Here is a 57,671-nt window from a genome sequence, read left to right as displayed (position 1 = left end):
GCGATCCTTGAGGTCGAGGATCCAGTTGCGTGCGAAATTCCGGATGGCCGCCTTCGTCGCGGAATAGACGCTGAATGCAGGCGTCCCGGAAATGCTTGTGGTCGAAGAGGTCAACACGATCGCAGCGCCATCGCGCAGCAGCGGCAAGGCTTTCTGGACGGTGAAGAGGACGCCTTTCACATTGGTGTCGAACGTGCTCTGATAATGCTCCTCGGTAATAGCGCCAAGTGCTGCGAACTCCCCGCCACCTGCATTGGCGAAGACGACGTCGATTTGGGAATGCTTCTGCTGGACTGTGTCATAAAGGCGATCGATGTCGGCGAGAATGCCCATGTCGCCCTGGACGCCGACGACACCACCGCCGATCTCTTTGACTGCGGCATCAAGCGCCTGCTGACGGCGGCCGGTGATGAACACCCAGGCGCCCTCTGCCACGAAGGCCTTTGCGGTTGCAAGGCCGATGCCGCTCGTCCCGCCTGTCACGATTACGACCCTGTTCTGAAACCTGTTCGTCATTGTCTTTCTCCGCTTGATCCGGCTCCAATGCCGTTGGGAGACCATGCCCGCAGAACGCTGATGCACATAGTCGGCAAAACTGCTACTTAGCGTTCCAAATAAGGAACGATAATGCGAAGCGACCTGAATGATTTGGCATATTTTGCAGAAGTGGTGGCATATGGCGGATTTGCCGCTGCGGGACGGGCACTGCATGAGCCGAAATCGAAACTAAGCCGCCGGGTCGCTGGCCTCGAGGCACGGTTGGGCGTGCGGCTCATCGAGCGGTCGAGCCGGCGCTTCCGCGTCACCGACGTCGGGCAGGCCTTCTATCAGCGGTGCAAGGCGATGCTGGCAGAGGCCGAACGTGCGGAAACCCTTGTTGCGGAGGCGCAATCGGAACCGCACGGGCTAATCCGGATGAGCTGCCCGACCGGGCTCATCGAACCTATCTCGGCGCTCGTCATGCAGTTTCTTGCCCAGTATCCGAAGGTGCGGCTGCAACTCCTTGCCATCGATCGGCCCGTCGATCTCATTGAGGAAAGGATCGATGTCGCGCTGCGCGTCCGCACGGCTTTGGACAGCGATGCGTCGCTGACGATGCGGTCGCTCGGCAATTCGATCCGCATTCTGGTTGCCAGTCCGCAACTGGCGAGCCGGATCGCGGATGTGGAAAGCCTTTCGGGACTGCCAACGCTTGCAACCACCGACGAGCAGAACGACATCGATTGGCATCTCGAGACCGATGACGGCCGCACACATAACTTGCGTCACATTCCAAGGATGGGATGCGCCGACTTTTCAGCGGTCAGAACAGCGGCCGTTACCGGTCTGGGGGTCGCGCTCCTCCCCGATCACACGTGCCGAGAGGCCCTGGAAGCGGGAACGTTGGTGAGAGTGCTGCCGGCATGGCGAGGCGTGCAGGGGCTCGTCCACCTTGTCTTCACCACGCGCCGCGGCCTTCCACCGGCCGTTCGGAAATTCATCGACAGCCTCGCGGCGGGATTCCCGCGTGATGCGCTGGCGCGCCGTTAGCAGAACCCGCTCGCCGGCCACCCTGGGGGTCGGTGACGGGACCGAGGCCAATAGCCGAGATTGCATGGTGGTTGTCTTAAAGCGTGTCGGGAACACACTCTAGACGCCCCAAGTGCGCTCCAACACCGAGATCCAATTGCGATGTGCGATCTTCGCCAGAGCCTCGTGGTCATAGCCTGCCTCGCGTAGCGCTCCCATCAGGCGCGGCAGGCCGGTAACGTCGCCGATCCTCCTGGAGATCAGCGTTCCGTCGAAGTCCGAGCCCAAGGCGACGTGATCGATCCCGACCTTTTCCACCAGATAGTCGATGTGGCGGACCATGACCGAAAGGTCCAGGTCGATATCCGCCTTGCCTTCCGGATGCAGGAATTTTACGCCGAAATTCAGGCCGATCAACCCGCCAGTATCGCGAATGGCATCGAGCTGAGCGTCGGTCGCGTTGCGGCTGTGCGGGCAGATCGCAAACGCATTCGAATGGGAGGCGACCAGCGGCGCATCGGAGATCTTCGCTATGTCCCAGAAGCCGGCATCGTTCATATGCGAGAGATCGACCATGATCTTCAGGCGATTGCACAGCCGGATCAGATCGCGGCCTGCCTCGGTCAGCCCCGGACCGATATCGGGCTTATGGCCGAAGCGGAAGGGAACGCCATGCGCAAAAATGTTCGGACGGCTCCAGACGGGACCAAGCGTTCGCAAGCCCGCGGCATGCAGGACCGGAATAAGATCGAGATCCGCGCCGGCAGCCTCGATGCCCTCGATATGGAAGATCGCGGCGAAACGGTCTTCCGCCATCGCAGCGCGGATTTCGCCGGCGGACACGCAGACCTTGAAGGCGCCTTCCGACTGGGCTTCTATGCTTCGCAGAAGCGCTGCCTGCGCGATCGTCTGGTCGAGCGCGCTCTGACGATCGACGCGCGGCAGGTCGCCGTTGGCGTCGAGGTCCCGACCGGACGGTACGTAGACGGCGCAAAGCCCGCCGGCGACTCCGCCACTTCGTGCGCGGGGAAGATCTATATGCACGCCCGGCTGGCCGTTCAGGAAACGCGCTTCCGCGCCTTCGCGGCCCTCGCGCATCAGGCGGGAGAGAATATCGTTGTGTCCGTCGAATACCGGAACGGGAGCTTCTGGTTCGGTCACGCGAACCTCCTTACAGTACGATTGCGTGGATTGTTTCGTGCGTGGCGACGAATGCCTTGCCTTCGGGCGTCACCCAGCCCCGGAACATGCCCGGTGTATTGAAGGGTGCACTGATTGCGCCCTTGGCGTCGATAGCGACAAGGCCCGCGCCGATCTGATGCGGGGCAAGGTCGCGATTGACGACGACATCCGCGGCTGTTTCAAGATCTTCCCCGAGATAGGCCATGCGCGAGGCAATTTCGTGCCCCACGACATAACGGATGAAGAATTCGCCCTTGCCGGTCCCGGAGACTGCGCAGATGCCGTCGCGCGCATAGGTGCCTGCGCCGATGACCGGGCTGTCACCCACGCGGCCATCAGGCTTGTTCGTGTAGCCGCCGGTCGAAGTCGCGGCAGCAAGATGGCCTGCCGCATCAAGCGCAACCGCGCCCACCGTGCCATGCTTCTCGTTCTCCGTCCCTTCCGTTCCTGCTGTCGCATGTGACTTCATCGCCGCCAGCGCATCCTGCCGCTTTCGGGTGGTGAAATAGGATTGCGGCTCGATATCCAGGCCCTTGGCCTCGGCAAACGTGTCTGCGGCGCCTGCCGTCAGAAATACAGCGCGGCCGTCCTCCATCAGAGCGCGGGCCGCCTTTACCGGATTGCGTATAGTCCGCGCAGCGCTGATCGCCCCGGCAGCCAGCGTCTCGCCATCCATGATCGAGGCATCGAGTTCGTGGATGCCGTTTTCGTTGAGCGCCGCTCCATGCCCGGCGTTGAAATGCGCGCTGTTCTCCATCACCACGACGGCGGCCTCGACTGCCTCGACTGCTCGGCCGCCGCTCGCGAGCACGGCATATCCGGCGCGCAGAGCGGCGGCGATGTCATCGCGGGCAGCAGCCCATTCTTCCACGCTCATGCTGTCCTCCGGCATCACGCCGCATCCGCCGTGTATCGCCAAAGCGATCTTCGTCATGTTCCGCTCCGATTTCGAAAACCTCGTTCCCCGAGGCCGATGGAAAATGCCTGTCCGAACGAACCGGCAGGCCCTCAGTTAAAGGCGATATCGCCGATCACCCGTACCCGTACACGCCGAGCGCCACCGGGCAAATAAGCGATCGGAATGTCTTCAACCTCGAGCGTCTTGAGGCTCTCACGGCTGGCACCGGAGGCGATGGCTGCATTCTGCGCTTCGGCTTCCGCGGTGGACAAAGCCTCGTCTCGGCTGACGCCGGAAAACACCTGATCGACCTCGCCCGATACCTGTGCCATCGCCGCGCCGAGTGCATTGGCGACGCCGGCATTTTCGACCCGGAGCACCTCTGAAGCGCCGCCAATCCGCTCAGGGATCAGGAAGGCGCCTCCACCGACTGCGATCAGCGGTACGTCGTCGGATGAAGTCTTCATCTGGTCGAAACTATCGGCCACCATGTCGCGGATACGGGCAAGGCTTGCCGCGACGAAGGCCGGATCGAGATCCTTCACCAGGTCTCGATCACCCATGTCGATCAGACCCGCCGCCACCGCCACATCCGAGGTCGTCAGCGTATCGCCGCCGAACACGCAAGCTTCGCTGAGGATGCGGTATCCGACCGAACGCGGACCGATCTTGCCGGTGTGCGGATCGATGATCGTACCGCCGCCAAGCGCGATCGGCAGAAGGTCCGGCATGCGGAACAGTGTGCGGACACCACCGACATGGACGATATTGTTCGCCTCGCGCGGAAATCCGCCGACCAGGCAACCGATATCGGACGTGGTGCCGCCGACATCGATGACCATTGCATCACTCAAGCCGGTCAGGAAAGTCGCGCCGCGCATGGAGTTGGTGGGGCCGGAGGCAAAGCTGTGCACCGGGTTGGATGCAGCCACGTCCGCCAGCGCCACGGTGCCATCGTTCTGGGTCAGGAAGAACGGAGCGGAGATCGAGGCTTCGCGCAGCGCATCGGAAAAGGCCTGGACCGTGGTCTTGCCGAGCGACTGCAGCGCCGCATTCAGAAGCGCCACGTTCTCCCGTTCCAGCAAGCCGATACGGCCGAGCGTGTGCGACAGGGTGATGCGGGCGCTCGGAATGATTGAGCGAACGATCTCCGCGGCCCTGACCTCGCATTCGGTGGTCAGCGGCGAAAATACCGCCGAAATGGCGATCGAGGTGATACCGGCATCGCGGATCTTCATCGCGGCTTCGCGAATCTCGTCCGGGATCATCGGCACCAGCGGGCTGCCATCGTATTCGTGGCCGCCATGCACCATGAAGATCAGCGGATCGACCGCTGCGCGCAGATCATCCGGCCAGTCGCACATCGGCGGCAGAGAGGAGCCGCTTGGCAGCGCAATGCGGATCGCCGCGACCCGCTCCAGCCGGGCGCGCTCGACCACCGCATTGGTGAAATGCGTGGTGCCGATCATCACGGCATCGATCGGCCTGTCGCTCGGACCGATCTGGCCGGACACATGCCCGAGTGCCGCCTTGACGCCGGACATCACGTCCTGCGTGGTCGGGACCTTGATCGAGGACAGGATCGTGTCCCCGTCGATGAGCACGGCGTCCGTATTGGTGCCGCCTACGTCAATGCCGATGCGTTTCATCAGAATACCGATTTGAAATCAATGTTGTAACCAAAGGCGCGAGGCCCGACGGCAGCAATACCCGCTGGCGAAGTCAGCAGTTCCGGCGCTGGCAGCGCGACGACCGTGACCCGCTGCCCATAACGAACGGATTCCGTACCGATCGCGCCACCGGAAACGGTGTCGAGCAGGCAGAGAAGATCCGGCGTCATGGCGACGGGTGCGCCATCGCGGAAGGCGACCGCCCACTCGTTCTGGAACGCCAGTTCCAACTGAGACCCCTTGTCTGTGTCGATGCCTTCGATCACGGTCTTACCGCGCAGAAAGCCGCCGGTGGTTTCACGTACCACGTCGATGACCTTGCCGCGAAACAGCTGCTTGCCACCTTCGTGATCGAGCACCGCCTGGACGGGATCATCGTGGCGGGCACGCGCATCGATGACGGCGCGACCGAGCTCGGTCGCTTTGGTGACCGTGTAGTGGATGCCCCAGTCCTTGACTTCCCGGCCGGTGCGCGGAGCCTTGCATGTGGCAGCCGTCGAGCCGACTTCCGTGCAGACTTTTCGTGAAATGCGCTCCATCCATTTCCAGGAGGCGGCACGGGTGACGATGACCTCATTGTCGCGGATGTCGACCAGCGACAACGGGAACATCGGCAGGTTGCCGATCGCAAACGATGTCATCTGGGCTTCGGGATATGCGCGGCCCATGGCGTCGGCGTTGACGACAGGGCGGTCGAGCATGGCGCCGGCGAGGAAAGACGACAGCGCGTTCGAACCGCCGATCTCGACGCTCATAATGGCGCGGAACGGCTTACCGAGATAATCCTCCATCATTTCGACGGCGCGGGCGAGCTGTGCCGGATCGCTCAGACGCTCCTGCCCCACCAGCGGTGCGCCCATCAGGGATACGACGGCGACCATGTCGTCATCGGCAAGATCCATCGGGTCGATGATCTGCACCCGGCGACCTTCGGCATAGAGCCTGCGCAGGTTGAGGGTCGAAATATATGGATTTCCACCGCCGCCGGTGCCCAGAATCCAGGCGCCCGTGGCGAGCGGTTCAATATTTTCCTCGGGGAATTCCTGAAGCATGTTTCACCTGTCGGCAGTCGCTGGCATTGTCCGGCCCGCACGAATGCGGGCCGGATTGGCATGATTGGCTGAAGAGGCTCAGTTCGCCTTGCAGTCCCAATAGAAGTTGGAGAAGTTCAGGTCCCAGCTCTGCATCGGGATGAACGAATAGCCCTGCAGGCATTTGTTGGCGCCGTAACGGCGGTTCGGTGCCACGGCCCAGACATCTGGCTGCAGATCGGCGATCTTGGCCTGCAGTTCCTTGTAGGTAGCATTCTGCTTCGCCACGTCGGTCTCGCTGCGAGCCTTGTCGATCAGCGCGTCGACCTCCGGGTTCTGTAGCCATTCCATCGACCACCAGGTGCCGGCAGCCTTGGAATGATACTGGTTGTAGAACATCGAATCCGGCGAGGGATAGCTTGGCGAAACGTTGACCTGCGTCGAGGCAGGCGTTGTCTCCGGCTTGGCGGAAAGCTCGACAATGCGGTTCCAAGGCTCCGGCTTGATGTCGAGCGTGATGCCGATCTGTTCGAGATTGGCTTGCAGCATCAGCGCCACTTCCGCCTCGAAGGCAAGCGAGGCCACGTAGCTGTTGACCAGTGTGATCTTCTGGCCGGCATATTTCGACTTGGCGAGTTCTGCCTTGGCCTTTTCCAGATCGAACACGCCGGGTTCGATTCCGTCATTATGGGCTTCTTTGAAGGCGGTCGAAAGCGGACCGGTCATGTCAGTGCCGGGGTAGATGACTTCCTGGATGGTCTTGTAGTCCGTCGCATAGGCAATCGCGCGACGGACATGCACGTCGTCTGTCGGGTAGACCTTGGTGTTGAGCTTGATGACGAAGCCGCCAGCGGTCGGCGTCTGGATGACCTTGTAGCCCTTCATCCTGCCGAGCGCTTCATAGGTATCGTTGCCGAGCCCGTGCGAGGACAGGCCAAGCTCGCCCTTTTCCGCCAGCGCCTTGACGGTCGCGTCGTCGCTGGTCTGGACAAAGCGGACCTCGTCGATCGGCTTGCCCTTGGTCCAGCCGAGGAAGTAGTCGGCATTGCGGGCGATGACCATGTCGGCCGAACGGTTGTAGCTGACGAGCTTGTAGGGACCGGAACCGGCGGAGTGCTCGCCGACATAGGCTTCGCCCCACTTGTCCTCGGGCTTGGTGCTGCCCTCGACCAGCTTCTGGTTCAGCGCCATGAACAGAGGCGTGATCGACATGAAGGGCGAGAACTGGCGGTCAAGCTTGACGGTAAAAGTGGCATCGTCCGGGGCGATGACGTTTTCCGGCTTGATCAGCCCGACGATCAGGTTCGACGGACCCTTGTTGATGCCGAGCAGCCGCTTGACGGACCAGACGAGATCGGAGGCCTTGACCGGCGTGCCGTCCTGGAACTTCACGTCATTGCGCAGGTGAAAGGTATAGGTCAGGCCATCGCTGGAAATATCCCAGGACTTGGCGAGATGCGGAATGATCTCGCCGGACGGGCCGACGGTCGTCAGGCCGTCATACATGTTCACGATCGCCATATAGCCCGTGTAATCCGTGACTTTGGCCGGATCGAGCGATGAGAAGATCTGCATCGTGTTGACGGCGATGGATACCTTGTCGGCCGCCGCAGACGCGGTTGCGGAATTCATCAGCAAGGCCATGCCGGTGCCGAGCGCGAGAGCGGCCAGGCGCGAGGTCAGGAAATGGGTTTTCATGCAAGTTCCTCTCTTTGATGCGGAAACGCTCCGCTTATTTATGGTTAGGCTGCCGCACGCACAGCGGACGGCAGCGGCATAAAGGTGATGTCTGGATATCCGAACGCTTTCGGGCCGACGACTTCGAGCGCCTGCGCGCTGCGCAGGAGATCGTGGCAGGGTATCGCCAGCACCGCGACACGCTGGCCGTAGCGCAGCATCTCGGTGGTGATCGGATAGCCCGTATCGACATCGAGCAGCACGATCAGGTCGGGAACGGAAACCTCGACCTTGCCGTTGCGCCTGAAGATCAGGAATTCGTTCTGGATTGCGACCGAAGCGGTCTGGCCAACGCAATCGTCGAAGCCGGTCAGCTCCATGTCGCCGACCGCGAAACCGCCACGCAGATGGCGCTTCAGATCGGTGATCTTGCCATTGAAGATGCGGCGGCCGTGTTCGAGCGCGCAGACGGCCGCGATCGGATCCTCCTGCGCCTTGCGGGCCTTGATCACCGCCTCGCCGATGGCAATTGCCTTGGTATAGCTTTTGGGAATGCCGTAACGATGCACGAAATGTGCCTGCATCGGCGCCGTCGCCAGCATGGCGCCTCCACCTTGCGCCACCACACAGGCACGCGCCATGCGCTCGTGCCAGACCTCGGAAACCGCATGGCTGAAGATCACGGCATTGCCATGGAGGTCGCACATGACCGACGGCGTGGAGCTGTGGCCGTAGATGGAGAAGGTCGTCATCTGCATTTCGGGAAAGGCGCGTCCCATGCCGTCGCAATCGAGCATCGGCAGGCCGGCAAGCGCTGCCGTGACAAGCGGATTGATGGCGTTAGCGCCACCAATCTCCTCGCAGACCATGGCATCGATCGGCGACCGGATCAGGTCCTCCATCGCCCGCAGGCAGCGCAGGCCTTCACGGCCCTCGCGCAAACGCTCGACCCCCACCACCGGCGCGCCGATACCGCCGATCGACATGCACAGTGCATCCGACTCGATCCGATCGGTCGCAAGAACTCTCATCTTGTAGCCGGCCTTCATCGCTTCCAGCGCCAAAAGCTTGCCCTGATAGGGGTTGCCGCCGCCGCCGGTGCCGAGAATGCCGGCACCGATCTCCAGTGCGTCGAGGTCTTCGACCGTCAGCGTGCGTATATTGGCCTCGTCGTATTTCAGCTTGCGGGCCTCAGGCATCATGGCCTCCCATTTCTCCGACGACTTTCACATGAATACGGGTGGCATTTCCCGGCAGGTAGGCGAGCGGCGTATCCTCGCGCTCGATGACCTCCAGCGTGTCGGCCATCGCGCCCGCGGCAATCGCCTTTTCGCGGGCTTCCGCTTCGGCTTCGGCAAGCGCGCTTTCGCGTGTGCGCCCGTCGATCAGCGAGAAGACCCGATCGGTTTCGCCGCTGATCTGCGCAATCGCAGCGCCAACGGCATTGGCGACGGCGAAGTTGTCCGGCCGGATCACATCCAGCTCACCGATGCGATCCGGCATCAGGATCGAACCGCCGCCGACGGCGATCACCGGCAACGGCGTTGCCGAAATGCGGCTGCGCTCGACGCACGCTTCCAGCATGGCGTTGATTTTTGCCGCAGCAGCTTCGACCAGAGACCTGTCGAGGTCGCCCACCAGCCCCTTGTCCCCGACATCCGCCTTGCCGGTGGCGACGGCGATGTCTGTCGCGGTCAATGTCGAACCGCCGAAGCACAGGGCGTCCTGGCGCACCCGGTAGCCAACCGACTTCGGCCCGACGACAATGCCCTTGTCGCCCTGGATGACCAGCGAGCCGCCACCGAGCCCGATCGAAAACACGTCGGGCATCCGGAAATTCGTACGCACACCGCCGATATCGACGGTGGTGGACGCCTGGCGCGGAAAGCCGTGCGACAGCGAGCCGACATCGGTGGTGGTGCCGCCGACATCGACGACGACGGCATCCTTGATGCCGGTCAGGAAGGCCGCGCCGCGCATCGAGTTCGTCGGGCCGGACGCAAATGTCAGGACCGGGAAGGAACGCACGATATCGGCTGCCATCAGTGTCCCGTCATTCTGGGTGATGTAGAACGGGCAGGCGATGCCGGCTGCCGCCAAAGCCTTGCCGAAGGCCGCAACCGTACGATCCGCCAGCGACAGGAGGCTGGCATTGATGATCGCGGCACTTTCGCGTGCCAGGAGACCGTGACGACCGATATCCTTTGACATAACGACCGGCAGGCCGGGGCACTGCTGCTGCAAGATCTCCTTCGTGCGGACTTCCATCGCGTCGTTGACGCCACTGAAAACGCAGGTCACGGCGGCGGCCTTCAGACCCTTCGCCCGGATGTCGCCGGCGATGCGCACGATCTCGTCTTCGTCCAGCGGTGAAAGCTCGCGTCCATCGAACTCATAGCCGCCCCGCACCTGATACCCATGATTGCCAACGATCTCGCGCACGTCATCCGGCCAGTCGACCATCGGCGGCAGTCCGGCCCCCGACGGCAGACCGAGCCGAATTGCCGCGACTTCCTCCATATGGCGGCGCTCGATGACCGCATTGGTGAAATGCGTGGTGCCGATCATCACCGCGGCAATCTGCTGGCGGTCGATGCCGGACGCCTCGATCACCTTTTCCAGCGCCTCGATGACGCCAGATGTTACATCCTCGGTGGTGGAGGCCTTCACCCCCGCCAGAACCGTTTTGGCCTGCAGGACGACGGCATCCGTATTGGTGCCTCCAACGTCAATTCCAACCCGATACACGTCAGGCTCCTCTCAATCAGTGGTCTTGACGAGAAAGCGCATGCGCTCTTGCTCGGTCACGACGGGTTTCAGGCGCTCCTCCTCATCACTGACGACCGGAATCGCAGCAATCAGCGCGCGCGTGTAAGGGTGTTTGGGATCGGCGAAGACGTCCGACGTTGCGCCCTCCTCCACGATCTCGCCGCGCAGCATGATGGCGATGCGCGAGCAGAAATTTCGCATCAGCGACAAATCATGGCTGATCATCAGGTAGGTGAGGCCCAGATCCTTGCGCAGCTGCAATAGCAGTTCGATCACCGTCTTCTGCACCGACACGTCGAGTGCCGCTGTCGGCTCGTCGAGGATCAGAATCTTCGGTTCCGCAGCCAATGCCCGGGCAATCGCCACGCGTTGCTTCTGGCCGCCCGAAAGCTCGTGCGGATATTTGCCGAGATAGGATTGGGGCAGGCGGACGAGGTCCATCAGCTCGTTCATCCGCGCCTCGCACGCCGCTCCGCCAAGCCCGATCGACTTCAGAGGCACGCTCAATGTCTGCCTTGCCGTGCGCTTCGGGTTTAGCGAGGTGCCGGGATTCTGATAGACGATCTGGGTGAGGTGCTTGCCTTTGGCGGGCGGCGGGGTATCGATGGTAACCCGACCGGTCGTCGGCCTGGAGAGTTCCATGATGATGCGGGCGACAGTGGTTTTGCCGGAGCCGGACTCGCCAGCGAGCCCGAAGACTTCGCCCTCGCGCAGGATGAGGTCGACATCGCGCACCGCATGGTAGCCATTGCGCCGGCCGTAGATCTTGTTCAACTTTTCCACCGTGACGATGGGCGGGCGGGTGCTCTGCGGCAGATCGGTGACCCGGGAGCCATAGAGAGGCGGCACCGCATCGAGAAGCGACAGCGTATAGGGCTGCTTCGGGCTGGACAGGATCTCCGCGCAGGGACCCGTTTCGACGATATCACCGTGATACATGACCACGACCCGGTCGGCGATTTTGCGCACCACCCCGAGATTGTGGGTGATCATCAGGAGAGCCATGTTCTCCTCGACCACCAACTGATTGATCAGATTGAGGATCTCGTCCTGCGTGGTGACGTCGAGCGCCGTGCCCGGCTCGTCGGCGATCAGCAGCTTCGGCTGATGCAGGAGCGCCAGTCCGATCAGCACGCGCTGCCGCATGCCGCCTGAGAGTTCGGACGGATAGGCGTTCATGACCCGGTCGGTATCGGCCAGCTGCACGCGGCGCAACACCGCCGCAATGCGGGTCCGACGCTCGGCTTTGGAGGACAATTTTCCCTCGCGCTTGTCGGCGAACCGCATCACATCGTCGAGATGGGTCCCGATCTTGAAGACCGGATTGAACGAGGAAAGCGGATCCTGCATGATCAACGAAAAAGCGCTGCCTTTGAGGCTTTCGCGTTCGCCACGCGACATGGCAAGGACGTCGCGGCCGCTGAACGAGATCGAGCCCGAGCGGATGGCCGCATTTTTCGGCAGCGTGCCGATGATTGCCTTGGCGGTCACCGACTTGCCCGAGCCGGTCTCGCCGATCAGGGCTACTCGCTCGCCGGCCGCGACGGTAAACCCGACATCGTTCAGGACCTGCCGCGTACGTCCATACGTGGTGAAGGAGACGGTGAGGTTGTCCACCTTGAGAAGCGGTTCGGCCATAGCTTAGCTCTCCACGTCGAACATGTCGCGCAGGCCGTCGCCCAGCAGGTTGAAGCCGAGCGTCACGTAGAGGACTGCGAGGCCGGGGCAGAGAACCTCCCACCAGTAATCGGGCATGAACTGCCGTCCGTCCGCAACCATTGATCCGAGGTCAGGGATTGGCGGCTTTACGCCGAAGCCGAGGAAGCTCAGCGTCGCGCCGAACAGGATGACGAAGGCGGCATCGAGCGTCGTCTTGACGGAGATGACGGGGATGCAGTTTGGCAGGATTTCGCGAAACAAAATATGGACCGGTCCGGCGCCTGCAAGCCGTGCCGCCTCGATATAGTCTTCCGAGGCGATCGACTTCGAGACCGTGTAGATCAGCCGCGCGTGCCAGGTCCACCACAGAAGCGTGATGGCGATCATCGCATTCATAAGGTTCGGTTCGAGCAGGTTCGAGACGGCCAGCGCCATGACCAGCGGCGGCATGGCCAGCATGACGTTCGTCAGGCCGCTGATCAGCTTCTCGGCCCAGCCGCCGAAATATCCCGCCATCAGGCCGAGGACGGCGCCGACCGGCACAGAGATACCGAGCACGCCGACCACCAGCAGAAGCGAGATGCGGAGGCCGAAGATCGTCCGCGAAAATATGTCGCGTCCCGCCTTGTCTGTTCCGAACCAGTGGGCGGCATCCGGCGGCAGGTGCCGCGCGCGGAAATCGACCACGGCGCCGACATGCTTGGGATAGGGCGTCAGCCAAGGCGCGAACGCGGCGAGGAAGAGCACCGAGAGGATGATCAGTGTGCCGATCACCGCAGCGGGGTTGCGGCTGAAGCGATACCACATCATGTAGCTGGCACTTAGCCCACGCTCGGATGCGTCGAGCACTTTCATATCGGCCATCAACGTGCCTCCTTGCGGCGCAGGCGCGGGTCGATGACCGTGATGAGGATATCGACGATCAGGTTCGCAATGATGAAGAATAGCCCTGCGACAAGCACGACGGCTGTGACGGCGTTCAGATCCTTCTGCAGGATAGAGGTCAATCCGTACGAGGCGAAGCCGCCCCAGGCGAAGACCATTTCGATCACGAAGGCATTGCCGATCAGCGAGGCGAATTCGAGCCCCATGATCGTCAGAGGCGCGATGGACGAGAGCTTTAGCAGGTACTTGAAGATGATCACCCGTTCCGGCACGCCGAAACTCTTGAGGGTCAGTACATGGTCCTTGCGCTGGTTCTCGATCATCGCCGAGCGCGTGATGCGGGTGATCTGGCCGATGCCCGCCATCGACAAGGCGAAGGCCGGCAGGATGAGGTGTTGCAGCGCATTGAGAGTGACGTCCAGCCGGCCCGCGAGAAGCCCATCGAGAAGCAGAAGACCGGTTGGGCCACCGCCCCAACTGATGTCGTGATCTAGCCGGCCGATGATCGGCCAGCCGGACATGAAGCGCGCCGCCACCAATTGCAGCGTGATCGCAAACAGGAAGCTCGGGATGATGACGCCGGTCAGCGAAAGCAGGCGTCCGACATGATCGATAGTTCGATCGCGATAATGCGCCATCACGACACCAAGCGGGACGGCGACGACGAACATGAAGACAACGGATACGAAGACAAGTTCCAGCGTAGCGGGTACGGTCTGGGCAAGGTCCGTAATGACCGGTCTTTGAGAGACCAGCGACATGCCGAGATCGCCGCGCAGGGCCTTGCCGGCGTAGTCGAGGTATTGAACCACCAGCGGCTGGTCGAGACCCATTTGCAGACGCACCGCCTGAACCTGGTCCGAGGTGGCGGACGGACCTAGCGCCATCCGTGCCGGATCACCAGGGACGATCCGTGCCAGAACGAAGATCATGATCGATAGTGCAATCATCACCAGCACGAATGTGCCGATGCGGGTGAGAATTGCGACCAGTGGATGTTGCTGCATCGTCGGACAGGTCCCCGTGCATCATTTGCACGAGGTTCAGCATTTCGTAGCTCGGCGGCGGGAACAACCGCTTAAAAGTATAGTTTTTCACCCCCATGGTATAGGTTATTTGAGCATTTCGGCTTATCGGACGTCATGCAGTCCCTGTTGCCTCGCCCTAGCCTCATACGTCGTATCGCCGATCAAACCGCCGGTTTAACCTTCATCCGGGCCCCTGCCGGTGCCGGCAAGTCCGTCCTGCTCCGCATGGTAGCGGACGATCTTGGTAAACCTGTCTGCATCGCCCACCAGCCTCGCATGGACGACGTCTGTGACGGATGGCTGATCTGGGACGTCCCCGTCACCGTGCAGTCGGCCAGGCTTTCCAGCCAGGTTCTGGACGCTGCGAGATCGATCCTGATCGCCTGCCGGCCTGAACAACGCATCAGCGGCACGGCACGGCGCATCATGCACCGGGGTGCCGTTACATACGGTGCCGCCGACCTGGTTTTTGCGAATGAGGAACTGAAGGCCCTCCCTGATGAGCAACGACGCATCCTTCTGGAAGATTACGAAGGATGGCCGGCGTTCCTGCCGATCGCAGCCCGGCCGGATGATGCAGCCTGCGTCGATTATCTGCGCGAGGCCTTCCTTTCATCCCTGTCTCCGGCCCAGACGACTGAGCTGTCGATCTGGCTGGAGGCACCATCTGTGGAGACCTCTGGCGACTGGAAGGCTTTCCTGCCGCCGCTTCTTGTCCACGGTGCCGAACGGCATTCCGACATTCTGCGCCTGCTTACGCTTGCAGTCGGCGAACGCTTGGCCGCCCTCACCGCCGGCGGCGCCGTCATAGACGTCGCATCCGCACTGGAGCGAGCTGGACGGCCGCTTGCGGCAATGGACCTTCTGCTCGATCACGGACATGAGGAACATGCGGCCCAGATACTCCAGCGGGCACAGGGTCGGGAACTGATCTACCGAAGCAGCGTCGACGCATTCCGGAAAATCGTCATGCGGTTTTCGCAGGCGATGATCGCCACCAATGAAACCGTATTGTTTGCCGTCGCCCGCACGCTGCTGAAGCAAGGCGAATTGCCGCGCGTGCGCCATCTGCTGGCCCGGCATCTTGGCCACGATTACCTCGATCCTCTGAAAGTCCTAAGCCGCAATTCCCGTTTTTCGTTTGCAGCGCGCACCTTCAGGCTCAATCTCATGATCAGCGAGGATCTGACGCCTAGTGACGCGATGATCGCCCGTCTCGGTGAATTCATGGCCGATTATCCCCTTGGCGACGACGCAAAATGGTCCAGCTATTACAATTCCATCCTTGAATTCGAGATCCGGCGCCGAAATTTTCGCGAGGCAGAGGCGGCCGCAGCGCGTGCGCTGATCTATCTGCGCAAACAGGGCGGTCAGCCACTGCTGGAATTCTTCATTCACTTGCACCAGATCGTATTGCGCCTGACGAGTGGCGACGTGCTGCTCGCACGACGGGCTGCAAAGGAAGCGCGCAGTCGCCTGGAACAGGTTCCGCACGCCGCCGTACAGGAGTTTCGCATGTTGCGCCTGGCGGAAGCATGCCTGGCCTACGAGGCCGGCCGGCCCCGCGGTCTGCTGGACTTCGTGCAGGATGACTTCGAGCCATTCGCTGCCGCCGAAATCTGGCCAAGCCTGATGCAGTTCGCCCTGCATTACGCATCCCAGGTTCTGGGCGATTATTTTGCAATGACCATCCGGCCTGGCTTCCTGGATGGGCTGTGGATCCATCTATCCGAAGGGTTGCAGTTTCATGCGATGATGGAAATCCGCACCGCCATCGCCTACCAGAACGCCAATCGGTGGGCCGATGCGGCAGCAACGCTGACCGCTGTGCGCATACCGCTGGGGCGCAACTGGGTGGAGAGCGCAACCGACGAATTGATGCGCCTCTCCCGCAGGGACGAGATCGCCTATGCGATGGCTTGGCTGCGCGACGCCGTGCACCTTGCCACCCCGCGCCCCTACCTGCCTCGACAAATTGACGCGCTGATCTCGAACCCCAAAGTCACCAACCGCCAACGAGTGGCGTTGCAGCTATGGCAAAGCTTCACGGCCTATCAACGTCGGGACAATGCTGCGGTACGGACACATCTTCTCTCGGCTCTGGAAACCGCAACGCGCCTCGGCTGCAACGGCGTATTGTCGGAGGAGCGGATATTTCTTTCACCGCTTCTCAATAACAAACGGATCCGCAGCTTCATCGAAACATCTCACGACGTGCGCACCGCGCTTTCAATTTTTGCGGCCTCGATCAACTCCCCGCAGGCACGTGCCCTGCATGGTGGCCTGTCACAGCGTGAGATACAAATGCTGCAGCTTGTTGCCGCCGGTCTGCCGAACAAGCGGATCGCCCACACTCTCAATATTTCGGAACCAACCGTAAAGTTCCATATCGGCAATCTTTTCAGAAAGCTTGGCTGCAGCCGCCGCGCCGAAGCGCTGCGCGCCGCCACAGCGCTTGGGTGGCTGTAGCACGCGTTGATCCGGTATGTACGCTTGATGATCAGACTGAGGCTGATGAACCTCAGATCTTGATGAGAACCGGACTTGCGGCTCGGCCGAATGCTGCGGAGCACTATTTGCCGACGGTCGGGTGAGTAGCCGGTTCGATGTCGGCCGGAATGGGGCAGACATAGGGCTTGCCATCCGTCTTCTCCGCCCACTCGGCCTTGGCTGCAGAAAGCAATTCAGGCGAAGTCATCAGCGACAGGCCGGTGGTCGCGAGAGCTTTTGCGGCATGCGCCATCGCCTTGTGGGCGGCAGGGCTTTTTCCCTGCGCCACAACTTGCCAGGTATGGGGATTGGTGCCGATCGCCCAGGCCGGCGTCCAGCACTGCGCCGTCGGCGTGACCCAGCTGACATCGCCGACATCGGTGGAACCGGCCCTGAAATGCGACTGACCTTTGAAATCGCGCAGCCCCAGATGCAGCGGCGTCGTGCCGTCGATCTTGGCGTTCGAAAAAACATCGCCCTTGATCTGGTAAAGCCGAATACTGCTTTTGATCGCCTCCTCCGTAAACGTGTCCTGGATGGCCTTTGCAAATGCGAGATCAGCTTCGTCGAAAGCGATTGGACCGAGCGCCACCATGTTCTCGTGCATGGCGGTTTCCAGGGTGATGTTGGGCAAGAGATTGGTCGACGCCGTATCGAAGACGATTTCCACGTCCGTCTCCGTCATCATGGCAGCACCGCGCGCGACCTTGTCCACACGCTTTGCAAGATCGAGGGCCTGCGGCATTTCCGGAGCGCGGATCAGGTAGACCACTTCCGCCTGCGCCTGCACAACATTGGCGGCGCGGCCGCCGGTATCGGTAATGGCATAATGTACGCGGCAATCCTGGGGCATGTGTTCGCGCAGGAAATTGACGCCGACATTCATCAGTTCCACCGCATCCAGCGCTGATCGGCCAAGATGGGCGGCATTCGAGGCGTGGGCGGCCAAGCCCTTGAAACGGTAGTAATATTCAAGGACAGCAAGATTGTTGGTGGAGCGCACGCCATTGAAAGGGGCCGGGTGCCAGGTGAGCGCCGTATCGACATCGTCGAACAGCCCAGCCCGCACCATGAACGTCTTGCCGGAACCACCTTCTTCGCCAGGGCAGCCGTAATAGCGCACGGTGCCGGTAAGACCGTTTTCCTTTAGATGGCGGGCAAGCGCGATGGCGGCCATCAGCGATCCGACACCGAGAAGATTGTGACCGCAACCATGGCCGGTTCCGCCGGAGGAAAGCGGCCTGTGTTCGGCAACATCCGCCGCCTGGCTCATGCCGGCCAGTGCGTCGAACTCCCCAAGCAGCGCGATAACGGGCTTGCCGCTGCCGAATTCGCCGATAAAGGCCGTGTCCATTCCGGCAACCCCACGCCGCACGGCAAAACCGTTATCGTCAAGGGTTTTGGCGAGGACTTCTGACGAGCGGGTCTCGTCAAATTTGAGCTCGGCGAAATCCCAGATGCGGTCGCTGATGATCGCAAATTCGGGCTTCATCCGTTCGATTGCATCGGCAATGGCGGTTACGGCGTCGCGGTTCATGGCATGTCCTCGCAGTATGGTTGCACGCCCGTTTCAGGCTGCAGGTATCCGCCGGCGGTTGAACAGCCGGATCAATCTCGATGAAGGATTGTGCCGCGCCAGCCCACTTCACCGGCGCGGCAATAGCGATTAGTTGTCGACCGAGACTTCCCAGAGGCGGGCGTTCGACTGCCAGACGGGCTGGCCCTTGAGCTTCTTGGTGGCCCCCCAGACATCGACCATGTCGTAGAGGAAGATGCCGGGCATCTCCTTGAGCATCAGTTCGTGGAACTCGTCGAAAATCTTCTGGCGCTTGGCCTGGTCGGCCTCGACATAGGCCGCTTTCATCAATTCGACGGCTTTTGGATCATCCCACATCAGCGATGCGTTCTTGTCCTTGTTGCCGACATAGAAGGAATACATCAGCGCCGGATCGAGACGCGGAGCGACCGACTGCGAGATCACCTGATAGTTGCCCGAGCGGCGGCGATCGACCTGGGTGGCGTAGTCGAGCACTTCGATCTGCACGTTGAGGCCGGCCTGCTGCATCATCGCCTGGGCTATGACGGCGGCCGGAAAGCTCGGAACATTGCCACGCTTGTTGGCGATGATCGAGATCGGCTCACCCTTATAGCCCGCCGCTGCCAATTCCTTCTTAGCGGCTTCGATGTCGTATGGCAGGCGCTTCTTCTGCGTGTCGTCGAAGTAGACCGAATCTTGCGAGACCATCGAACCATTCGCTTCGCCGGTGCCGTTGGAAGCGGCGGCAACCAACTCATCGAGATCGAGCGCCATTGCCATGGCACGGCGCACGCCGGGATTGCTCAACACCTTGTCGCGGGTCTGGATGTAGAACAGGTTCTTGCCGTTGTTGCGCGACACGATCAGCTGCGTCTTGTCGCTCGACTTGAATTCCGGGATCAGGTCCGGCGAAATCTCGGCCGTGTCAAGCACGCCGGATTCGAGACCCGCCTTGACGGTCGAGGCATCGGGGATGATCATGAACTTGATGCCGTCGGCGAGCGGCCGCTTGGAGCCGACCATGCCATCCGGCTTGCCGTCGTTTTCGGGCGAGACATAATCGGCGAATTTCTTGAGATGGATGTATTCGCCCTTCTTCCACTCGTCCCACTGGAACGGGCCGGTGCCGATCGGCGCGACGAAGCTGCCATCGGCCGCAACCGAGTCCGACGAGATCATGCCGGTATATCCGCATTCCGGGCGCGACATCAGGCCGAGGAAGACCGCCGACGGCTTTTCCAGCGTGATGGTCACAGTCGATGCGTCGATAGCCTTGACGCCGGTAACATGGGCCGCACCGCCTTCAACGAAATCGGAGAGGCAGGTCCACTTTGTTTCGGGCTTCAGATATCGCGTCCAGTTCCATACGACGTCTTCGGCTGTCAGCACCTTGCCGTTGTGGAACTTCACGTCGGTGCGCAGCTTGAACGTATAGGTCAGGCCATCGGCCGACATGTCGAAGCTCTTCGCCAGCAGCGGCTTTACTTCGCCGCTGTTGTTGTAGCCGACCAGGCCCTCGACGATGTGCAGGATGACGCCATCCGTGTTGCCGTCGCGATTGACGCCGGGATTTGCGCTGCGCAGATCGGAGCTCTGCGCCACGGTAATGTCGCGGGCGGTAGCGACCTGTGCCAGGGCAAGCAGTGCCGTGCCCGCCAGAAGAAGCTTGTTCATTGTTCTACCCTCTTTTGCTTTGTTGATTGTTATGACCGGAACCCGTTCCAGCAGGCCTCGGCGAGCCTGCCGATCGTCTCAAGCGACATCGTGTAGCCAGGTGTGCCATCCGGCATCGTCTGCGGTACCTCGTCGGTATAAGCGGTGATGATGAAAAACGGTGCCCGGTCCCTGTAGACGATTCCGGCATCCATGCGGCCACGCTTGCCGCGGCCACTCTTGCTGGCGACCAGTGTTTCGAACGGCAGGCGCGAGCGGATACCGTAGCGCAGCACCTGATGCTTCAGCGTGTCCATGGCAAAGCCACAGAGGTCGGCGCCGCAGCCGAGCTTTTCCTGCGCCTGCGGGGAAGATTGCGCATCCAGAATGGTCTGCAGCAGAAACAGCTGATCGGCAGCCGAGGTCGTCGTCACCGTCGTCAGCGCATGGTCTGCCGGCAAGGCAAGCGGCGGAATAAGAAAACGATGATGGGTGTTGACCATGCCGAGAGCCTTGCAATAGCCGTCGACCTCCTTGAGCGTCAGCCGCTCCAGAACCATTTTCGTGCAGACATTGTCGCTCAGCACCATCATGCCGGTGATGGCGTCGCGCAGCGAAATCACGATGCCGGGCGTCATGAAGCGGAACATGCCACTGGCAACTTCCTCCGCCAGCCGTTTTTCATAGGTGATCGGCTCGTCGAGATTGATGCGGCCCTCATGAGCTGCCTTCAAAGCGGCCATCATGATCGAGGTCTTGCGGGTGCTGCCGGACGGTGTTTCCTCATCCGCGCCACGACCGATCTCCTCGCCGGTCACCAGATTGCGCACCATGAAGCGTGTAACGAACGGCTGTGCATCGCAGATCGCGCGCAATTGGTCGGCGGTGGTCATCATCGTCATCCTGTCAGGCTTCATTTTCGAGGCGCCATTTGAGTGTCACGCCGCCTCGCTCATTGTGGTCGAGGGCGGGAATGGCCGAGAGGAGACGGCGCGTATAGGCCTCCCTCGGGTTATCGAAAATCCTGTCGCGGTCTCCCTCCTCGATGATGCGGCCGTCCTGCATGACGATGACGCGGTCGGCGACCTGTTCAACGACGCCCAGATCGTGGCTGATGAACAGGCATGAGAAGCCGTAGCGTTTCTGCAGGCCGGAGAAGAGGTCGAGCACCTGCGCCCTCACCGTCACGTCAAGCGCCGAAACGGGTTCGTCGGCAATCAGGAAGCGCGGACGGCGGGCAATGGCACGAGCGATCGCCACACGCTGGCGCTGGCCGCCCGAAAGTTCATGCGGGTAGCGGCTGGCGTAATCGGTACCGAGACCGACTTCCTCAAGAGTTTCCAGCGCCCGTTTTTTCTTGGCAGCTGTATCGAGGTTCGGCACGAGGCGCAGGGCTTCCTCTACAAGCGCCAGGATAGTCATGCGGGGATCGAGCGAGGAATAAGGGTCCTGAAACACCATCTGGCAGTTCATCCGGTAGTCCTGCCAGTCCGCGTCGCGCGCGCGTCCCTGGAAACGGATTTGCCCTTCGCTTTCCTCCACGAGACCGGCAATGGTACGACCGAGTGTCGTCTTGCCCGAACCGGAGCCTCCGACGAGGGCGACAACCTCTCCTTCGTGGATATCAATGCTGACGCCGTGCAAGGCGCGTTTCGCCGTGGCTCTCTTCAGCAGAGATTTGCGGCCGGGATAATCGACGACGATGTTCTGAGCCGACACCATCGGCGCTTTCGACATATCGACCACACGCGGCTCGCCGCGAAACGGAAGCGAGGAGAGCAGTTTCTTCGTGTACGGATGCTGCGGCGCTTCGAGCAGATCCTCGGTGCGGCCGTGTTCGACGATCGAGCCTTTTTCCATGACGACGATGCGGCTGGTGTATCGCGCCACCATCGGCAGGTCATGGCTGATCAGGAGAACAGCTGTGCCTTCAGCGCGGGTGAGATCGACCATCAGTTCCATGACGTCGCGCTGGATGACGGCGTCGAGTGCCGTGGTGGGCTCGTCTGCGATCAGAAGCGCCGGCTTCAGGAGCATGACCGAAGCCAGCATGATGCGTTGGCGCATGCCGCCGGAAAACTCGTGCGGATATGCGGCGAGCGCCCCTTCCGGCTCGCGGATACCAACCCTGCGCAGCATGTCGAGAATGCGCTCACGGCGCTCGTCCGCCGATAGCTCAGTGTGGAGGATGAGGCCTTCCTCCAACTGCCGGCCAATCGTCATCGACGGATTGAGCGAGGTCATCGGCTCCTGGAAGACGACCCCGACCTCGGCACCGCGCAGGCGCCGCAGTTCCCTGTCGTTCATCGTCAACACTTCGCGCCCTTTGTAGGCGACCGAGCCACCTGAAACCTTGATGGCCGGCGGCAGCAGCGAGATCATGGCGCGTGTCGCCAGCGTCTTGCCCGAACCGCTTTCGCCAACGATCCCGAAGATTTCGCCGGATGAGATCTCGAAGGAAATTTCCTTGACCACAGAGTGGCCAGTGCGGGCAACCTCAAGCGAAAGGTCGCGAACTGAGAGCAGCGTGTCTTTTGTCGGTCCGGACATCACTTCAGACCTCTCATACGCGGGTCGAGCCGGTCGCGAAGCGCGTCGCCCAGAAGATTGATGCCGAGCAGTGTCAGCGTGATGCAGAGGCCGGGAAACAGCCCGAGCCAGACGGCCTGCTGGATAAGCGGCCGACCAGCCGCCAGCATGTTGCCCCAGGTCGGCGCCGGTGGTGGCACGCCGAGACCCAGAAAGGAAAGTGCGCTTTCCGACAGAATTGCCCAGCCGAACATGGACGTTGCAAGCACCGTGATCGGCGCCAGGCAGTTGGGCAGAATATGGCGGAACATCGTGTAGAGCTCGCCATTGCCCATGACCCTCGACGCCTCGATGAACTCGCGCTCCCGCAAGGACAGGACCGCGCCGCGCACGACGCGCGCCATGGACGGCGTGTAGGCAATGCCGAGCGCAAAGATGATGCCGTACTGGTTGGCACCGAAGACGGCTAGCAGCCCTAGCGCCAGAAGGATGCCGGGAAAGGCGAGCAACGCGTTGTTGACGGCCATGATCACGCCGTCCACCCAGCCGCGGGCATAACCGCTGACGAGCCCGATAAGCGTGCCGCAGATGGTTGCGAAAGCAACCGTTAGAAAGCCGATCCAGACGCTGGCACGGGCGCCGATCATCAGGCGGCTGAGGACGTCGCGACCGAATTCGTCGGTGCCGAGCAGGTGGATGGCGCTTGGTGGCGCCAGCCGGGCGGTAAACGACAACTTCATCGGATCGAACGGGGTCCAGACAAGCCCGATGCCGGCGACGATGACAAGCGCGGCAATGAGGATACCGCCGATGAGACCGTTGAGATTGAACTTTTTCATTCGGCTACAACACGCGGATCGAAGAGAGGATAAAGAAGGTCGATGACGAGGTTGACGGCCACGTAGGACAACGCCACGAACAGCAGGCAGCCTTGGATAACCGGATAGTCACGGGCAAATATGCTGTCGACCATCAACCGGCCGAGGCCCGGAATGGTAAACACCGTCTCGATGACGGCTATGCCGCCGAGCAGATTACCGAGGATCAGGCCGATCATCGTCCAGGTCGGGCCAAAGGCATTCTTGAACGCATGCCGCCAAAGGACGGCGCTTTCCGACAGGCCCTTGGCGCGGGCATGGGTAATGTAGTCGAGACGCAGAACCTCCAGTGTCGAGGCGCGCGCCATGCGGATCAGCACGCCCATCTCGTGAATGACCAGCGTCATCACTGGTAGAACGAGATAAAGCAGGCCACCGACGATATTGTCGCCGACCGAGACATATCCCAGTACCGGCAGCCATCCGAGCTTGAGGCCGAAGAACAGCAGGAGCAGCAGCCCGAGCCAAAAGGTCGGCACCGACAGCAGCACAGTTGCCGTGCCCACGAGCGCCAGGTCCGTCACGCTGTTTTGGCGCCAGGCGGCGATCACCCCGGCCGGCACCGCAATCAGGCTTGCCAGCAGCACCGCAATAACGACGATCTCGGCACTGACAACGAAACGCGACGCGACCAGCGGCAATACCGCCTCGCCATTGACGATCGAATGGCCGAAATCACCCCGCAGCACATCACCCGCCCAGATCACGAACTGCTGCGGCATCGACTTGTCGAGCCCGAGTTCGGTCCGCATTGCAGCAATCTGCTCGGGCTGTGCCATGTCGCCAAGCATCAGCGCGGCGGGATCTCCGGGAATGAAACGGATCAGCGCAAACACCGTCACAGAGACGAGCACGATCGTCGGAAGCGCCATCAAAAGACGGCCCAGGATAAATCTCAGCATTGTTACCCCACGATTGACGTCCGGCTTTTCCCTCCGGTCATCATCGGTTTCATTGGGAAGGAGTATGACGATGCGGAGATAACCACGCAATATTATGCGATTTCGTCATATAGCTATTCAAGGCGTAGCCCAAGAAAGCACTCTTCTCCGCCGGCAGATTTCGCTGTTAACGCAATGTTCTCATTGAACTCTTTGGGACAACTGTATCTGTCGCTTCAAGGCGTCGCTGAGCGCTTGGGCCGCGATGGAAAGAGGAATACCCGATGCCCGCGCGAGCCCGAATGCCTGGGTGGCCTTGGGAACGAACGGCCGATGCACAACGGGCAGGTGACGATAGAGGTTGGCATAGAAGCTGCTGATGATGGCCACGCCCAACCCGTGCGCCACATAGGAACATGCAGAACTGTTCGTATGGGTCTCGATTTTGACCATCTGCTTGACGCCGGCGCGCTTGAAGGTCTGGTCCAGCGCCATTCTGTTCGGCCGCTGCCGGCCGATCAGGATCAGCGGCACATTGCGCAGATTCTTGGCCGATATCTCCTCCAGCTCGGCCAAGGGATGATCCTCTGGAACGACGCAAACACTTTCGCCGCTTGCGACCTTGTCGACAGCTATGCCTGGTCCCGTCTCGCCCTCCATGCGCAGAAAACCGATATCAATGACTCTCTCCTCGACAAGCCGGTTGATGGCCGTAGTGGTCTCGAAGAAGGTCTCGATCCGGACGCCCGGAAAATCCCTGATGTAGTCGACCAGCATGGCCGGCGCGAAGTTTTCCCACATGCTGCTTGGCAGACCGATGCGGACGATCTCGGGTCCCGAAGCACCCGTGCGCAAATCTTCCGCCCGGCTGGCCATGCGATCGACGGCGAGAAGCACGCTTTCCGCATCACCGGCAAGAAGGGCTGCCTCCGGCGTGGGGATCAGCCGCCCCTTGTCGCGGGCAAACAGCGTCAGGGAAAGATCGGCCTCAAGCTGGGCCAGCAACCGGCTGACACCCGATTGGCTCAATCCCATGGCCTTTGCAGCAGCGATCGTCGAGCCGGTGGAGAGAAGCGTGCGCAGGACTTCCAACTGCTTGATGTTCATAGGACTGCACCTCGTTCAATGCCTGTTCGTCACGCCCAGCCGGCAATATCTTGAGGGAGCAGCCGGACGTATTCGACAACGGATGCCTTTCGCCGCCGATCAAGCAATAGGTCACCGGAAGACCGGGCTCAAGGGGAACGAAGCGTAGCGGGACGCGCGCATGCTCCTTCGCGGCCACTGTCGCCGCAAGCGCAAACTGCAAGCTCCATGACCATGCCGAGAAGCAGCACGTCGATCTCACCATTGCCAAGTTGGCCCGCATGCTTGAACTGCCAGCAAGCTATGAAGAGCAGAACACACGGCTAATTAGGTGGATTTCGGGGAATTAATGGTGCCCGGAGGCGGATTTGAACCACCGACACGCGGATTTTCAATCCGCTGCTCTACCAACTGAGCTATCCGGGCATCGAGGCTTTTTCAGGCCTTCCGGTCAAACCGGCGGGGGATAACCCCCGGAAGCGAGCGGGTTATAACATCTTGTTCGGTCATGTCCAGCGTCAGAACCGACTTTTTTGACAGGTTTGCGAAAAAGCCGATTTCTTAAATGAAAACAGCAGTAAGCTTTCACCTCAGTCGTCCGAAGGCTCGGCATTGCTCTCATCGTCGGCAACCGGAATGGCGTAGGAGCCCTTCAGCCAACGGGACAGGTCGAGCGTGCGGCAACGGTCGGAGCAGAAGGGATAGTCGTCGCGGGACGAGGGTTTTCCGCATTCCGGACAAGGCCTTGCCTTGCGCAGGGGCTCTACCTTGCCTCCAGTCTTGATCGGCTCCGACATGATCAGCCCTCCGGCCAGGACATGGCGACGTCGAAGCCTTCTCCTGCGAGAAGCGACGTCACCTCATAGAGCGGCAGCCCCACGACATTGGTGTAGGAGCCGACCAGCTTCTGCACAAAAGTCCCGGCTATGCCTTGGATGGCGTAAGCCCCGGCCTTGCCGCGCCATTGGCCAGACGCGATATAGTTTTCGATCTCGCGCGGCGACAGGCGCTTGAAGCGCACCTTGGTTTCGACCACCTTCTGGCGGAACTGACCACCGGGCGTGACGAGACAGACGCCGGTATAGACCCAATGCCCGCGCCCCGAAAGGAGATGCAGCGCCGCGGAAGCCTGTTGCGTATATTCGGTCTTTTCCAGGATGCGGCGCCCCACGGCAACCACGGTATCGGCCGAAAGGATATAACTGTGCCGCCAGGCAGGGTCGCGGTTGATCGCGGCGAAAGCGGCTTCCGCCTTCTCGCTGGACAGCCTGCGCGCCAGGGACCGGGGATGTTCCGACTTCTTGGGCGTTTCGTCGATATCCATCGGCATCAACCGCGCAGGCGTGACGCCCGCCTGGTTGAGCAGATCGAGGCGGCGCGGCGAGCCGGAGGCCAGTATCAGCTTTTGTTCCAGCGCCATGAATGCCCTTACGTGCCGCGAGACCAGTTTACTTGAAGCGGTAGGTGATGCGACCCTTGGTCAGGTCGTAGGGCGTCATCTCGACCAGCACCTTGTCGCCGGCAAGCACGCGGATACGGTTCTTGCGCATGCGGCCAGCCGTGTGGGCGATGATCTCATGTTCGTTTTCGAGCTTGACCCGGAATGTCGCATTGGGCAGCAATTCGGTGACGATGCCCGGGAATTCAAGAACTTCTTCTTTTGCCATCTAAGGGTTTTCTTCCTGTTTTTGGATAGGGTCGCCCGCGACGCCAGTCGCCTGGGCGGGAATTTGGCCGGAAACTACACAATCATGTCGCCTTTGTGAACCACGCTTCGGCGCGATTCTCGCGTCTTGTCAGGCAGTCTCCGCAGGGTGCCGGCTGATGCCCGAAAGTCGCTCCTCGATCAGCCGCCAGAGATGGTCCCGAACCTCGCGGTACGCGTCAAGCATCTGGTCTCGCGAGCCGGTCGCAGCGGTGGGATCCATGGTGGGCCAGTAGACGACATCGACAGCATTCGAACGGGTCAGTTCCAGGGCGGCATGATGGGCTTCCGGCGTCAGGGTCACGATCAGGTCGAAGTAGTCGTCCTCGAGTTCGTCCAGCGTCCTGGGCTGGTGGCGCCCGATGGAGAGACCGACTTCCTCCAGCACCGCATCCACGAAGGGATCGCGCTCACCGGACCGCACACCGGCCGACTGAACGTAGATATCGGGCGAGAGGAGGCGTTTGGCAATGGCTTCGGCCATGGGTGAGCGGATTGCGTTCCACCCGCACATGAAGAGCACGGCACCGGGCCTGGCGCTTTTCTTGTCGGCCTGGGGGGCGCTTTCCATGGTCAGCCACGCCAGTAGAGCACGCAAACCAGCGTGAAAAGCCGCCGCGCCGTGTCGAAATCCACCTGGATCTTGCCGCTCAGCCGATCCATCAGCGTTTGCGAGCCCTCGTTGTGGATGCCGCGACGTCCCATGTCGATCGCCTCGATGCGGCTCGGAGTCGAGGACCGGATCGCGTCGTAATAGCTCTCGCAGATCATGAAGTAATCCTTGATGATCCGCCGGAAGGGAGTGAGCGACAGAATATGCACCGCCACATCCGCGCCTTCATCTGTGGTGATGCCCAGCACAAGCTTGGAATCGACCAGCGAGAGTTTCAACCGGTAAGGCCCGCCGGAATGGCCAATGGGCTCGAAGGAGTTTTCCTCCACCAGATCGAAGATGGCAACCGCCCGCTCATGCTCCACGTCCGGCGTGGAGCGCCCGATGGAATCGTCGAGAATGACATCCGAGAGCCGGAAGTCCCCTTGCCCCACCGTCAGCCTCCGTCGTTGGGAGAACTGGCGTTAAGCCGGATGGACACCGAACGGGCATGCGCATCGAGACCTTCCGAATGGGCAAGCGTAATGGCCGCCGGCGCCAGCTGACGCAGTTGGTCTGGCCCCAACCGCAGGATCGACGTGCGCTTGACGAAATCCAGAACCGAGAGGCCCGAGGAAAATCGCGCTGACCGGGCCGTCGGCAGCACGTGGTTAGAGCCGCCGACATAATCGCCGATCACCTCCGGCGTATAGCGGCCGATGAAGATCGCACCGGCATTGCGGATGCCGGGCAGAAGCGCATCCGGATCGGCCACGGCCAGCTCCAGATGTTCGGCCGCGATGCGGTTTGCAAGCGGCAGGGCGGCTTCAAGGTCCGGCACGAGGACGACGGCGCCGAAATCGCGCCAGCTGGCCGCTGCCGTTTGCGACCGGGACAAGGTCTTCAGCTGCCGTTCGACGGCGGCCTCGACCGCTTTTCCGAGTGCGGCATCATTCGTCATCAGGATGGATTGGGCGCCAGCATCGTGTTCGGCCTGGGCGAGAAGGTCTGCCGCCAGCCAGTCCGGGTCGTTGTCCGCATCAGCGATGATCAGCACTTCGGAAGGGCCGGCGATCATGTCGATGCCGACCGTGCCGAACACATGCCGCTTGGCCGCCGCCACATAGGCATTGCCGGGGCCGACGATCTTCGCCACCGGCGCGATCGTCTGCGTGCCGTAGGCCAAGGCCGCCACCGCCTGGGCGCCGCCGATACGGTAGATCTCGCTCACGCCGGCAATGCGGGCGGCAGCCAGTACGGCCGGGTTCAACTGCCCGCCATTGGCCGGAACGACCATGACAACGCGTGGAACACCGGCTACTTTCGCCGGAACCGCGTTCATCAGCACCGAGCTTGGATAGCTTGCCGTGCCGCCCGGTACATAGAGGCCGACGGCCTCGATCGCGGTCCAGCGCGAACCCAGGCCGACGCCGATCGCGTCCTCGTAGATATCGTCCTTCGGCATCTGGCGAACATGATGCCGCTCAATGCGTTCCGCCGCGAACTTAAGCGCGTCGATGACCTTGGGATCGGTCTGCGCCAGGGCCGCATCGATTTCTGCTTCCGTCACACGAATGCCGACAGTGGCAAGATCGATGCCGTCGAAGCGTCTCGAATAATCGATCAGGGCTTCGTCGCCCCTCGCCCGCACGTCATCTATGATGGCCTTGACGGCTGCGTTCACATCCTCCGACACTTCCCGCTTGGTGGTCAGAAAAGCGGAAAATCGATCTTCGAAATCCTGCGATGCCTGCTCAAGCCAGATTGCCAAGCGGAAATTCCTTTTGTCTCAGGTGCGGCCATGCCGTTCAGGGATGGCGGGGTTTCGATGCCGTTTCCCACGCGCCGCCGACATCTGCAAGAGCAACTTCGATACATTCCACGTCGAGCGCAATGGTTGCCGTGCCGGCGAGAACAAGTTCGACAGTTCCCTCCGGTCCCTCGCCTTTCTGCTGGAAGCGGACTGCCAGCAGGCAGAGCACATCGTCCTTGCGGTTCTGGTCGATCCCCGTCGCCCGTACGGCAAGGACGCGCTTCAGGACAAGGGCAGCGCGCCGGCGCTCGAACTCCTTGCGCTTGCGCACGGCATCTTCCCAGACGAAGCGATTGGCTGCCAGCGAGAAGATCTTTTCGGACGACGACCAGCGGATGTCGCCCACCTTGAACACGGCATCCTGAAGATGGGCGGATATTACTCCAAGATCGTCCAGATCGAGAGCGAGAAGCTTGAGCTCGGTCATGCGGGTGCTATCCAATCAAGAGGCTTGTTTTAAGTATTCTGCTTGCCTCGAAATAGGATGGCGATTGCCAAGAAGCAACCGCCGCCGCCCCATACCTCCTGCTATTTCGGGAAATCTGCTGACAGGCTGAGTTCCCGCAGCGACTCGATCTCGCCCAGGCGTTCCTTCAGCTTTGCGGTGACGCCGTCATAGGCAAGCTCGCCCAGCACAAGATGACGCGGCGCATTGCCATCCTCGACTATTCTGATCATGGCCTGACCTGCGCGTACCGGATCGCCTGGCTGCTGGCCGCTGTAGCTGGACGTGGCCTTCATGCGCGCTCCCGCCGTTTCGGCATAGTCGGCGATCTTGTTCGCCGTCTGCCGCAGCGAGCGTCCGGCCCAGTCGGTGCGGAAGGGACCTGGCGCCACGCAGGTGACCTTGATACCGAGCGCTGCCACTTCGGCGGCAAGCGCATCGGAAAAACCTTCGACCGCATGTTTGGAGGCGGCGTAATAACCTGAACCCGGGAAGCCGATGAAGCCGGCCTGCGAGGTGATGTTGAGGATATTGCCGCGGCGGCGCGACCGCATGCCCGGCAGCACGGCGCGGGTAATGGCAAACAGCCCGAAAACATTGGCATCGAACATGTCGCGGATCTCTGTCTCCTCGCCTTCCTCGATGGCCGCCTGATAGCCATAGCCGGCATTGTTGACGAGAACGTCGATGCGGCCGAACTTGTCTTCCGCAGCCTTGACCGCTGCCGCAACCTGACCAGCATCCGTTACGTCGAGATCGAGGGCCAGGCCGTTCTCGGTGCCTTCCGCAAGGTCGGCGACACGCGACTTGTCACGGGCAGTCATGACGGTCGGCCAGCCTTTGGCGAGCGTCAGCTTCGCGAGTTCGCGGCCGAAGCCTGTGGAGCAGCCGGTGATGAACCAGACGGGGGTGGATGTATCAGCCATGCGAGATCTCCGGGTAATCGGATGAGACGGGTTGGGGTGGGATCACCTCAAAATAGGCGCATGAAAAAGGACGGCAAGGTGCTGCCGTCCTCAAGACTTCGATCGGGGACTTCGATCGGGCGGAAAAGACTATTCGCTGACGCGTTCCACGATGGCTCCGCAACGGGTAAGTTTTTCTTCCAGACGCTCGAAGCCCCGGTCGAGGTGGTAGACGCGGTTGACCATGGTCTCGCCTTCCGCAGCAAGCCCGGCGATGACCAGCGAAACGGAAGCGCGCAAGTCGGTCGCCATGACGGGAGCGCCTTTCAGACGCTGCACGCCCTCGACCCTCGCCGTCTGGCCGGAGAGCGAGATATGGGCGCCGAGGCGGGCCAGTTCCTGCACGTGCATGAAGCGGTTTTCGAAAATGGTCTCGGTGATATGCGAGACGCCCGACGAGCGCGTCATCAGCGCCATGAACTGCGCCTGCAGGTCGGTTGGGAAGCCGGGGAAAGGCTCGGTGGTGATGTCTACAGGCTGGATGCCATTGCCGTTGCGCACCACGCGCAGACCGCTTTCGGTCTCGGTGATCTGGGCACCGGCCATGCGCAAGGTATCGAGCGCGCTTTCAAGCAGGGACGCATCCGTGCCTTCCAGCACCACATCGCCGCCGGCCATGGCGACGGCCATGGCATAAGTGCCTGTTTCGATGCGGTCGGGAAGGACTCGGTGGCGGGCACCCGAAAGCGACGTTACGCCCTCGATGGTGATCGTCTTGGTGCCGGCGCCGGAGATCCTGGCGCCCATGGCGGTAAGGCACTTGGCAAGATCGACGATCTCAGGCTCGCGGGCGGCGTTCTCGATAACGGTCGTGCCGTTTGCAAGCGTCGCCGCCATCATCATGACATGGGTCGCGCCGACGGAGACCTTCGGGAAGGTATAGTGTCCGCCGACAAGGCCACCCTTGGGAGCCGTCGCGGTCACATAGCCGGCATCGACGTCCATGGTCGCGCCGAGCGCCTGCAGTCCATCGAGGAAGAGGTCGACCGGTCGCGTGCCGATGGCGCAGCCGCCCGGAAGGGAGACGCGCGCCTGGCCTTCGCGGGCCAGCAGCGGGCCGATGACCCAGAAGCTCGCGCGCATCTTGGACACCAGATCATAAGGCGCGGTCGTATCGACAATGGTGCGGCAGGTGAAGTTGATAGTGCGCGAGTAGCTTTCCTCCTGGCGCTCGCGGCGGCCGTTGACGGCCACATCCACCCCATGATTGCCGAGGATGCGCAGCAACTGCTCCACGTCGGCCAGATGCGGCACGTTTTCCAGCGTCAGCGTGTCGCTCGTCAGAAGCGATGCGATCATCAGCGGCAAGGCTGCGTTCTTGGCGCCGGAAATCGGAATAGCGCCCCTCAGCTCATTGCCGCCGGAGATTCTGATGCGATCCATAAGTTGTAACTCTTCCTTGTGAGAGCGCGAAAGGACGCGTCCTTAGACGAATTCCGCCGCCGCTTCAATCTTGCCCCCCATGGGCATCCGGCCGGCATTAGGTCACGACGATTCGTCCGTTTTTGCGGCAGGCAGGCCTTGGGTCTCGTCAGGCTCTCCGGCACGCCGGGCACGCGCCTGGGACTTTCGCCGCATCAGGTTTTCACGAAGCTTCGCCGCGGATTTCGCCTTGCGCTCGGCCTCCCGCCTTTCGGCGGCCTGCCTTGCCCGATCACCGCGGGCCTGGCCCTGGGTTCCCGTTTGCGAATCATGATTGTCTTCGTCACCGGCCATCCTCCACATCTATCGAAAAAGCATTGATGCGGAAAGGCGAAGCGCCGATTTCCTCGATATGAACCAGGAACTTGGAAATTGCAGCTTGCGCTGCCGGTGAAGCTGTGGCAATAGCCCCTCGCCCGACGACGCGGCTAACGCGCCGGCCGCATGCTGCTATAGCTCAGGGGTAGAGCACTCCCTTGGTAAGGGAGAGGCCGAGAGTTCAAATCTCTCTAGCAGCACCATCACTCTCCCGCCTATCAATCATGCCTGTCGTTTTTTGGACGTCGAGAGTATCTCTGCCCGGCATAATCATCCAACGCCCAAGCGCTGGATTGAAGCATATCGTTTGAAAATTTGCAGCGATTTCCTGCCGAGGTTGGCGCCATAACATGCCAGGCAGGCAAATCCGGCATTTTTTCCAATGCGCTTGCAAATTAGCTGATTAGTTATGCTAAGCCTGATAATGCTTGTCCAAGTCGCGGCTCCTGGGCAAATTGCAGATGCTTTCAAACCTACGAATATCATTAAAAATGATAGTTTCTTCTATTCGAAATGCAGAACGCACGTATCTTCTACTCAAGAACATACTAATATCTTTCCTAGGTCGCGCCTTGAACCTGGGAAGCAATTTCGTCCTTATCTATTTGATTGTGAACGCCATCGGGAAAGACGCTTATGGTGTTCTTGCCGTCATGATGTCGATCAGCATTTTTTTTACTTATGCCGATTTGGGACTTGCCTCTTCGCTGGTGAACTCGCTGTCTGAAGCAGACAGTCGCGGCCAGCGTGACGCTGCAAAGCAGTTGGTCGCGCAGATCTGGATATTCCTCTGGGGAATAGCAGCGGTCATCGCCACACTCACTCTGCTTGGTTTTCTTATAGTAGAGGGCCTATTTCCAACCTTACAGTCCAGTGATCAGCATTGGCTGGCCTATGCACTATTCATTGGCGGCACGCTGATCGGCGTTCCCCTCGGCATCGACCAGCGGATATATTTCGCAATGCAGCGCGGCGACCTTGCTCAGCTCTGGATGCTGACCAGCAGGCTCGCCGTTTTATTGTTTGCGTTCATATCCTACAGCTACTCGCCCACCCTGGTCAGCTTTACGTTTACCATTGCCTTTGTTCCGGCATTGATCTCCGCAATATCGTGCCTTTACGTATTCAAGTCTCTGAGGCCCGACTTGAACCCTTTCCATTTTCCTTCCTTCAGTGGTTTCGGTCAGAAAATTTCCACAGGCTTGCTGTTTGCGGTTCTCAATTTCTGCACTTTTCTTGAAATGGGGCTCGATCCGCTCATTTTCGCAAAGCTCTTCGGTACGATCGTCACCGCCGACAATGATATCCTCATCAAGCTGCTGACATATGTGCCAGCCTTGGCCAATCTGGCTGTGACCCCGTTATGGCCGGCGATGGCGGCAGCCCGGGCGGCTGGCGATTACGGCTGGATCGTGAAAGCCAATCGTGTCACCGCGATATGCGTCGCTCTGATCGGCGGAACCGCTGTTGTCTTCCTTGCCGTCAATCTCGACAGTATTCTGACATTGTGGCTGAGCCATAATGCTCCGCATGTTTTGCCTCAGAAGAATATGGCTTATCTTTTCATATTCCTGCAAACATTCGGCGTATATCAGCTTTTTACCATGAATGCGCTCAATCTGGTCAAGCAGAGCGCAATCGTGGCATTGATGGTGCCGATCTTCGTTCTGCCTGTTAAGATTCTCGCGGTGTATAGTTCCGGTTCCATAGTCTATGCTTACTTGGTCATGACCTTTTGGTATGCTATCAAAATACCGGCATGCCAGATCATGATTCAGAGACAATTGCGCCGGATGTCGGTAGATACGCACTCAGTTGATAAAAACGCCATTTTAAGCCAGGCGTCGGGCTAGGTTAACGGTGCGGCGCCATAGCTGCCCGATCACCCGCAACAAACCCGACCTGAATATACATAATCTCACCCAGGCAAGTCTGACATGCAGAAAACACCATTGATCGCAATTCTCATTACTTGCTTCAACCGCCGCGAGACGACGTTGAGCTGCCTCGCCTCTATCGAGTCCGCTATTTCAGGAAGCGCTGATTACAAGGTTGTCATCGTGGATGATGGCTCGTCCGACGGCACGGCGGATGCGGTTCGGGCCGCTTATCCGGATGCGGTGGTCGCGATCGGCAGCGGAAACCTTTATTGGAATGGCGGCATGCGGATGGCATGGCAGAACGCGCTCCAACTCCACGCAGATTTCTATCTTTGGCTTAACGACGACACCATTTTAAGGCCTGGCGCTATTCGAGACATGCTCTCCAAATACGATCAGGAGAACTTCGCGAAAACCATCGTCGTCGGCTGCACCGTCGATCCTGAAACGAAGCAAACGACATACGGCGGCTACCGCCGGTCCACCGGACTTTCAAGGCTGCGCTTGAGACGTCTTTGGTCGAATGAACAATATTGCGATACCATGAATGGGAATTGCGTTCTTTTTCCCAAAACGACAACTGATGACATCGGAATCAATTCGCATAAATTTACCCATGCGTTCGGTGATAACGATTATGGACTCCGGGCCATCCGGGCCGGCTATCGGATTGTCGAACTGAAAGACGCCGTTGCCGAACAAACACACAATGCAGAGTTCGTGAAGAGCACCTCGACTCTCACCTACGCGAACTGGAGGAAGATTCTCCTACATCCCAAAGGCGTTCCCGTTGTCGAATGGTGGGCTTTCTGCCGGGAACATGGGGGACCTATATGGCCGGTCAATTTCTTCTGGCGCTATATCAAGATGCTGAGATTGAGGGCCGGCTGAGCTTTCTCGTCCGCAGGCATATTTCGAAATCTCTCTGCGAAAGCACTCCGTCCTGCACGAGTAGGCAGAAACGCCGTTGAGCGCTTCATAGCTTGCTCAAGCGTTTGTCCTTCAGGTCGCGCTTGTGCCAGCCGTGCAGATCTTCATTTTGATCGCCTGGCTGATTGTGCCTCGTTGGAAACTACCTGAAGGATACTGGCCAGATCCTGCGCGGCAGCATCGACGTGGAAATACCGTTCGAAACCCTCGCGTGCCGACTTTCTCATGAGATCCTTTTCGGGTCCGGATAGAGCAATCCATAACCGCAAAGCCTCTCTCACCCCATCGAGCGTATCGGATCGGACGATCCCGCCACCAGAGGTTTCGACCTCTCGCCAGATATTGACCTTGTCCGTGATGATCACCGGCGTGCCGCAGGCCATCGCCTCGGCAACGACGATACCGAAGTTTTCTTGATGGGAAGGCAGAACAAAGGCCTCCGCGCGTCTGAAGGCTCCCCATTTGGCGTCGCCAAGCAGCATGCCAGGCCAATGAATGCGGGCGGCTATGCCTGCTTTTTCGGCACGGGACTCAAGCCCCGCTCTCAAGCCGGCCTGATCCGGTCCTGCGATCACCAGGTCAAGGTCCGGCTGTTCATTGGCAATCTCCGCAAATGCCTCAACGAGAAGATCGCAACCCTTCTTTGGATGTATCCGGCTCAAGAACAAAAGGAAGCGCTTGTCCCTCAGGTCAGGGACCGCGGTATCGAAAGCCGCAATGTGAGAAGCTTCATCATCGGTCGGACCATCCGTTCCGTAAGCGACAACATGCTCCCTATACCGAAATCCCCAGAATTCGCCATGGGCCAGGCGGCGTTCCTCTTCGCATGTGAACAAAACCCGGCTGGCATCGCGAAGAGCTTTTCCCTGCCAAGCGAGCCAGAAGGCCTGCTTCAAGAGGTGCTTGAACGGATAGGCCTGCTTGAACCAGGGATCCATCATACCGTGAGTAAAAACGACATATGGCAGCTTCGCCTCACGCAAGCCCTGCCACCCGCCGATCGAGGAATGGTTCCATAGGCCATTGACGACAGCGACATCAAAGCCGTTCGCATGATCGACGATCCAATGTCTGAGCCGCGAGGTATAGCCATATCTGCCGAGCCCGGGGCCGCAGGCATGAACGGGAAATGGAAAGGCCGCCACATGGGGCGCATTAGGATCATCGAGCGTCGCGAATTCAACGACATGACCCATGCCCGTCAGGATTTCAGCATTAAGCCGCCACCCCTCTACCGGGCCTCCGGATTTAGGATCGGTATCCGCAATGATGCAAAGTATCTTCATATCGAAACTTCATCTTCAAACTAAAAAATGAAACAACTCAAAATTGATAGCTGACGATCAATAGCGCAATACTGTATATTGGTACATACTACAGATGCGGCTATGTCAATGTAATTTTTCGTAAGACACGGTTGTTCGAGCAGCATTTATATAACGTACAATTTTGAAAAGATGCTGTTCAACCCGCATCTGTATGCGGTTGTATTTGTTCGCGCCCGAAAATGAGGACGCTCTATTAAACAGACACTTACGTTCTTTAAAACATGCCTGGTTGGCGGCCGGTCGTGTCGTTGTCGCCCGTCGCCTCGACATCGGAGAGCCGCACAAATTCGACGCCTCTCGCCTTCAGCGCAAGAATGGCCTTGGCGACACCCTCGCCTGCAGCATGTGTCGGCTGGTTGATATGGGAGATCACCACATCGCCATCCTTGGCAGAGCCGATATGCTTCAGCGTTTCCTGCGCCCCTAGCAGGGAGCCGCCGTCACCGTTCACCGAATATCCGGCTATCCGGAAGCCCATGTTGCGGATCTCGTGGATGGCCGTGAGGTCGTATTTAGCGGTGGCGCCTCGGAACCAGCGGGGTTCGGGCAGGCCGGCGGCGCGGATCGCATCGGCCCCGCGACCCACCTCGCGACCGACAGCCTCAGGCGAGCCGGCGGCGGCGATACCATAGATCGAGGTCTGGAAATCGACAGCCGGAATATGGTTCTCGCCATGGTCCTCGATTTCGAACAGATCCGGGTTGTCGCGGAAAATCGCGACGGCTGCGGGATTGGTTCGCAGCCAGCGCGCGGTCACAAAAATCGTCGCCGGCACGCGCTCCCGCAGTAGTGTGGATAGAATGCGTTCGTCCGCTTTGCCCATGCAGGCATCGAAAGTCAGAGCGATCCGTGCCGGCGATCCGTTCCCGGCGCGGGCGATATGCAGTTGGGGCTCAACAAGCTTAGGCAGATGCGCGGACGCATGCGACGGCAAGATCGATGGCGCAACAGGTGCAGTCGCAGGAGTCGTGACAGGTACCAAAGGTGCGGTGGCCAATTGAGCGGCGTTTACGGCCGCCGGGAGACTAAGCGCAACGGCGCCTGCAATGATGATCTGGATGCGCATGAAAATCCCGTCCGAGTGCCGACGGGAACTTTCCTAGCTGCTAAAATCGGGCGGAAGCAAGGCGGTGCTGCAGTGCGTGAAGGTTGTCGGCCTTGCGATCGGCAAGCCCCTTCTCCCAGCGGATCGCCGTTTCCACGATCAGGTCCAAGTCATCGTGCCGGGGCTTCCACTCGAGCAGCCGCCGCGCAAGCGTGGCGTTCGCCACCACGCTTGCCGCATCGCCTGGTCTCCGCGGCCCGTAGCGCACGCCGAAACGCTGGCCTCCAACGCGCTTCACTGCCTCCAGAACCTCCAGAACGGAGTAGCCGCGTCCATAGCCGCAATTGGCGATCAGCGGCTCGCCACCGCGCCGCAGATAGCTCAAGGCCTTCAGATGCGCATCCACGAGATCGGTGACGTGAATATAGTCGCGCACCCCGGTGCCGTCCGGTGTCGCATAATCCGTACCGAAGACATCGACGCCTGAGCGCTTGGCAAGCGCTGCCTCGCAGGCGATCTTGATCAGGTGCGTGGCGCCCTCCGTGGAGAGACCTGTGCGGCCGAGCGGATCTGCGCCAGCCACGTTGAAGTAGCGGAGCGCCACAAAGCGGAAATCATGGGCTGCCGCCGCATCGCGCAACATCAGTTCCGACATCAGCTTGGACTGGCCATAGGGGTTCTTCGGCAGGAGCGGCGCCGACTCCAGCACCGGCTCATCATCCTTCTGGTCGCCATAGACGGCGGCGGTGGAGGAAAACACGAAGTGCTTGATCCCGGCCTCAATTGCAGCCGAGGCAAGCAACCGCGTCTTGCCGGTGTTGTTGTCGTAATAATCCAGTGGATGGGCGACGGACTGGGGCACGACGATCGAGCCCGCGAAATGCAGGATTGCGTCGATCTCGTTTTCGGCAAAGACCTGCTTGAGGATGGCCGCATCGCCGACGTCGCCCAGATAGAACTTCGCCTCGCCCGGCACCGCCCAGCGAAAGCCCGTTGAAAGCCGGTCGAGAACGACCACATCCTCGCCGGCGTCGATCAGAGCCCAAACCATATGGCTGCCGATGTAACCAGCACCTCCGGTAACCAGAACGGCCATGTTTCTTTTCCCTGCTTCTTTCGTTGCAGACAGAAAACACGGCCGATCTTCATCATTGCTTACCCGGTGGTGCGGGCAGCATGTATATGTTTAGTCAAGGCAAATAGTTGATTTTAAACTTGGTTCGAATTTTATCGAATCCGTCTCGATCAGATACGATTGATGTAGTCGGCTAGCCGGCCGGCCGCCTCCTCGATCTGAGCGGGATCGCGCAGGAAGCAGGCGCGCAGGAAGAGTTCGCCTCCCTTGCCGAAGGCGGAGCCGGGCGCCAGCGCGACGCCGATCTTATCGACGATGTCGAGTGCTGCACGGCGGCTGTCGGTAACACCGTCCACCTTCAGGAAGGCGTAAAGTGCACCATCCGGCTTCAACGTCTCGACCCGGTTGGTCGCGATCAGCGCATCGCAGAGGATATCCCGAGACTGATGAGCGCGCCGGATATTGGCCTCGACAAATTCGTCGCCCTCGTTCAGCGCCACCACGGCGCCGCGTTGCATGAATTGCGCAACGCCGGAATTGGAATATTGCACGAGGTTCTCTATGACCTGGCCGATTTCCGGCGGCGCCACCAGCCAGCCGACGCGCCAGCCGGTCATGGACCAGTTCTTGGAAAAGGAGTTGGCGAAGATAATGCGGTCGCCCTCTTCCATGATGTCGAGGAAGGAAGGAGCCCGAACCGCGCCGCCATAATAGTAGCGGGCGTATATCTCATCGGCGATGATCCAGAGCCCGCGTTTGCGGGCAAGCGCCAGAATGGCCTTCAGATCTTCGGTCGTGGCTGTCCAGCCAGTCGGATTGGACGGCGTGTTGATGAAGAGGCTCTTCGTCTTCGGCGTGATGACCGCATCCAGCTTGTCAATGTCGAGCGACCAGCGGCCACCGGTAAAATCCAGGGGCAGGCCGACTGCATGCGCTCCGGCAATTTCGATCGCAGCGATGATATTGGGCCAGGTCGGCGACAGATAGATCATTTCGTCGCCCGGCGAGGTGACGGCCTGCACCGCCAGCATGATGGCGTGCATGCCCGAACCGGTAACGTAGAAATGGTCGGTGGATAGCGATACCGCGAAATGCCGCTGGTAATAGTCCGCAAGTGCCTGACGTAATTCAGGAATGCCGCGCTGCCAGGTATAGAAGGTCTCGCCTGCCATAAGGGCTTCGGACGTCGCGCGATTGACGAAGTCGGGGCTCGGCAGATCGCCTTCCCCTGCCCAAAGCGGAATCAGGCCTTCACGCCCGCGCGCATAGTTGATGACTTCGACGATACCGCTTTCCGGAGCGGCAACGGCACGTGGGCTGAGGCTTGAGAGGATCGACATGGCATTCCTTCTGGTTTGCCTCGTTTTATCTCAAGGCGGAGCGTGAATCCCATGACAATCCGTGAGATGGGGATCGATTCTTGTGATCGGTCCCCATCTCACATGCAAGACGCAGCAGTTACCTTGTTTTCAAAAGGTCGCGGATTTCCGTCAGCAGCAGAATATCCGCAGGCGGCGGTGCCTCCTTTTCAGGCTCGGCCTTCTTGTTGTCAGCGGCGCGCATCTTGTTGACCGCCTTGACCATCAGGAAAATGATGAAAGCCAGGATCACGAAATTGATGAAAACGGTGATGAAGCTGCCATAGGCGAAGACAGCGCCCTGCTTGCGCGCCTCAGCCAGCGACGGCGCGGTGACCGCGCTCGACAGAGGCAGGAAGTAGTTGGAAAAGTCGAAGCCGCCGCCTGTGAGGGCGCCGACCAACGGCATGACGATATCGTTGACCAGTGAGGTGACAATGCCCGTAAAGGCGCCGCCGATGATGATACCGACCGCCAGGTCGATCACATTGCCCTTGGATATGAACGAGCGAAATTCCGAGACGACCGACATAGTGTTTCCCCTTATCCGCAGCCTTGCTGCCGCCCAACCAAATTAGCGTAATTTTCCAGGCTGGGAAGATCGAAGACGCGAAGATCACGGCAGGTCATTGGACCTTTTGCTGATGCCCGGTGCGATTTCCAAGCCCATGCTTTTCCCCTAATGTCGGATGGGGCCGCAAAATCTTGCGGGAGGAGCAATGCTGCCAGCCTGGATCATCTTCGTCGCCGCCTTCGCCTACGTTCTTTTGCTGTTCGCCGTGGCGAGCTATGGCGACAGGCGCAGCCGCCTTGCGGGCGTGCCGAAGGGCGGGCGGCCAATCGTCTACGGCATGAGCCTTGCCGTCTATTGCACGTCCTGGACCTATTTCGGCGGCGTCGGCCTTGCCTCCCAGCGCGGGCTGGAATTCACCGGCATCTATATCGGCCCGATCCTCGCCTTTACCCTCGGCATGCCGGTCATCCGGCGCATCATCGATCTCGCCAAGGCCGAGAAGATCACATCGGCGGCGGATCTCATCGCCGCCCGCTATGGCAAGAATTCCACCGTCGCCATGATTGTGGCAATCATCGCGCTCGTCGGTTCGGTTCCCTATATCGCGCTTCAGTTGAGGGCTGTCTCCAGTTCCGTCGCCGCCATGGTCAACCCGTCCGATTACGGGATCGGCAGCGGCAATCTTTACTTCGTCGATCTCGCGCTGATCGTAACGCTTTTGATGGCCTGCTTCGCCGTCATGTTCGGCACCCGGCATACGGATGCAACCGAGCATCAGGACGGGCTCATTCTGGCGATCGCCATGGAATCAGTCGTCAAGGTGGTGGCCTTCGCAACGATCGGCCTTACCGTGCTTTTCTTTCTGTTCGACGGCCCCGCCGACCTGATGGCAAAGGCAGCGGACAATGCGCTTGTCCAGGCCGCGCTCTCCTACGAGACGCCGATCAGCCGGTGGCTAACACTGATCGTGCTTTCCGCCTTTGCCATCGTCATGCTGCCGCGTCAGTTCCATGTGACCGTGGTGGAGAATCGCACGGCGAGGGAGCGGAAAGTGGCGGGCTTCCTGCTCCCGCTCTATCTCGTCGCGATCAACCTCTTCGTCCTGCCCGTCGCCATTGCCGGGCTTATCGCCTTCAAGGGCGCGGGAGATGCCGACCTCTACATCCTCACCCTGCCGCTTGCCGAAGGCCTGCCCTTCGTCACGCTCGTCACCTTCATCGGCGGCTTTTCCGCAGCGACCGCCATGGTGGTGGTGGAGTCGGTCGCTCTCTCCATCATGGTGTCGAACGACATCGTCATCCCGATCTTCCTGCGCCGGAAGCTTATGGCATCGCGCGGAAGCCAAAGGGCCGACCTGACCCGCACGCTTCTCAACATCCGGCGGATGGCGATCTTCGCCGTACTACTGCTGGGTTACGGCTATTACCGCATGGCCGACAGCCAGTCGGGGCTGGCATCGATCGGGCTTCTTGCCTTTGCCGCCATCGCGCAAATCGCTCCGGCGCTGTTCGGCGGGCTCGTCTGGCGACGCGCCAATGCGCGCGGCGCGATTCTGGGCATGTCTTTCGGCATCCTTGCGTGGGGCTATATGCTGTTTCTGCCGAGCCTCGGCGGCCCCGACAACTCCTATATCGCCGCTGCCGTTTTGAACTTCGTCTTTCCTGGAACGACCATATTCGCCGGGCCAGGCACGGACCCGCTCGTCAACGCCACGATCTTCAGCCTGACACTGAATATGCTCGCCTTCGTGCTCGGCTCGCTCTCGCGCAATCCGCGGCCGCTGGAGCGTCTGCAGGCCGGAATTTTCGTGAAGCGGCACTTGCGCTCGCAATTTGCCACGCGCGGCTGGACCACCCGCGTCAGTGTCGGCGATCTGAAAGCAGCGATTGCCCGCTACCTGGGAGAGGAGCGGATGCAGCGCTCCTTCTCCAATTACGAGAAGAAAGCCGGCCGCCGTTTCAGCGACGAACAACCCGCCGACATGGCGATGGTGCATTTCGCCGAACAGCTTCTGGGCAGCGCGATCGGCTCCTCCTCGGCGCGCCTCGTGCTGTCGCTCATCCTCCAGCGGGCTGAAGACGCAAGCGCGGACACGGCCTGGCTTCTCGACCAGGCGAGCGAGGCGCTCCAATATAACCAGGACGTGCTTCAAAACGCGCTTTCCCAGATGGACCAGGGCATTGCCGTGTTCGACAGTGCCGGCCGCCTGACGATCTGGAACCGGCGCTTTCGCCACCTGCTCGACCTGCCGGACCATGTGGGCCAGGTCGGCTTCCCCCTTGAGGACATGGTGGCAATCCTTGCCGAGCGCCGCGATATCGCCCCCGATGCTCAAGGCGAGGTCGTGCGCCAGTTCAAGACCTTCGATGCGCCCTTTCCGCTCGTGCTTAAGAGCGGCGAGCGCATCATCGAAGTGCGATCCAATGCCATGCCAGACAGCGGCGTCGTCGCCACCTTTACCGATATTTCCGACCGCGTGGCGGCCGACATGGCGCTGAAGCAGGCCAACGAAACGCTGGAGCAGCGTGTCGGCGAGCGCACGGCGGAACTCACCCGCGTCAACCGTGAACTGGCCGAAGCACGGGCCGCCGCCGACGAGGCCAATCTCGGCAAGACCCGATTTTTTGCGGCCGCCGGCCACGACATCCTGCAGCCGCTCAACGCCTCGCGGCTCTATTGCTCCACACTGGTGGAGCGGCTCGGCACCGCCGACGATCGCAACAGCACGCTCGTTCATAATATCGACTCGGCGCTCGATTCCGTCGAAGCGATCCTGGGTGCGGTTCTCGACATCTCCCGGCTGGATACCGGCGGCATGCAGCCGCGCATCACCTCGGTCGCGCTCGACGACATTCTGAGACGCGTGGCGACCGACCACGCTCCCATGGCCGCGGAGCGAAAGCTGCAATTCGTGGTGATGCCGACATCGCTGCGGGTGCGCTCGGATGCCAACCTTCTGCATAGACTGATCCAGAACCTCGTCTCCAACGCCATCAAATACACGGTGACGGGCAAGGTGCTTGTCGGCGCAAGGCGGCGCGGCAACCGGGTGGTAATCGACGTGCTCGATTCCGGCATCGGTATCCCCTCCTCCAAGTTCAGGACCGTGTTCAAGGAGTTCGCCCGCCTCGATCAGGGCGCCAAGACCGCGGATGGCCTCGGCCTCGGCCTCTCGATCGTCGATCGCATTTCCCGTGTGCTCGACCATCCGGTGCGGCTGCATTCCGAGTTGAGCCGCGGCACCGTGTTCCGGGTGGAAATGTCGCGCGATGTCGCCGTAACGCGTTCAGGCCGGAGTGCGGACCGCACGGAAACCCGACGTCAGCCGCTGCACGGCTTGCGGGTCCTGTGCATCGACAACGAACCGCAGATCCTGCAGGGCATGGCGCTGCTGATCAGCGGCTGGGGCTGCAGCGTGAGGCAGGCGGCATCGGTCGAGGCCTTGAATGGCCTGATCGACGGCGGGGAGCTTCCGCCCGACATCATCATTGCCGATTACCACCTGGACGACGGCAATGGAATCGAGGCGATCCTGCGGCTTCGCAGCCGATATTCCGCAGAAATTCCAGCCCTGCTGATCACAGCCGACCGGAGCCCGGAGGTTCGGGCCGAGGCGGAGCGGTACGAAATCGGCCTTCAACACAAGCCGTTGCGCCCGGCAGCTTTCCGCGCCTACCTCACGCAGGTTGCAGGCATCAGGCGGGTCGCGGCGGAGTGAGCTGCCAAACGGCAGTCTCCCATTCATGCCGCAGTCATCACGTACAGTTTACAGCCCGATCGGCATTCAACGCTTTATAGCGGAACCACGTTGCATTTCGCTGCGTTATGGCGCGTGAAATCCTGGCCCAAAGAGGCCTTTCGGACCGGGCGGCGGCGCATTCGGGACCGGCAGAGACGGAGACCGCACCAATGAAACGCTTTGACATCATTGACGGTATGCGGGGATATTTTCTCGTTTTCATGGTGCTGAACCACCTGATTTTCGCCGGCGGCTACCTGCTCGTAAAGATCAACCATAACCAGCTTGCCTTTGTCGAGGATGCGCAGGGCTTCGTCTTTCTGTCGGGCCTGATGATCGGCATGGTCTATGCCCGCAAGATGATGAAGAACGGCTATGCAGCCGGTCGTTCGGCAATCTACAGCCGCGCCTTCGAGCTCTACCGCTATGCCATGGGCATCGTCCTGGTTGTGCTAGCCGCCGCCATGTTCCTGCCGGGCGCCTACACGATCTGGTTCAACTGGCTGGGCTACACCAATTTCGACGACCCGTTGCGGCTGGCGGCAATCGCCACCTTCCTCTACCAGCCAACCTTCATGGACATCCTGCCGCAATATATCGTCTACATGCTGTTTGCGCCCATGCTGATCAAGCTGGTGCTGGAGGATAAGTGGCACTATGTGCTGGCGGGCTCGCTGGTGCTTTGGATGGCTGGACAGCTGGGCCTGCAGCAGATCGTCACCACGCCGGTCAACGACATGATCATGGGGGCCGACGATCAGGGCATTCGCGTGTCGTTCAACCTGCTCGGCTGGCAGATCGTATTCTATGCCGGCCTAGTGCTGGGCGCGCTCACCTCGTCAGGCAAGATCAACTGGAACAATATCCTGTCGCCCGACAATACCTTCATTCCGAAGATGGCGCTGCTGATGGTCGCCTTCTTCCTGCCCCTGCGCCTCATCACCGCGCATGAGCTGATGCCGCCGCATATGATCGGCAAGTTCGCTTCCATGGAAATTCGCGCCGATTTCGGCCCTGTCTACCTGTTGAACTTCGCAGCCGTCGGCATCCTCGTCGCCTGGCTGATCGTCGCTGGCCCTCAGCACAAGGCTGCGTGGGTGCGCGGCATTGCCAGCTTTATCCGCGGCATCTTCTCGCTGCGCTACCTGCAGCTGCTCGGTCGCCACTCCCTCTATGTCTATGTCTGGCATGTGGGGATCGTCTACTTCGTCTACTATTTCGACGGTCGTACGCCCGAACTCAGCGAGCTCACCAAGACGGCGATCGCACTCGTCTCGGTCGCACTGCTGTCGGCGCCTGCCATCTGGCGGGAACGCGACAAGTTCTTCGGCGTCGTCGAAACGGCTCCCGCTTCCCCGCAAGGGCCGCAGGCGAAGCCCGCAAGGCCTCAGCAGATGGTTGTTCGCTGAGACCGCTAAATCTTGCATAGGATGTGATATAGGGTGAGCGCGGGTCTACGATCCGCGCTCACCCTATATTGAAGAAGAACAGTCAGGATCAACATCCTGAAGCTGCCAAACCGTTTTCAGGTTCGCGAAAGCCCTTTCACGCCGCCTCCAACACCTTTCCATAAGGGTCGAACCGCTCGTAGAACGTGTCGCCCTTCGCGGCCATGTCGATGAGCAGCGGGGTCGGCTTGAAATGCTCGCCGTAGGTCGCGGCCAGCGTTTCGCACAGCGCCACGAAGGTCTTCACGCCCATGCCGTCGATATAGCTTAGCGTGCCGCCGGTGTAGGGCGCAAAGCCGAAGCCGAGGATAGAGCCGACATCCGCTTCGCGCGGGTCGGTCACGATGCCTTCTTCCACTGTGCGGGCGGCTTCGAGAGCGATGGTGACGAGGAAGCGTTGCTTCACCACGGCGACGTCGATCTCCGAGGCCGGTCTCTGCGGATAAAGCTCTTTCAGGCCGGGCCAGAGGGATTTTTTCGCGGGCTTGGCCGGGTAGTCGTAGAAACCCTTGCCGTTCTTGCGGCCACGGCGGTCCAGCTCGTTCACCAGTTTGTCGATGAGCTTCATATGCTCCGGCTTGACGGAAGCCTCGCCCAGATCGGCAATCGACGCCTTCATGATCTTCTGGGAAAGATCGACGGCGACCTCGTCGTTCAGCGACAGCGGGCCGACCGGCATGCCGGCCATTTTCGCGGCGTTTTCGATCATAGCCGGCGGCACGCCTTCGATCAGCATGTCGTAGGCTTCGTTGATATAGCGGAAGACGCAGCGGTTGACGAAGAAGCCGCGCGTATCGTTGACGACAATCGGCGTCTTCTTGATCTTGCCCACGAAATCGAGCGCCATGGCGAGGGCGCGGTCGCCCGTCTGCTCGCCCATGATAACTTCGGTCAGCATCATCTTTTCGACTGGCGAGAAGAAGTGCACGCCGATGAACTGCTCCGGACGCTTTGAGTTTTCCGCCAGGCCGGAAATCGGCAGGGTAGAGGTGTTGGAGGCGAAAATGGCGGTGGGCGAAATGACGGCTTCGACCTGCTCGATCACGGCCTTCTTCACCGCACGGTCCTCGAACACGGCTTCGATAACGAGATCGGCATCGGAGAGGGTCGAATAATCCGGTGTAGCGGTGACGAGGGAGAGCAGCGTCTCGCCTTCTTCCTTTGTCAGCCGGCCCTTGGCGACGCTTTCGCCCACCAGCTTTTCGGAGACGGCCTTACCCTTGTCCGCGGCGTCCTGGTCCCGGTCGATGAGGACGACCGGGATGCCGGCGGCGGCCGTGACATAGGCAATCGACGCGCCCATGAAGCCGGCGCCGACAACGCCCACTTTTTTGATCTGTGTCTTTTCCACGCCAGCCGGACGGCGGGCGCCTTTGCCCAGCTCCTGCATGGAGATGAACAGCGAGCGGATCATGGAGAAGGCTTCGGTCGTCTGCAGCACTTGCGTGAAGTAGCGCTGCTCGACCTTCAGCGCCGTGTCGAAGGGAAGCTGCAGGCCTTCATAGACGCATTTGAGAATGGCAAGCGCGCCCGGATAATTGCCGGCTGTTTCGCGGCGCAGGATGGCCGGAGCTGCCGGGAAAAGCTGGGCAGCGGCCGGCGTCCACACACCGCCGCCGGGCACCTTGAAGCCTTTTTCATCCCAAGGCGCGACAGGCTTCAGCCCGTCCTTGATCATCTGCTTTGCCGCATTGACGAGTTCGCCCGGCTCGACCACCTGATGCACGAGGCCCATGGCCTTGGCCCGCTGAGCGGTGAGGTTCTGGCCCGTGGTCATCATCTGCAAGGCATCCTGCGCATTGGCAAGGCGCGACACGCGCTGGGTGCCGCCGGCGCCTGGGAAGATGCCGACTTTCACTTCTGGCAGCGCGAGCTTCACCGACTTCGAGTTGGCAGCGACGCGACCGTGGCAGGCGAGCGACAGCTCGAAAGCGCCGCCCATGCAGGTGCCGTTGATGGCCGACACCCAGGGCTTGCCATTGGTCTCGATCTTGCGGAACAGCCACGTCATGCGGCCGGCTACGTCGAACAGCTTCTGCGCAGCCGCAGCGGGATCCTTGGCGCGTTCATCGGCCAGCATGGTGAACATGCCGCGGATCATGGTAAGATCGGCGCCGCCGGAGAAGGAGGATTTGCCGGAGGTGAAGACGACCCCCTTGACCGCGGCGTCGGCGACCGTCTGGCTCAGGATGGCTTCCAGCTCGTCCATCACGTCAACCGTGAAGACGTTCATCGACTTGTCCGGCATGTCCCAGGTAACGAGCGCAATGCCGTCTGCATCGGTCTCGACGGTGAAATTCTTGTAGGTGCTCATGATGGGATTCCTCTTCCCTTGAAATCTTGTGCGGCACAGACGCCAGTGTTTCCCCTCAATTACGATTTCTAACACTTAGCTGAAGCTAAGATGTTGAAATCGCTATCTCTCCCACAAGGGGAGAGATACAGGTGCGGCACCCTCGGCGCCCTCCCTCTCCCCTTGTGGGAGAGGTTACAAAATCATGATCTTAGCTTCAGCTAAGTCATAGATTTTGTTGGTGAGGGGGGATAGCCCCCTCAAACCCGTTCGATGACCGTCGCCGTGCCCATGCCGGCGCCGATGCAGAGCGTGACCAGCGCGGTGTTCAGGTCTCGCCGTTCCAGCTCGTCCAGCACGGTGCCCAGGATCATCGCGCCGGTGGCGCCCAGCGGGTGGCCCATGGCAATCGCGCCGCCGTTGACGTTGATCTTGTCGTGGCTGATGTCGAAGGCCTGGCAATAGCGGAGAACCACGGCGGCGAAGGCTTCGTTGAGCTCGAACAGATCGATATCGGCGATCGACATTCCGGAGCGCTTCAGCAGCTTTTCGGTGACGTCAACCGGACCGGTCAGCATCAGCGCCGGGTCGGAGCCGATATTGGCGAAAGCGCGGATGCGGGCGCGCGGCTTGAGGTTCATGCTCTCACCGCCGGCCCTGGAGCCGATCAGCACCGCGGCAGCACCGTCCACGATTCCGGAGGAATTGCCGGCATGGTGCACGTAGTTGATGCGTTCCACTTCCGGATGGGCCTGGATGCCGACGGCTTCGAAGCCGCCCATTTCGCCCGGCATCTGGAAGGAGGGGTTGAGCGATGCCAGCGCCTGCATGTCCGTCGTCGGGCGCATATGCTCGTCCCGGTCGAGAATGGTGAGGCCGTTCTGATCCTTCACCGGGATGACGGAATTCTTGAAGTAACCGTTTTCCCAGGCATGGCCGGCGCGCTTCTGGCTTTCCACCGCATAGGCATCGACGTCGTCGCGAGAGAAGCCGTATTTGGTGGCGATCAGGTCTGCGGACACACCCTGGGGCATGAAATAGGCGGGGAAATTGACTGAAGGGTCCATGTACCAGGAGCCGCCCGACATGCCCATGCCGACGCGCGACATGCTTTCCACGCCGCCGGCGATGACGATGTCATCGGAGCCGGCCATGACTTTGCCGGCCGCGAAATTGATGGCGTCAAGCCCCGAGGCGCAGAAGCGCGAGATCTGCATGCCCGGGGCCTTGTTGGAATAGCCTGCCTCGAAGGCGGCGGCCTTGGGAATGACGGCGCCGGCATCCATGACCGGATCGACGCAGCCCATGATGATGTCGTCCACGGTCGCGGTATCGAGGCCATTGCGGTCGCGGATCGCTTCCAGCGTCTTGGCGGCCAGGCGTACTGAGGGGATCTCGTGGAGAGATCCATCTTTTTTGCCGCGACCGCGCGGCGTGCGCACGTGGTCGTAAATGAAGACTTCGGTCATGATGTCATCTCTCCCTGGTGGCAACTTTCCTTGCCTCAATCTCAATGCGGGAGAGAAGATCCCTCCCCACCTGCCTGGGTTGAGCCACGTGTCTCAACCCGTCCTTATGACCCCCACAAGGGGGAGGGCTTAACCCGGCCGCGCCGCCGACGCCGAAAAGGCAGGGCGGTTGCCGCTTGTCTTCTCCCCCCTTGTGGGGGAGATGGCCGGCAGGCCAGAGGGGGTATGATCTCCCCTTAAAACGCCTCTGCCGAAAGCTCCATCAGGCTGTCGGCACCGGCCTCGATGCGCACCTTGCGTGTCGCGGTTTCCGGCATGATCCGCTCCATGAAGAACTTTGCGGTTACGAGCTTGGCCTTCAGATAATCCTCGCGGGCGTCGCCGGCGGCAAGTCTTTCCTGTGCGGCCTTGGCCATTTTCGCCCACATATAGCCAAGCGTCACCAGTCCGAAGAGGTGCATGTAATCGGTCGAGCCCGCGCCGGCATTGTCGGGCTTGGCCATGGCGTTCTGCATGAACCACATGGTGGCCGCCTGCAGATCGTTCAAGCCCTTTTTCAGCCCCTTGGTGTAGAAGCTCATCGCCTCGTCGGCGCGGTTTTCCTCGCAGAAATCGCCGATTTCCTTGAACATCGCCATGACGGCGCGACCGCCGTTCAACGCCAGCTTGCGGCCGACCAGATCGAGCGCCTGGATGCCGTTGGCGCCTTCGTAGATCATGGTGATGCGGGCATCGCGCACATATTGGCTCATGCCCCATTCCTCGATATAGCCATGACCGCCGAACACCTGCTGCGCCATGACGGCGTGATCGAAGCCCTTGTCGGTCAGCACGCCCTTGAGAATGGGTGTGGCGAGGCTCAGCAGGTCGTCCGCGTTCTGGCGCTCCGCCGCGTCGGGCGAGCGGTGGGCGATATCGGACTTCAGCGCCGTCCAGAGAAGGAAGGCGCGTCCGGCCTCGTTGAAGGCGCGGATGGTCATCAACGAGCGACGGATATCGGGGTGGACGATGATCGGGTCCGCCTGCCTGTCAGGCGCCTTCGGCCCGGAGAGCGAGCGACCCTGGATGCGGTCGCGGGCATAGGTGACCGCGTTCTGGTAAGCGATTTCGGAGATCGACAGGCCCTGCAAGCCGACGCCCAGGCGCGCCTCGTTCATCATCACGAACATGGCAGAGAGGCCTTTGTTTTCCGCGCCGATGAGATAGCCGGTCGCCTCGTCATAATTCATGACGCAGGTGGAATTGCCGTGAATACCCATTTTTTCTTCGATCGCGCCGCAGGAAACTCCGTTGCGGGCACCAAGCGAGCCGTCCTGGTTGACCAAGAATTTTGGCACGATGAAGAGGGAGATGCCCTTGGTGCCTTCCGGCGCGCCCTCGATACGGGCGAGAACGAGATGCACGATATTATCCGTCATCGAATGTTCGCCGGCCGAGATGAAGATCTTCTGGCCGGAAATCCGGTAGGCGCCGTCGCCGGTGGGCACTGCCTTGGTGCGCAGCAGGCCGAGATCAGTTCCGCAATGGGGCTCGGTAAGGTTCATGGTGCCGGACCATGTGCCCTCCACCATTTTCGGCAGATAGGTCTGCTTCTGCTCGTCCGAACCATGCACGAGGATGGCGGCGATGGCGCCCTGGGTGAGGCCAGGATACATCATCAGCGACATGTTGGCGGACGACATATATTCGCCGACGGCAGCGTGCAGCGTATAAGGCAGGCCCTGGCCGCCGAACTCCTCCGGCACGGCAAGGCCGATCCAGCCGGCCTGACAGTATTGGTCGTAGGCTGGCTTGAAACCCTGCGGCACGGAGACGGTGCCGTCGTCATGGCGGGTGCAGCCTTCATGGTCGCCCGAAAGATTCAGCGGGAAGAGCGCTTCTTCCGCAACCTTGGCCGCTTCACCAAGAATGGCTTCGACCGTATCGGGGGTAGCGTCAGCAAAGCCGGGCAGATTGCCATAGCGCTCCAACCCCAGAACATCGTTCAGGACAAACAGCGTATCGTTTACCGGCGCCTTGTAAACAGGCATGAATCGCCTCCTCAATAATCCTTGCCGCGAGCCCTACCACCCGCTCTTTGGCGTCATTATTATTTGACGTGCGCGTAAACGTCAATCACCGGCGACTGGCTCGAATCGGAATTTAAAGGACTGTCGAGCCCGCTTTGATCGAGCGAACGCCGAAGATGCAGCGGCACGACCGCGGCGAGCCGAACCGGAGTGGGTTCGTTCCCGCCATGTTACACTGCGAAGATCTGCCGCGTTGGCTGCAAATCCGGATACCACGGCAATCTACGACACCTCCTATTGGATTAGAAAAGGTTAAAAAATACGCCGGGGTTAACTGCTTATTTACCACGTTCGGGAAAATAGTGGGACGTTGGAGCGGTGCGTCGAGTTGGTGTGTCGTCGGCAAATTCGCTCCATCCTCCGCATCAGAACGGCCTGCCGGCAAGCCGCTACTTCCTGCCGTTACAACGTCGAAACGAGCAAGACCCATGAACGGATCACGAGCCACATCGAAGCCCCAAGGCGGCACCTCATCCATCGACGCGCTGAGCCGCACGATCGAAGGGCTGGAAGCTCGCATCGAAGGGTTGATGGGCGCGCCCGGGCGCGAGACCAAGCCGCAGGGCGACGAGACCCTCGACCGGCGCGACGGATGGCTTGCTGCCAGGACGCAGGCACAGGCCAAGCCGGTCAACCGCGCCGCTTCGACCACGCTCGGCAATCCGCTGGCAGCGATCCGCGAACGGCAGCGCATGCTCGACACCGGGCGAACGGAACGCGAAACTCGCGCCGATGTGCCGCAGCCACGGGTGTCCGAGGCACGCTACGAGCCGACTGCTTCCCATCCGGTCGGTTCTCAGCCCAACGATGTCCGCCGCCCGGATCCCCGCCGCGAGCCGCCGCGCCCCGTTTCCCAGCCGCAAGCCCCTTACGCTACAGTGTCGCGTCCTGCACGCCCCGCACCCCGCGCGCCCATTCCGACCAGCGCTCCCGCTTCGGATGCCAGCATGCGCGAGATTGCCGACGCGTTGGTCAATCTTCGCCAGCAGCTGAAGCAGGACATTTCCGAGGGCGTGGCGCGGGAGATGAGTTCGCTTCGTGCCGAAATCCGCTCGATCAAATCCATTGCGGAAGAACAGCATCTGGCCGACGACCTGCGCGGCGACCTTTCGCGCCTGGCTGACAGCATCAACCAACTCGGCCAAAGGTCGGCTCCCGAAGCGCTGGAACTGCGCCAGGAGTTCGAAGAGTTGCGGGAGGCCATGGGTGGCCTTGCGCGGGAGGACTCCATCCGCCGGATGGAGGATCACTGGCGGGACGTCGAAGGGCGCATCCAGGAGGGCGATTCCGTCGCTTTACGCGACGAACTTGTTTCGCTTGCCTATCGGATCGAGGACATCAAAGGCCAGCTCGGCGCTATGGCGGACAACCCTGTCATCCACGCGCTCGAGCAAAAGCTCATCACGGTTGCGAGCGCCATGGAGCAGCTCGGCTCGCGCATGCAGCCGAACGACCAGACGGCTGCGGAACAGTTTGCCCTGCTCGACGAACGCCTCGACGAGATCAGCCGCGCCATTGCCGCCGGCAGCCGCGCCACGGCGGCCGCCACGATAGACCAGTCCATGATGCAGCGGCTGGAAGGCCGCATCGGCTCCATCGCCGAGCAGATCGACCACATCAGCCATGCGGCCGCCGCACCGTCGCAGACGGATATGCTGTCGCAGCGGATCGAAGCCTTGGCCGGCCGCATGGAGGAACTAGCCGAAGAACAGGCGGCGATGCGGCTCGAAGAGCGGCTCGACCAGCTTTCCGCGCTTCTGCAACAGACCCAGCGGCATTCGCAGCCCGATCTCGGCGGCTACCTAGCGGATATCTCCCACAAGATCGACGGCCTTCAGCAGGGTTCGGTCAGCGATGTTCTGGCGGAACGGCTGGACTATCTGGCCACACGCATCGACGAACTGGAATTCCAGCCACGGCAACAGCAGGCGACAGACGACGCCACGTTCGGCCGCATCGAGGACCGGCTGAGCGACATCGCGGCACGGCTGGACGAAGCAGCCGCCGCTCCGCGCAGCGATGACGAGGCTCTACGAAGCCTTGAAGACCAGATCGCCCATCTCTCCAGCCTGATCAGCTATCCAGCGCAGGCGACGATCGGCATGTCTCCCGAACTGGACACCCGCCTGGTCGCCATCGAAAACTATATGGCGACCAGCGACGAATACATCATCGAAGCGGCCCGCCAGGCAGCCGAGGCGGTGGTAGAGGCCTATTCCCACAATATCGGCAATGGCGCTTCAATCGCCCCGGCCGAGATGGCGGCTCTTGCCGGCCTTGCCGACGACCTGCGCCACCTGGAAGATCTGACCCGCAGTTCGGAAGAGCGCACGCACCATACGTTCGAAGCGCTGCACACGACGCTCGTGCAGATCGCCGACCGGCTGGACAGCATGGACCACCGGTTCGGCGCAGCGCCTGCGCCGGCCATGCCAGCTGCCGCACCGCTTTTCGTGAACGAGGGCTCCGATTCCCTGCGGCAGGAGATTTCGGAACCGGAGACTTCCACCCGCGCAAAGCTGCAGAGCTCCGCCGCCTACGCGGTCAATGACGAGACCCTTGCATTTGCTGAATCGGACATGGTGGCAGCGCCCGCCAAGGAAGAGACAAAGGCGCCCAAGACCAGCCTGCTGCAGGAGCTTTCGCGCCGCTTCCGCCCTGGAGCCAGGGACCAAGCCGCGCAGAACGCCAGCCGCGTCCTGGTCGATCCGGCGCCCTCGCTCGATCCTTCCGAAGCGTTGCCGCTCGGCCGCGAAAACGATCTGCTGGAGCCGGGCACCGGCGCACCGGATGTGAAGAAGATCCTCGAGCGTGTCCGGGCCAGCCAGGCTTCCGGCGAATTCGGCCCCGACCGCACAAACGCCGGAGACCGTGCCGACTACATCGCCGCCGCCCGCCGCGCCGCCAAGGCCGCCGCACAGGAAACCGATCCGTCGCAGACGGCTGCGCTGAAGGGCGCGCGCAAGGCTGCCCAAACTTCCCTGGGCAAGACTTCCACGGAAACGGTATCCGGCGGCAGGAGCCTCGGCGCCACGTTTTCGCAGCATCGTCGCCCGATCCTGATGGCCGTCGGTGCCGTTCTTCTTGCGCTGATGGCCGTGCCGCTGGTGAAGACGTTCAACGCGCCCGCTAACCTCGCTCCTCCGGATGCAGTCGTGGCACCGGCCCAGCCGCAAGCATCGGCCGAGCCCCGAACGCCTGCTTCCATGGACGAAGCGCCTGCTGCTCCTGCCGTCTCCTCTGAAACCGGGCAGGCACCTGCGCCGGAAGCGACCGGAGAAAACGGCGTTACCAACCAGCACCTGACGGACCCGCAGCCGGCGGACGGCCAGGCCGCCGCCATGGCTCCGGCCGGCTCTATGCAGCCAGCGCCGGACAGCTTTGCCGCGCCGAAGGCGGAAGCCCGTGCGCCGATCGTCGTGCCTGCCGGCATCGCCCCAAAATCGCTCTCCGATGCCGCTGCAAGCGGCGACGCCAACGCCCTGTACCAGATCGGCATTCGCTATACCGAAGGGCGCGGCGTTCAAACCGACCTTGCGGAAGCCGCCAAATGGTACAAGCTGGCCGCCGACGAAGGCCTGCCGCCGGCGCAATACCGCTATGCCAACCTTCTTGAAAAAGGCACGGGCATCCCGCGCGACATCAACAAAGCTGCGGACTACTACCGCAAGGCGGCAGAGGCCGGCAATGCCAGCGCCATGCACAACCTCGCCGTGCTCTATGCTTCGGGCGCCACGGGCCAGCCGGACTATCCCTTGGCCGTCCAGTGGTTCAGCCGTGCGGCCGATCTCGGCGTTGCGGACAGCCAGTTCAACCTTGCCATTCTTTATGCGCGAGGCAACGGGGTGAAGCAGGATTTGGAAGAGTCCTACAAATGGTTTGCCGTTGCCGCCGAGAACGGGGACAAGGACGCCGCGCAGAAGCGTGAGGAAGTGGCCAAGGCTATGCGCAAGGAGCAGTTGGACAGCGCCCGCACCAAGGTAAGCCAGTGGCAGGTGAAGACGCTGGATCCAAAGGCCAATGCCGTGAACATACCGGACGAATGGGCAGCGTCCGGCAAGCCGCTGACGACCGCTTCCATCGACATGGAAAAGGCGATCCGCAACGTACAGGCCATTCTCAACAAGAACGGTTTCGATGTCGGGACTGCGGATGGGAAATTGGGCCAGAAGACAGTTGCCGCCATCAAGGCCTTCCAGACGTCCGTGGGCCAGGAGCCGAACGGCAAGATCAACGACGCGCTGGTGAAGGCGCTGCTTGCCCGGAATACCTGACAAGAGTGTTACGCTAAGACGACTGATCCGATCGGGTTAGGTAGGGTGCGGACATTCCGCCACTCGCTCCCGGAAACGGCAGCGACGGACGGCTTCGACGGCGCTTGCGAATTGACTTGCAGGCTTGCCCCGACGCATCACGGATGAGGTTTCATCTGCCGTTCAGCCGGCATGTGAAACGAGGTTGTTTCACCGCCACTGCCAGCGCTCCCATAGCGAGCCGCTGGCAGTGGCGTCGCTTTTGCCCTTTGCCCGAGGTTGCGCCGTGACCGTGTACCTGCCGATCGCAGAGCTTTCGGTGAACATACTCATCATCTTGGGTATGGGCGCGGCCGTGGGCTTCCTGTCGGGCATGTTCGGCGTGGGCGGCGGCTTCCTCATCACGCCGCTCTTGATCTTCTACAACATCCCGCCCGTGGTGGCGGTGGCGACTGGCGCCAACCAGGTGGTGGCTTCGTCCATTTCCGGAGCGATCACCCATTTCCGGCGCGGCACGCTGGACATGAAGCTCGGTAGCGTGTTGCTGGTGGGAGGCCTTGCAGGCGCGACGGTCGGCGTGTGGATCTTCTCCTGGCTGAGGCGGCTGGGGCAACTCGACCTGTTCATCTCGATCCTCTACGTGGTGCTGCTCGGAACGATCGGCGCACTGATGCTGCAGGAAAGCCTGCGCGCCATGCGCAAGGCCAAGCAGAACCAGCAGCTGCCTCTGCGGCGCCCCGGCCAGCACAACTGGGTGCACCGGCTGCCGCTGAAGATGCGCTTCAAGAAATCCAAGATCTACCTGTCGGCCATTCCGGTCGTCGGGCTCGGCTTCTGTATCGGCATCCTGACCTCGATCATGGGCGTGGGCGGCGGCTTCATCATGGTGCCGGCGATGATCTACCTGCTGCGCATTCCAACCAGCGTCGTTGTCGGGACCTCGCTGTTCCAGATCATCTTCGTGACCGCCTATACGACCATGGTGCAGGCGGTGACCAATTATTCGGTCGATATCGTGCTCGCGACGATCCTGATGGTTGCAGGCGTAATCGGTGCCCAATACGGGGTACGCGTCGGGCAGAAGCTGCGCGGCGAGCAGTTGCGCGCGCTGCTCGGCCTGCTGGTGCTGGCGGTCGGCCTGCGTCTCGCGGTCGGCCTCGTGGTGACGCCCGACGACATCTACTCGGTTGCGGTTGGGGGCCTGTCATACTGATGCGCCTCTTCCCCAGACTTTTCGCCGTCTGCGGCTTGGCTGCTTTGTCCCTGGCACCGGCACTGGCTTTACCCGTTGCAGCGCAGCTGCCGGGCGAGGCTTCCACGGTAAAGGAAGGGCTGGAAATCGGCGTCTCCTCCAACGAAATCGCCATCACCTCCGATTTTCGCGGTGCGGACCTGACGATCTTCGGCGCGATCGCCAATGCGGACGAGCTGCTGCTGGCTATCGGCCAGTACGACGTGGTGGTAACCCTGGAAGGACCCCGGGACTACGCCACCGTTCGCAAGAAGGAACGCGTGCTCGGCATCTGGATGAACACCGAATCCATGACCTTCCAGCAGGTGCCGGAAAGCTATTCCATCGCCAGCACGCGGCAGATAGACGATCTGGAACAGGGCCCGAGCTTCAACAGTGTCGGCGTGGGGCTGGAGC

At 61.0% G+C, this 57,671-nt stretch carries 45 protein-coding genes and 2 tRNA genes (2 of these 47 running past the window's edge); 10 read left to right on the top strand and 37 right to left on the bottom strand.

Annotated features, from left to right (window positions below):
• On the bottom strand, positions 1 to 516 hold the 5' portion of the coding sequence (locus EPK99_RS15010) for an SDR family oxidoreductase (protein ID WP_128443885.1). The gene continues 237 nt to the left of window position 1, outside the view; 516 of the gene's 753 nt are visible here — the first part of the coding sequence; the start codon lies at positions 514 to 516; its stop codon lies beyond the left edge, outside the window.
• Positions 517 to 627: 111 nt separating this feature from the next.
• Between EPK99_RS15010 and EPK99_RS15005 the strand changes: the two genes are divergently transcribed.
• Entirely contained in the window at positions 628 to 1,530 is a 903-nt protein-coding gene (locus tag EPK99_RS15005; protein ID WP_128443884.1) for a LysR family transcriptional regulator, read from the top strand.
• A gap of 99 nt (positions 1,531 to 1,629) precedes the next feature.
• On the opposite strand, the gene EPK99_RS15000 is transcribed toward EPK99_RS15005, so the two are convergent.
• The 10 genes from EPK99_RS15000 to EPK99_RS14955 all read right to left on the bottom strand — a co-directional run bounded on the left by EPK99_RS15000 (position 1,630) and on the right by EPK99_RS14955 (position 14,287).
• Entirely contained in the window at positions 1,630 to 2,670 is a 1,041-nt protein-coding gene (locus EPK99_RS15000) for a dipeptidase (protein WP_128443883.1), read from the bottom strand.
• Positions 2,671 to 2,680: 10 nt separating this feature from the next.
• Positions 2,681 to 3,625 carry an isoaspartyl peptidase/L-asparaginase family protein gene (locus tag EPK99_RS14995; protein ID WP_128443882.1) on the bottom strand — a complete coding sequence of 315 codons (945 nt, stop codon included), beginning with the start codon at positions 3,623 to 3,625 and terminating at the stop codon, positions 2,681 to 2,683.
• Between the two features lie 74 nt (positions 3,626 to 3,699).
• Complete coding sequence (locus EPK99_RS14990; RefSeq protein ID WP_128443881.1) at positions 3,700 to 5,238, bottom strand: hydantoinase/oxoprolinase N-terminal domain-containing protein; 1,539 nt, start codon at positions 5,236 to 5,238, stop codon at positions 3,700 to 3,702.
• The gene (locus EPK99_RS14985; RefSeq protein WP_128443880.1) at positions 5,238 to 6,311 is read right to left on the bottom strand and encodes an S-methyl thiohydantoin desulfurase family protein; all 1,074 of its coding nucleotides are present in this window, start codon (positions 6,309 to 6,311) and stop codon (positions 5,238 to 5,240) included. The genes EPK99_RS14990 and EPK99_RS14985 overlap by 1 nt, the downstream gene beginning before the upstream one ends.
• A gap of 78 nt (positions 6,312 to 6,389) precedes the next feature.
• Positions 6,390 to 7,988: an ABC transporter substrate-binding protein gene (locus tag EPK99_RS14980; RefSeq protein ID WP_128443879.1), complete on the bottom strand. Its 1,599-nt coding sequence runs from the start codon at positions 7,986 to 7,988 to the stop codon at positions 6,390 to 6,392.
• A gap of 44 nt (positions 7,989 to 8,032) precedes the next feature.
• Positions 8,033 to 9,166, bottom strand: a complete 1,134-nt coding sequence (locus EPK99_RS14975; protein WP_128443878.1) for an S-methyl thiohydantoin desulfurase family protein — start codon at positions 9,164 to 9,166, stop codon at positions 8,033 to 8,035.
• Positions 9,159 to 10,715, bottom strand: a complete 1,557-nt coding sequence (locus EPK99_RS14970) for a hydantoinase/oxoprolinase N-terminal domain-containing protein (protein ID WP_128443877.1) — start codon at positions 10,713 to 10,715, stop codon at positions 9,159 to 9,161. Before EPK99_RS14970 ends, EPK99_RS14975 begins: the two co-directional genes overlap by 8 nt.
• Before the next feature lie 12 nt (positions 10,716 to 10,727).
• On the bottom strand, positions 10,728 to 12,374 hold the full coding sequence (locus EPK99_RS14965) for an ATP-binding cassette domain-containing protein (protein ID WP_128443876.1): 1,647 nt from the start codon (positions 12,372 to 12,374) through the stop codon (positions 10,728 to 10,730).
• A 3-nt stretch (positions 12,375 to 12,377) separates the two neighbouring features.
• Positions 12,378 to 13,259, bottom strand: a complete 882-nt coding sequence (locus EPK99_RS14960) for an ABC transporter permease (protein ID WP_128443875.1) — start codon at positions 13,257 to 13,259, stop codon at positions 12,378 to 12,380.
• A complete protein-coding gene (locus EPK99_RS14955; protein WP_128443874.1) occupies positions 13,259 to 14,287 on the bottom strand; it encodes an ABC transporter permease in 1,029 nt (342 codons plus the stop codon). Before EPK99_RS14955 ends, EPK99_RS14960 begins: the two co-directional genes overlap by 1 nt.
• A gap of 135 nt (positions 14,288 to 14,422) precedes the next feature.
• Here EPK99_RS14955 and EPK99_RS14950 point away from each other — a divergent pair, with 135 nt between their 5' ends.
• Complete coding sequence (locus EPK99_RS14950; protein ID WP_128443873.1) at positions 14,423 to 16,777, top strand: helix-turn-helix transcriptional regulator; 2,355 nt, start codon at positions 14,423 to 14,425, stop codon at positions 16,775 to 16,777.
• A 103-nt stretch (positions 16,778 to 16,880) separates the two neighbouring features.
• Here EPK99_RS14950 and EPK99_RS14945 read toward each other — a convergent pair whose 3' ends face one another.
• The 18 genes from EPK99_RS14945 to EPK99_RS14860 all read right to left on the bottom strand — a co-directional run bounded on the left by EPK99_RS14945 (position 16,881) and on the right by EPK99_RS14860 (position 32,598).
• A complete protein-coding gene (locus EPK99_RS14945) occupies positions 16,881 to 18,335 on the bottom strand; it encodes a M20 family metallopeptidase (RefSeq protein WP_128443872.1) in 1,455 nt (484 codons plus the stop codon).
• Positions 18,336 to 18,464: 129 nt separating this feature from the next.
• The gene (locus EPK99_RS14940; protein WP_128443871.1) at positions 18,465 to 20,009 is read right to left on the bottom strand and encodes an ABC transporter substrate-binding protein; all 1,545 of its coding nucleotides are present in this window, start codon (positions 20,007 to 20,009) and stop codon (positions 18,465 to 18,467) included.
• 29 nt (positions 20,010 to 20,038) lie between these two features.
• The gene (locus tag EPK99_RS14935) at positions 20,039 to 20,881 is read right to left on the bottom strand and encodes a serine hydrolase (protein ID WP_164901779.1); all 843 of its coding nucleotides are present in this window, start codon (positions 20,879 to 20,881) and stop codon (positions 20,039 to 20,041) included.
• A 13-nt stretch (positions 20,882 to 20,894) separates the two neighbouring features.
• The gene (locus EPK99_RS14930; RefSeq protein ID WP_128443869.1) at positions 20,895 to 22,538 is read right to left on the bottom strand and encodes an ABC transporter ATP-binding protein; all 1,644 of its coding nucleotides are present in this window, start codon (positions 22,536 to 22,538) and stop codon (positions 20,895 to 20,897) included.
• Entirely contained in the window at positions 22,538 to 23,356 is an 819-nt protein-coding gene (locus EPK99_RS14925) for an ABC transporter permease (protein ID WP_128443868.1), read from the bottom strand. The genes EPK99_RS14930 and EPK99_RS14925 overlap by 1 nt, the downstream gene beginning before the upstream one ends.
• Positions 23,353 to 24,297: an ABC transporter permease gene (locus tag EPK99_RS14920; RefSeq protein ID WP_128443867.1), complete on the bottom strand. Its 945-nt coding sequence runs from the start codon at positions 24,295 to 24,297 to the stop codon at positions 23,353 to 23,355. Before EPK99_RS14920 ends, EPK99_RS14925 begins: the two co-directional genes overlap by 4 nt.
• A 180-nt stretch (positions 24,298 to 24,477) precedes the next feature.
• Positions 24,478 to 25,383, bottom strand: coding sequence for a LysR family transcriptional regulator (locus tag EPK99_RS14915; RefSeq protein ID WP_128443866.1), 906 nt, complete (start codon positions 25,381 to 25,383; stop codon positions 24,478 to 24,480).
• Between the two features lie 329 nt (positions 25,384 to 25,712).
• Positions 25,713 to 25,788 (bottom strand) — tRNA-Phe (locus EPK99_RS14910).
• Between the two features lie 164 nt (positions 25,789 to 25,952).
• The gene (gene yacG / locus EPK99_RS14905) at positions 25,953 to 26,159 is read right to left on the bottom strand and encodes a DNA gyrase inhibitor YacG (RefSeq protein ID WP_128443865.1); all 207 of its coding nucleotides are present in this window, start codon (positions 26,157 to 26,159) and stop codon (positions 25,953 to 25,955) included.
• A gap of 2 nt (positions 26,160 to 26,161) precedes the next feature.
• Entirely contained in the window at positions 26,162 to 26,782 is a 621-nt protein-coding gene (locus EPK99_RS14900) for a Maf-like protein (protein WP_128443864.1), read from the bottom strand.
• 28 nt (positions 26,783 to 26,810) lie between these two features.
• Positions 26,811 to 27,029 (bottom strand): translation initiation factor IF-1, encoded by a 219-nt coding sequence (infA, locus tag EPK99_RS14895; RefSeq protein ID WP_007759621.1) that lies wholly within the window; start codon positions 27,027 to 27,029, stop codon positions 26,811 to 26,813.
• Positions 27,030 to 27,158: 129 nt separating this feature from the next.
• On the bottom strand, positions 27,159 to 27,638 hold the full coding sequence (locus EPK99_RS14890; RefSeq protein WP_128443863.1) for an arsenate-mycothiol transferase ArsC: 480 nt from the start codon (positions 27,636 to 27,638) through the stop codon (positions 27,159 to 27,161).
• A 2-nt stretch (positions 27,639 to 27,640) separates the two neighbouring features.
• Entirely contained in the window at positions 27,641 to 28,114 is a 474-nt protein-coding gene (locus EPK99_RS14885; RefSeq protein WP_128443862.1) for a UPF0262 family protein, read from the bottom strand.
• A gap of 2 nt (positions 28,115 to 28,116) precedes the next feature.
• Positions 28,117 to 29,430, bottom strand: coding sequence for a histidinol dehydrogenase (gene hisD, locus EPK99_RS14880; protein WP_128443861.1), 1,314 nt, complete (start codon positions 29,428 to 29,430; stop codon positions 28,117 to 28,119).
• A gap of 37 nt (positions 29,431 to 29,467) precedes the next feature.
• Positions 29,468 to 29,899: a DUF2948 family protein gene (locus EPK99_RS14875; RefSeq protein ID WP_128443860.1), complete on the bottom strand. Its 432-nt coding sequence runs from the start codon at positions 29,897 to 29,899 to the stop codon at positions 29,468 to 29,470.
• Between the two features lie 101 nt (positions 29,900 to 30,000).
• A complete protein-coding gene (locus EPK99_RS14870) occupies positions 30,001 to 30,843 on the bottom strand; it encodes an oxidoreductase (RefSeq protein ID WP_128443859.1) in 843 nt (280 codons plus the stop codon).
• Between the two features lie 129 nt (positions 30,844 to 30,972).
• A complete protein-coding gene (gene murA / locus EPK99_RS14865; RefSeq protein WP_128443858.1) occupies positions 30,973 to 32,265 on the bottom strand; it encodes a UDP-N-acetylglucosamine 1-carboxyvinyltransferase in 1,293 nt (430 codons plus the stop codon).
• Between the two features lie 102 nt (positions 32,266 to 32,367).
• Positions 32,368 to 32,598, bottom strand: a complete 231-nt coding sequence (locus EPK99_RS14860; protein ID WP_128443857.1) for a hypothetical protein — start codon at positions 32,596 to 32,598, stop codon at positions 32,368 to 32,370.
• 152 nt (positions 32,599 to 32,750) lie between these two features.
• On the opposite strand from EPK99_RS14860, the gene EPK99_RS14855 reads away from it, so the two are divergent.
• The 3 genes from EPK99_RS14855 to EPK99_RS14845 all read left to right on the top strand — a co-directional run bounded on the left by EPK99_RS14855 (position 32,751) and on the right by EPK99_RS14845 (position 35,393).
• A tRNA-Thr gene (locus tag EPK99_RS14855) sits at positions 32,751 to 32,825 on the top strand.
• Between the two features lie 258 nt (positions 32,826 to 33,083).
• A complete protein-coding gene (locus tag EPK99_RS14850; protein WP_342633744.1) occupies positions 33,084 to 34,475 on the top strand; it encodes an oligosaccharide flippase family protein in 1,392 nt (463 codons plus the stop codon).
• Positions 34,476 to 34,559: 84 nt separating this feature from the next.
• A complete protein-coding gene (locus EPK99_RS14845; protein ID WP_128443855.1) occupies positions 34,560 to 35,393 on the top strand; it encodes a glycosyltransferase family 2 protein in 834 nt (277 codons plus the stop codon).
• 143 nt (positions 35,394 to 35,536) lie between these two features.
• Here the strand turns inward: EPK99_RS14845 and EPK99_RS14840 are convergent, their stop codons facing one another.
• From EPK99_RS14840 to mscL, 5 genes are all read right to left on the bottom strand, one after another.
• Positions 35,537 to 36,718, bottom strand: a complete 1,182-nt coding sequence (locus EPK99_RS14840) for a glycosyltransferase (RefSeq protein ID WP_128443854.1) — start codon at positions 36,716 to 36,718, stop codon at positions 35,537 to 35,539.
• A 256-nt stretch (positions 36,719 to 36,974) separates the two neighbouring features.
• On the bottom strand, positions 36,975 to 37,826 hold the full coding sequence (locus tag EPK99_RS14835; protein WP_128443853.1) for a polysaccharide deacetylase family protein: 852 nt from the start codon (positions 37,824 to 37,826) through the stop codon (positions 36,975 to 36,977).
• 40 nt (positions 37,827 to 37,866) lie between these two features.
• Positions 37,867 to 38,901 (bottom strand): UDP-glucose 4-epimerase GalE, encoded by a 1,035-nt coding sequence (gene galE, locus EPK99_RS14830; protein WP_128443852.1) that lies wholly within the window; start codon positions 38,899 to 38,901, stop codon positions 37,867 to 37,869.
• Between the two features lie 149 nt (positions 38,902 to 39,050).
• Positions 39,051 to 40,220, bottom strand: a complete 1,170-nt coding sequence (locus EPK99_RS14825) for a pyridoxal phosphate-dependent aminotransferase (RefSeq protein WP_128443851.1) — start codon at positions 40,218 to 40,220, stop codon at positions 39,051 to 39,053.
• Positions 40,221 to 40,338: 118 nt separating this feature from the next.
• Entirely contained in the window at positions 40,339 to 40,770 is a 432-nt protein-coding gene (mscL, locus tag EPK99_RS14820; RefSeq protein ID WP_128443850.1) for a large conductance mechanosensitive channel protein MscL, read from the bottom strand.
• A 187-nt stretch (positions 40,771 to 40,957) separates the two neighbouring features.
• On the opposite strand from mscL, the gene EPK99_RS14815 reads away from it, so the two are divergent.
• The gene (locus EPK99_RS14815) at positions 40,958 to 44,470 is read left to right on the top strand and encodes a PAS domain-containing hybrid sensor histidine kinase/response regulator (RefSeq protein ID WP_128443849.1); all 3,513 of its coding nucleotides are present in this window, start codon (positions 40,958 to 40,960) and stop codon (positions 44,468 to 44,470) included.
• 191 nt (positions 44,471 to 44,661) lie between these two features.
• Entirely contained in the window at positions 44,662 to 45,900 is a 1,239-nt protein-coding gene (locus EPK99_RS14810) for an OpgC family protein (RefSeq protein WP_128443848.1), read from the top strand.
• Between the two features lie 136 nt (positions 45,901 to 46,036).
• Here EPK99_RS14810 and EPK99_RS14805 read toward each other — a convergent pair whose 3' ends face one another.
• From EPK99_RS14805 to EPK99_RS14795, 3 genes are all read right to left on the bottom strand, one after another.
• A complete protein-coding gene (locus EPK99_RS14805) occupies positions 46,037 to 48,253 on the bottom strand; it encodes a 3-hydroxyacyl-CoA dehydrogenase NAD-binding domain-containing protein (protein WP_128443847.1) in 2,217 nt (738 codons plus the stop codon).
• A gap of 239 nt (positions 48,254 to 48,492) precedes the next feature.
• Positions 48,493 to 49,701 (bottom strand): acetyl-CoA C-acetyltransferase, encoded by a 1,209-nt coding sequence (locus tag EPK99_RS14800; RefSeq protein ID WP_128443846.1) that lies wholly within the window; start codon positions 49,699 to 49,701, stop codon positions 48,493 to 48,495.
• Between the two features lie 236 nt (positions 49,702 to 49,937).
• Positions 49,938 to 51,731 carry an acyl-CoA dehydrogenase C-terminal domain-containing protein gene (locus tag EPK99_RS14795; RefSeq protein ID WP_128443845.1) on the bottom strand — a complete coding sequence of 598 codons (1,794 nt, stop codon included), beginning with the start codon at positions 51,729 to 51,731 and terminating at the stop codon, positions 49,938 to 49,940.
• A 467-nt stretch (positions 51,732 to 52,198) separates the two neighbouring features.
• Here EPK99_RS14795 and EPK99_RS14790 point away from each other — a divergent pair, with 467 nt between their 5' ends.
• The 3 genes from EPK99_RS14790 to EPK99_RS14780 form a co-directional block, all read left to right on the top strand.
• On the top strand, positions 52,199 to 56,044 hold the full coding sequence (locus EPK99_RS14790) for a peptidoglycan-binding protein (RefSeq protein ID WP_128443844.1): 3,846 nt from the start codon (positions 52,199 to 52,201) through the stop codon (positions 56,042 to 56,044).
• Between the two features lie 265 nt (positions 56,045 to 56,309).
• Positions 56,310 to 57,236: a sulfite exporter TauE/SafE family protein gene (locus tag EPK99_RS14785; protein WP_128443843.1), complete on the top strand. Its 927-nt coding sequence runs from the start codon at positions 56,310 to 56,312 to the stop codon at positions 57,234 to 57,236.
• A protein-coding gene (locus EPK99_RS14780) for a TIGR02186 family protein (protein WP_128443842.1) crosses the window boundary here: on the top strand, positions 57,236 to 57,671 show its 5' portion. Its footprint extends 383 nt past the window's final position; the window shows 436 of its 819 coding nt (coding positions 1–436); the start codon lies at positions 57,236 to 57,238; its stop codon lies off the right edge, out of view. The genes EPK99_RS14785 and EPK99_RS14780 overlap by 1 nt, the downstream gene beginning before the upstream one ends.

This window comes from Neorhizobium lilium (assembly GCF_004053875.1).
In the GTDB taxonomy this organism is placed as follows: Bacteria; Pseudomonadota; Alphaproteobacteria; order Rhizobiales; family Rhizobiaceae; genus Neorhizobium; species Neorhizobium lilii.
The sequence above is the reverse complement of the archived record's forward strand: the minus strand, read 5'-3'. Positions and strand labels throughout refer to the sequence as shown.

Bases quoted from the DNA above. Each gene is read 5' to 3' on its own strand.
- EPK99_RS14890 (WP_128443863.1), bottom strand. From the start codon at position 27,638: ATGGAAAGCGCCCCCCAGGCCGACAAGAAAAGCGCCAGGCCCGGTGCC.
- EPK99_RS15005 (WP_128443884.1), top strand. From the start codon at position 628: ATGCGAAGCGACCTGAATGATTTGGCATATTTTGCAGAAGTGGTGGCA.
- yacG (WP_128443865.1), bottom strand. From the start codon at position 26,159: ATGTCGGAGCCGATCAAGACTGGAGGCAAGGTAGAGCCCCTGCGCAAG.
- infA (WP_007759621.1), bottom strand. From the start codon at position 27,029: ATGGCAAAAGAAGAAGTTCTTGAATTCCCGGGCATCGTCACCGAATTG.
- EPK99_RS14985 (WP_128443880.1), bottom strand. From the start codon at position 6,311: ATGCTTCAGGAATTCCCCGAGGAAAATATTGAACCGCTCGCCACGGGC.
- EPK99_RS14835 (WP_128443853.1), bottom strand. From the start codon at position 37,826: ATGCGCATCCAGATCATCATTGCAGGCGCCGTTGCGCTTAGTCTCCCG.
- EPK99_RS14850 (WP_342633744.1), top strand. From the start codon at position 33,084: ATGCTTTCAAACCTACGAATATCATTAAAAATGATAGTTTCTTCTATT.
- EPK99_RS14995 (WP_128443882.1), bottom strand. From the start codon at position 3,625: ATGACGAAGATCGCTTTGGCGATACACGGCGGATGCGGCGTGATGCCG.
- EPK99_RS14920 (WP_128443867.1), bottom strand. From the start codon at position 24,297: ATGCTGAGATTTATCCTGGGCCGTCTTTTGATGGCGCTTCCGACGATC.
- EPK99_RS14840 (WP_128443854.1), bottom strand. From the start codon at position 36,718: ATGAAGATACTTTGCATCATTGCGGATACCGATCCTAAATCCGGAGGC.
- EPK99_RS14860 (WP_128443857.1), bottom strand. From the start codon at position 32,598: ATGGCCGGTGACGAAGACAATCATGATTCGCAAACGGGAACCCAGGGC.
- EPK99_RS14930 (WP_128443869.1), bottom strand. From the start codon at position 22,538: ATGTCCGGACCGACAAAAGACACGCTGCTCTCAGTTCGCGACCTTTCG.
- murA (WP_128443858.1), bottom strand. From the start codon at position 32,265: ATGGATCGCATCAGAATCTCCGGCGGCAATGAGCTGAGGGGCGCTATT.
- EPK99_RS14810 (WP_128443848.1), top strand. From the start codon at position 44,662: ATGAAACGCTTTGACATCATTGACGGTATGCGGGGATATTTTCTCGTT.
- EPK99_RS14960 (WP_128443875.1), bottom strand. From the start codon at position 13,259: ATGGCCGATATGAAAGTGCTCGACGCATCCGAGCGTGGGCTAAGTGCC.
- EPK99_RS14870 (WP_128443859.1), bottom strand. From the start codon at position 30,843: ATGGCTGATACATCCACCCCCGTCTGGTTCATCACCGGCTGCTCCACA.
- EPK99_RS14900 (WP_128443864.1), bottom strand. From the start codon at position 26,782: ATGGCGCTGGAACAAAAGCTGATACTGGCCTCCGGCTCGCCGCGCCGC.
- mscL (WP_128443850.1), bottom strand. From the start codon at position 40,770: ATGTCGGTCGTCTCGGAATTTCGCTCGTTCATATCCAAGGGCAATGTG.
- EPK99_RS14805 (WP_128443847.1), bottom strand. From the start codon at position 48,253: ATGAGCACCTACAAGAATTTCACCGTCGAGACCGATGCAGACGGCATT.
- EPK99_RS14925 (WP_128443868.1), bottom strand. From the start codon at position 23,356: ATGAAAAAGTTCAATCTCAACGGTCTCATCGGCGGTATCCTCATTGCC.
- EPK99_RS14795 (WP_128443845.1), bottom strand. From the start codon at position 51,731: ATGCCTGTTTACAAGGCGCCGGTAAACGATACGCTGTTTGTCCTGAAC.
- EPK99_RS14800 (WP_128443846.1), bottom strand. From the start codon at position 49,701: ATGACCGAAGTCTTCATTTACGACCACGTGCGCACGCCGCGCGGTCGC.
- EPK99_RS14915 (WP_128443866.1), bottom strand. From the start codon at position 25,383: ATGAACATCAAGCAGTTGGAAGTCCTGCGCACGCTTCTCTCCACCGGC.
- EPK99_RS14875 (WP_128443860.1), bottom strand. From the start codon at position 29,899: ATGACCGAGCTCAAGCTTCTCGCTCTCGATCTGGACGATCTTGGAGTA.
- EPK99_RS14935 (WP_164901779.1), bottom strand. From the start codon at position 20,881: ATGACCACCGCCGACCAATTGCGCGCGATCTGCGATGCACAGCCGTTC.
- EPK99_RS14825 (WP_128443851.1), bottom strand. From the start codon at position 40,220: ATGTCGATCCTCTCAAGCCTCAGCCCACGTGCCGTTGCCGCTCCGGAA.
- EPK99_RS14955 (WP_128443874.1), bottom strand. From the start codon at position 14,287: ATGCAGCAACATCCACTGGTCGCAATTCTCACCCGCATCGGCACATTC.
- EPK99_RS14965 (WP_128443876.1), bottom strand. From the start codon at position 12,374: ATGGCCGAACCGCTTCTCAAGGTGGACAACCTCACCGTCTCCTTCACC.
- EPK99_RS14945 (WP_128443872.1), bottom strand. From the start codon at position 18,335: ATGAACCGCGACGCCGTAACCGCCATTGCCGATGCAATCGAACGGATG.
- EPK99_RS14790 (WP_128443844.1), top strand. From the start codon at position 52,199: ATGAACGGATCACGAGCCACATCGAAGCCCCAAGGCGGCACCTCATCC.
- EPK99_RS14845 (WP_128443855.1), top strand. From the start codon at position 34,560: ATGCAGAAAACACCATTGATCGCAATTCTCATTACTTGCTTCAACCGC.
- EPK99_RS14975 (WP_128443878.1), bottom strand. From the start codon at position 9,166: ATGCCTGAGGCCCGCAAGCTGAAATACGACGAGGCCAATATACGCACG.
- galE (WP_128443852.1), bottom strand. From the start codon at position 38,901: ATGGCCGTTCTGGTTACCGGAGGTGCTGGTTACATCGGCAGCCATATG.
- EPK99_RS14980 (WP_128443879.1), bottom strand. From the start codon at position 7,988: ATGAAAACCCATTTCCTGACCTCGCGCCTGGCCGCTCTCGCGCTCGGC.
- EPK99_RS14990 (WP_128443881.1), bottom strand. From the start codon at position 5,238: ATGAAACGCATCGGCATTGACGTAGGCGGCACCAATACGGACGCCGTG.
- EPK99_RS14815 (WP_128443849.1), top strand. From the start codon at position 40,958: ATGCTGCCAGCCTGGATCATCTTCGTCGCCGCCTTCGCCTACGTTCTT.
- EPK99_RS14940 (WP_128443871.1), bottom strand. From the start codon at position 20,009: ATGAACAAGCTTCTTCTGGCGGGCACGGCACTGCTTGCCCTGGCACAG.
- EPK99_RS14950 (WP_128443873.1), top strand. From the start codon at position 14,423: ATGCAGTCCCTGTTGCCTCGCCCTAGCCTCATACGTCGTATCGCCGAT.